General features: G+C 40.7%; 43 protein-coding genes and 1 pseudogene (2 of these 44 only partly in view). 31 read left to right on the top strand and 13 right to left on the bottom strand.

Annotated features, from left to right (window positions below):
* The 4 genes from QUD05_RS18460 to QUD05_RS34440 form a co-directional block, all read left to right on the top strand.
* Window positions 1-509: the 3' portion of a lytic transglycosylase domain-containing protein gene (locus QUD05_RS18460; RefSeq protein WP_289797351.1), read on the top strand. Its footprint begins 1,711 nt before the window's first position; the window shows 509 of its 2,220 coding nt (coding positions 1,712-2,220); its start codon lies beyond the left edge, outside the window; the stop codon is at window positions 507-509.
* 435 nt (window positions 510-944) lie between these two features.
* Complete coding sequence (locus tag QUD05_RS34450) at window positions 945-1,304, top strand: IS1 family transposase (RefSeq protein WP_502911393.1); 360 nt, start codon at window positions 945-947, stop codon at window positions 1,302-1,304.
* Window positions 1,301-1,492 carry a hypothetical protein gene (locus QUD05_RS34445; protein WP_502911392.1) on the top strand — a complete coding sequence of 64 codons (192 nt, stop codon included), beginning with the start codon at window positions 1,301-1,303 and terminating at the stop codon, window positions 1,490-1,492. The genes QUD05_RS34450 and QUD05_RS34445 overlap by 4 nt, the downstream gene beginning before the upstream one ends.
* Window positions 1,479-1,637 carry an IS1 family transposase gene (locus QUD05_RS34440; RefSeq protein WP_502911391.1) on the top strand — a complete coding sequence of 53 codons (159 nt, stop codon included), beginning with the start codon at window positions 1,479-1,481 and terminating at the stop codon, window positions 1,635-1,637. Before QUD05_RS34445 ends, QUD05_RS34440 begins: the two co-directional genes overlap by 14 nt.
* A 65-nt stretch (window positions 1,638-1,702) precedes the next feature.
* Here QUD05_RS34440 and QUD05_RS34435 read toward each other — a convergent pair whose 3' ends face one another.
* The 5 genes from QUD05_RS34435 to QUD05_RS18430 form a co-directional block, all read right to left on the bottom strand.
* Complete coding sequence (locus tag QUD05_RS34435; RefSeq protein WP_502911435.1) at window positions 1,703-2,842, bottom strand: C1 family peptidase; 1,140 nt, start codon at window positions 2,840-2,842, stop codon at window positions 1,703-1,705.
* Between the two features lie 1,421 nt (window positions 2,843-4,263).
* Complete coding sequence (locus tag QUD05_RS18445) at window positions 4,264-7,794, bottom strand: WD40 domain-containing protein (protein WP_289797349.1); 3,531 nt, start codon at window positions 7,792-7,794, stop codon at window positions 4,264-4,266.
* A 29-nt stretch (window positions 7,795-7,823) separates the two neighbouring features.
* Entirely contained in the window at window positions 7,824-8,057 is a 234-nt protein-coding gene (locus QUD05_RS18440; protein WP_289797348.1) for an AAA-like domain-containing protein, read from the bottom strand.
* Complete coding sequence (locus tag QUD05_RS18435) at window positions 7,996-10,035, bottom strand: AAA-like domain-containing protein (RefSeq protein WP_289797347.1); 2,040 nt, start codon at window positions 10,033-10,035, stop codon at window positions 7,996-7,998. Before QUD05_RS18435 ends, QUD05_RS18440 begins: the two co-directional genes overlap by 62 nt.
* 1 nt (window position 10,036) lies before the next feature.
* Entirely contained in the window at window positions 10,037-10,357 is a 321-nt protein-coding gene (locus QUD05_RS18430; protein ID WP_289797346.1) for a CU044_2847 family protein, read from the bottom strand.
* A gap of 409 nt (window positions 10,358-10,766) precedes the next feature.
* Here QUD05_RS18430 and QUD05_RS18425 point away from each other — a divergent pair, with 409 nt between their 5' ends.
* Window positions 10,767-12,143: an MATE family efflux transporter gene (locus tag QUD05_RS18425; protein ID WP_289797345.1), complete on the top strand. Its 1,377-nt coding sequence runs from the start codon at window positions 10,767-10,769 to the stop codon at window positions 12,141-12,143.
* 137 nt (window positions 12,144-12,280) lie between these two features.
* Here QUD05_RS18425 and QUD05_RS18420 read toward each other — a convergent pair whose 3' ends face one another.
* Complete coding sequence (locus QUD05_RS18420; protein WP_289797344.1) at window positions 12,281-14,656, bottom strand: transglycosylase domain-containing protein; 2,376 nt, start codon at window positions 14,654-14,656, stop codon at window positions 12,281-12,283.
* Between the two features lie 253 nt (window positions 14,657-14,909).
* Between QUD05_RS18420 and folK the strand changes: the two genes are divergently transcribed.
* The 10 genes from folK to QUD05_RS18370 all read left to right on the top strand — a co-directional run bounded on the left by folK (window position 14,910) and on the right by QUD05_RS18370 (window position 26,051).
* Window positions 14,910-15,425 (top strand): 2-amino-4-hydroxy-6-hydroxymethyldihydropteridine diphosphokinase, encoded by a 516-nt coding sequence (gene folK, locus QUD05_RS18415; protein WP_289797343.1) that lies wholly within the window; start codon window positions 14,910-14,912, stop codon window positions 15,423-15,425.
* 68 nt (window positions 15,426-15,493) lie between these two features.
* Window positions 15,494-16,042, top strand: a complete 549-nt coding sequence (locus QUD05_RS18410; RefSeq protein WP_289797342.1) for an NUDIX hydrolase — start codon at window positions 15,494-15,496, stop codon at window positions 16,040-16,042.
* Between the two features lie 7 nt (window positions 16,043-16,049).
* A complete protein-coding gene (locus QUD05_RS18405) occupies window positions 16,050-16,895 on the top strand; it encodes an ADP-ribosylglycohydrolase family protein (RefSeq protein WP_289797341.1) in 846 nt (281 codons plus the stop codon).
* A gap of 136 nt (window positions 16,896-17,031) precedes the next feature.
* The gene (locus QUD05_RS18400; protein ID WP_289797340.1) at window positions 17,032-17,583 is read left to right on the top strand and encodes a hypothetical protein; all 552 of its coding nucleotides are present in this window, start codon (window positions 17,032-17,034) and stop codon (window positions 17,581-17,583) included.
* 502 nt (window positions 17,584-18,085) lie between these two features.
* Window positions 18,086-19,831 (top strand): potassium-transporting ATPase subunit KdpA, encoded by a 1,746-nt coding sequence (gene kdpA, locus QUD05_RS18395; protein WP_289797339.1) that lies wholly within the window; start codon window positions 18,086-18,088, stop codon window positions 19,829-19,831.
* A 378-nt stretch (window positions 19,832-20,209) separates the two neighbouring features.
* Window positions 20,210-22,351 carry a potassium-transporting ATPase subunit KdpB gene (gene kdpB, locus QUD05_RS18390; RefSeq protein WP_289797338.1) on the top strand — a complete coding sequence of 714 codons (2,142 nt, stop codon included), beginning with the start codon at window positions 20,210-20,212 and terminating at the stop codon, window positions 22,349-22,351.
* 6 nt (window positions 22,352-22,357) lie between these two features.
* Window positions 22,358-22,627: a potassium-transporting ATPase subunit F gene (locus QUD05_RS18385; protein ID WP_289797337.1), complete on the top strand. Its 270-nt coding sequence runs from the start codon at window positions 22,358-22,360 to the stop codon at window positions 22,625-22,627.
* Window positions 22,627-23,265: a K(+)-transporting ATPase subunit C gene (gene kdpC, locus QUD05_RS18380; protein WP_289797336.1), complete on the top strand. Its 639-nt coding sequence runs from the start codon at window positions 22,627-22,629 to the stop codon at window positions 23,263-23,265. Before QUD05_RS18385 ends, kdpC begins: the two co-directional genes overlap by 1 nt.
* A 361-nt stretch (window positions 23,266-23,626) precedes the next feature.
* On the top strand, window positions 23,627-24,064 hold the full coding sequence (locus tag QUD05_RS18375) for a chorismate-binding protein (RefSeq protein ID WP_289797335.1): 438 nt from the start codon (window positions 23,627-23,629) through the stop codon (window positions 24,062-24,064).
* 226 nt (window positions 24,065-24,290) lie between these two features.
* A complete protein-coding gene (locus QUD05_RS18370; protein WP_289797334.1) occupies window positions 24,291-26,051 on the top strand; it encodes an iron uptake porin in 1,761 nt (586 codons plus the stop codon).
* A gap of 88 nt (window positions 26,052-26,139) precedes the next feature.
* On the opposite strand, the gene QUD05_RS18365 is transcribed toward QUD05_RS18370, so the two are convergent.
* Window positions 26,140-27,126 carry a 2-hydroxyacid dehydrogenase gene (locus QUD05_RS18365; protein WP_289797333.1) on the bottom strand — a complete coding sequence of 329 codons (987 nt, stop codon included), beginning with the start codon at window positions 27,124-27,126 and terminating at the stop codon, window positions 26,140-26,142.
* Window positions 27,127-27,244: 118 nt separating this feature from the next.
* On the opposite strand from QUD05_RS18365, the gene QUD05_RS18360 reads away from it, so the two are divergent.
* The 5 genes from QUD05_RS18360 (at window position 27,245) to QUD05_RS18340 (ending at window position 34,953) form a co-directional block, all read left to right on the top strand.
* Entirely contained in the window at window positions 27,245-29,827 is a 2,583-nt protein-coding gene (locus QUD05_RS18360; protein ID WP_289797332.1) for a BsuBI/PstI family type II restriction endonuclease, read from the top strand.
* A 163-nt stretch (window positions 29,828-29,990) separates the two neighbouring features.
* Window positions 29,991-31,046: a glutathione S-transferase family protein gene (locus QUD05_RS18355; protein ID WP_289797331.1), complete on the top strand. Its 1,056-nt coding sequence runs from the start codon at window positions 29,991-29,993 to the stop codon at window positions 31,044-31,046.
* Window positions 31,043-31,927 (top strand): aspartoacylase, encoded by an 885-nt coding sequence (locus tag QUD05_RS18350; protein WP_289797330.1) that lies wholly within the window; start codon window positions 31,043-31,045, stop codon window positions 31,925-31,927. The genes QUD05_RS18355 and QUD05_RS18350 overlap by 4 nt, the downstream gene beginning before the upstream one ends.
* A 753-nt stretch (window positions 31,928-32,680) precedes the next feature.
* Entirely contained in the window at window positions 32,681-33,766 is a 1,086-nt protein-coding gene (locus QUD05_RS18345; protein WP_289797329.1) for an IS4 family transposase, read from the top strand.
* A gap of 203 nt (window positions 33,767-33,969) precedes the next feature.
* On the top strand, window positions 33,970-34,953 hold the full coding sequence (locus tag QUD05_RS18340) for a polysaccharide deacetylase family protein (protein WP_289797328.1): 984 nt from the start codon (window positions 33,970-33,972) through the stop codon (window positions 34,951-34,953).
* 48 nt (window positions 34,954-35,001) lie between these two features.
* On the opposite strand, the pseudogene QUD05_RS18335 reads toward QUD05_RS18340, so the two are convergent.
* Window positions 35,002-35,109 (bottom strand): annotated as a pseudogene (locus QUD05_RS18335) (response regulator); the annotation flags it as partial.
* A 240-nt stretch (window positions 35,110-35,349) separates the two neighbouring features.
* On the opposite strand from QUD05_RS18335, the gene QUD05_RS18330 reads away from it, so the two are divergent.
* The 7 genes from QUD05_RS18330 to QUD05_RS18300 all read left to right on the top strand — a co-directional run bounded on the left by QUD05_RS18330 (window position 35,350) and on the right by QUD05_RS18300 (window position 45,071).
* On the top strand, window positions 35,350-37,737 hold the full coding sequence (locus QUD05_RS18330) for a dynamin family protein (protein ID WP_289797327.1): 2,388 nt from the start codon (window positions 35,350-35,352) through the stop codon (window positions 37,735-37,737).
* Window positions 37,738-37,936: 199 nt separating this feature from the next.
* The gene (locus QUD05_RS18325) at window positions 37,937-38,698 is read left to right on the top strand and encodes a GAF domain-containing protein (protein WP_289797326.1); all 762 of its coding nucleotides are present in this window, start codon (window positions 37,937-37,939) and stop codon (window positions 38,696-38,698) included.
* A gap of 16 nt (window positions 38,699-38,714) precedes the next feature.
* Window positions 38,715-39,935: a sensor histidine kinase gene (locus tag QUD05_RS18320; RefSeq protein ID WP_289800002.1), complete on the top strand. Its 1,221-nt coding sequence runs from the start codon at window positions 38,715-38,717 to the stop codon at window positions 39,933-39,935.
* 203 nt (window positions 39,936-40,138) lie between these two features.
* Window positions 40,139-41,164, top strand: coding sequence for a S66 peptidase family protein (locus QUD05_RS18315; protein WP_289797325.1), 1,026 nt, complete (start codon window positions 40,139-40,141; stop codon window positions 41,162-41,164).
* 71 nt (window positions 41,165-41,235) lie between these two features.
* Window positions 41,236-42,858, top strand: coding sequence for an NAD(P)/FAD-dependent oxidoreductase (locus QUD05_RS18310; protein WP_289797324.1), 1,623 nt, complete (start codon window positions 41,236-41,238; stop codon window positions 42,856-42,858).
* A 514-nt stretch (window positions 42,859-43,372) separates the two neighbouring features.
* Window positions 43,373-44,716, top strand: a complete 1,344-nt coding sequence (locus tag QUD05_RS18305) for a TMEM143 family protein (protein ID WP_289797323.1) — start codon at window positions 43,373-43,375, stop codon at window positions 44,714-44,716.
* Between the two features lie 229 nt (window positions 44,717-44,945).
* Window positions 44,946-45,071: a hypothetical protein gene (locus tag QUD05_RS18300; protein ID WP_289797322.1), complete on the top strand. Its 126-nt coding sequence runs from the start codon at window positions 44,946-44,948 to the stop codon at window positions 45,069-45,071.
* Here QUD05_RS18300 and QUD05_RS18295 read toward each other — a convergent pair.
* Both QUD05_RS18295 and QUD05_RS18290 read right to left on the bottom strand, forming a co-directional pair.
* Window positions 45,057-45,323 (bottom strand): hypothetical protein, encoded by a 267-nt coding sequence (locus QUD05_RS18295; RefSeq protein WP_069072185.1) that lies wholly within the window; start codon window positions 45,321-45,323, stop codon window positions 45,057-45,059. The two genes, QUD05_RS18300 and QUD05_RS18295, sit on opposite strands and share 15 nt — an antisense overlap.
* A gap of 239 nt (window positions 45,324-45,562) precedes the next feature.
* Window positions 45,563-46,687, bottom strand: a complete 1,125-nt coding sequence (locus QUD05_RS18290; protein ID WP_289797321.1) for a THUMP domain-containing class I SAM-dependent RNA methyltransferase — start codon at window positions 46,685-46,687, stop codon at window positions 45,563-45,565.
* 275 nt (window positions 46,688-46,962) lie between these two features.
* Here QUD05_RS18290 and QUD05_RS18285 point away from each other — a divergent pair, with 275 nt between their 5' ends.
* The gene (locus tag QUD05_RS18285; RefSeq protein WP_289797320.1) at window positions 46,963-48,354 is read left to right on the top strand and encodes a hypothetical protein; all 1,392 of its coding nucleotides are present in this window, start codon (window positions 46,963-46,965) and stop codon (window positions 48,352-48,354) included.
* Window positions 48,355-48,555: 201 nt separating this feature from the next.
* On the opposite strand, the gene QUD05_RS18280 is transcribed toward QUD05_RS18285, so the two are convergent.
* A complete protein-coding gene (locus QUD05_RS18280; RefSeq protein ID WP_289797319.1) occupies window positions 48,556-49,443 on the bottom strand; it encodes a UTP--glucose-1-phosphate uridylyltransferase in 888 nt (295 codons plus the stop codon).
* A gap of 10 nt (window positions 49,444-49,453) precedes the next feature.
* Entirely contained in the window at window positions 49,454-50,635 is a 1,182-nt protein-coding gene (gene hemW, locus QUD05_RS18275) for a radical SAM family heme chaperone HemW (RefSeq protein WP_289797318.1), read from the bottom strand.
* A 460-nt stretch (window positions 50,636-51,095) separates the two neighbouring features.
* Here hemW and QUD05_RS18270 point away from each other — a divergent pair, with 460 nt between their 5' ends.
* Window positions 51,096-52,172, top strand: a complete 1,077-nt coding sequence (locus QUD05_RS18270; RefSeq protein ID WP_289797317.1) for a PIN/TRAM domain-containing protein — start codon at window positions 51,096-51,098, stop codon at window positions 52,170-52,172.
* Window positions 52,173-52,239: 67 nt separating this feature from the next.
* Here the strand turns inward: QUD05_RS18270 and QUD05_RS18265 are convergent, their stop codons facing one another.
* A complete protein-coding gene (locus QUD05_RS18265) occupies window positions 52,240-53,097 on the bottom strand; it encodes an Rpn family recombination-promoting nuclease/putative transposase (protein WP_289797316.1) in 858 nt (285 codons plus the stop codon).
* Between the two features lie 499 nt (window positions 53,098-53,596).
* Here QUD05_RS18265 and QUD05_RS18260 point away from each other — a divergent pair, with 499 nt between their 5' ends.
* Complete coding sequence (locus QUD05_RS18260; protein ID WP_289797315.1) at window positions 53,597-55,546, top strand: APC family permease; 1,950 nt, start codon at window positions 53,597-53,599, stop codon at window positions 55,544-55,546.
* A 273-nt stretch (window positions 55,547-55,819) separates the two neighbouring features.
* Window positions 55,820-57,671 carry the 5' portion of a PAS domain-containing protein gene (locus QUD05_RS18255; RefSeq protein ID WP_289797314.1) on the top strand. The gene runs 1,391 nt beyond the window's last position, so 1,852 of the gene's 3,243 nt are visible here — the first part of the coding sequence; its start codon is at window positions 55,820-55,822; its stop codon lies off the right edge, out of view.

Genomic DNA, 57,671 nt, shown 5'->3' with positions numbered 1-57,671 from the left:
GGTCTACTGAGCGTCAACTCAATCCTCTGCTAGTAACTGCTTTGATGCGTCAAGAGTCACGGTTTGAACCAAAAATTAAGTCTGTTGCTGATGCTACTGGTTTAATGCAGGTGTTGCCGAGTACAGCTAAATGGATTGCGCCCCAAATCAAAGTGGATTTCAAAACAATAAGTCTAGAAAATCCCAATGATAACATCATGATGGGTACATGGTATTTGGATCATACCCATGAGCAATATAACAATAACTCCTTGCTGGCGATCGCTAGTTACAATGCTGGCCCCGGCAATGTCTCCAAATGGTTGCAAACTCTAACGACAAAAGATCCAGATGAGTTTGTTGAACAAATTCCCTTTGATGAAACTAAAAACTATGTGCGGCAAGTATTTGGCAACTACTGGAATTATCTAAGGCTTTACAACCCGGAGATTTCTGGCATAGTGACAAAGTACTCGACCACACACCCACAACTACTGAGCGCAATAATCTTAGAAAGTTATGAGTTGTGAGTGTTGAGTTAAAGCAATTTTTTAATTCAAAGTTCACAACTCATAGTGATATCTGTTTAGCTATTACTAATTCTGACGCTAGCTCCGACACTCGATTACTCAAAGAGGCTGCGCTATTGCAACGCATCGCATAAGGCACTTATTCTCAAGTGGTAGCGCAATTTGTTTTTGCTCACTTTTGACTGGAGTTTAGACTAAATTCTATTTTTCAGGCTACAGCCCTTGTGTAACAAGCATTTTAAACTTGGGAATCTAAAACTTGCCTATAAATTAGGAAAGCCTTTCTGGATAAGGGTTTGGTGGTTTGGTAAGCAAAATTAGTCTAAACTCCAATGACAAAGAATCTGCCGTTTTGTCTAAATAATTCATCGCTCTACAGCATTGATTAAAATCTATGGCGTTGCATAATGGCGGTATGAATTGAGGTAAAACTGGATGGAATGTCCGCGTTGTGGGTCGTCTCATATCCGTAAGAACGGAAATAAAAGAGGTAAACAGAATCACATTTGCTGTAATTGCGATCGCCAATTTATTGATCGGTACGAACCACCTCAAGGATACAGTGATGAAGTGAAACGGGAATGCCTGAAAATGTACGTTAATGGTATGGGATTTCGTGGCATTGAACGGGTCAAAGGTGTGCATCACACGACATTGATTACTTGGGTAAAACTTGTAGGAGAACTGCTACCTGATGTTTATGATCCAGAGACAATTCCAGAAGTTGGCGAACTCGATGAACTAGAAACGTTCGTCGGCTCAAAAAAAACAAAGTTTGGCTTTGGACAGCAGTGAACCACTTCACACAAGGTATTTTAGCGTGGGTTTTGGGCGACCATAGCGCCGAAACTTTTCGACCGTTATGGGATATTGTAGGTACTTGGCAGTGCTATTTCTATGTCACGGATGGATGGTTGGTCTATCCAGGCTTTATTCCAGAGGGCGACTCAGATTGTGAGCAAGACTTACATGACACGAGTTGAGGGGGAAAACACCCGGTTGCGCCACTATCTCGCTCGATTGCATCGAAAAACGCTATGTTATTCCAAATCAGCACAAATGCTGAAATACTCGATTCGATTGCTACTTCACTATCTCAAGTTTTGGGATGTTCCAGTTTCAGTATGATTCATACCGCCATTATGCAACGCCAAATCTATGTTAGGCGATCCCAACCATTAAATTATCAACATTTATGTACCTGTACTACCTGGTACTCCTTCACCACCTGTACCTGAAAAACCAAAATTATTCTCGTTAAACCATTCTGACTTGAGCAACGACCACCAAGCAGAGGTTAATCCAGCTAATACATAATCGTAAGGAAGCCACCCGTAACCTTCTACACCCCATTCAGTTCCCCAAGAATTCCTAACTAAAAATGCACCTTTTGAATATTGCTGACTATTAGCACATTTAACAAACTGAAAATCATCATAACCAACTGCTACAAGTGTATGTCCGCCAACAATCTTATCTTCTTGATAATTTGGAAACGGAATGTGACCTTTTTCGTTTGAGCTTTTGTAGATAGAGCTATAAAGCGTAAGTCCAAAAATACAAGGGAAACCTGCGGACAGAACTGCTTTTATTTGAAATAAAAGCGTTTCTGGAGTAATACCTGCATAATCTAAAAGAAAATACTTGAGCGTTTTGTAATTCTGAGCATAAGCATAGCAGTATGGTAGTGGTTCTTCATCTACTTGATTTTCATCATAAGGCCAATAATCTTCTGGTGGAACTCCGAATAAAGCTAATGCTTTCATCGTCTCTCTGATTGACGAACCTACATCTCCTTTAACTTTCATTTTGTTACGTGCAGCTTTGTAGAGAAACATAGGAGACGGTTCAATTTTATCTTTAGAGTTTTTGTTGGCAAAGTACTCTAATAATGAAACAGCCGCAAATGCAGTACACGATTTTAAAGAACCTTGGTCTTTCACTGAAGAAAACCAATAACTCAAATCGACTACGCTAGGAAGTTGAAAAAATGGTTTTTTATCTTTATCTGTGTCTTCTTGCGGCTCTTCTAAATATTTAATAGTTTTATTGCTGAATATGGGAATATATAAATTTAAAGATAGGAATAGTTCTTCTTGTTGCTGAGTAAAGCTAACAAAAGAATTACTATTGACACCCTTAGTACTTTCCTCTGTTACAATTTCAAACAGTTCTTGCTTATCAAAAGGATTGTAACGAGGTGGCACTGTAACATCTGATTCCAATAACAGCAACTTCTTTTTCAATTTCTTTAACAGCCTCTTGTGTATACTCAAATTTATNNNAATATTTTTTGATAAAGAAACATAGGACAAAAGAATTAATAAATTCATTGTAAATTCTTTCTTGTTTATTTGTCTTTCTTGATTTTCTTGCTCAAGCGATTGAATCTCATAGTAAAGTGTATACAAAATTTTACGAATTGAGTATTTAACTAATTCATTATTGGAGTATCCAAGCTTTGGCTTCTGCTGTTCATTAAAATTTTCTGGTTTTTGTTTAATAAGATTTTCAAGGTTATCAATCCCTTGCTCTATTAATTCTTCAATAGTCTGGTGTCTGAGTTGAGCTAGTGGATAAATACTTCTAAGAGCTATTGAAATCAAAGGATCAAACAAGGGAGAATTTTTAAAAAATTCTAAATTAGATTTAATGTCAGATTTATTTTTATTAACAGCGTTAGTAGATTGAGCTGGTTTAGTTAAGCCTTCTTCTAAAATTCTTAATAAACAATTACTATTTTTAATACTAGTATCTGTATTTATTTCTGCTAAAACTTTTTGAAAAAAGTCTGAGTTTACTTTAATACTATTCAGGAAATCTTCTTCAAGAAAATTTTTAGTTTTTATTTCTTGTGAAATTTGTTTACTTACTTTTAAACATAAGTTATAGATAATTTGATTTAAAGCCTTATCTGGTATCAGTGAAGTAACTGAAAAATATCTAATTCTTTTTAATGGCTTCCTTTTAGAATTATCATCTTTACATTTATTATTTGCATCAACTAATTTACTTTTTTTAGGGTTTAACAAGTATTCATTTAACTGAAGAAAAGTCTCAAGCCCAACAATTCCATCTTGCTTAATATCTGTTAAACATTGAAAAAATTCAATAATTTCTTTTGTACGAAAATCATAAGTTTCATCATTCATCCACTGAATTACATCCAATGGATTTTCAAGGTCTAAACTCTTATCAGTATCATAATTAGACTTTGAATTTATTTTTTTAGGGATGTTTAAATATTTAGTTAACAATAAAACACCAAGATATTTTTTTAGTTGAATAACTTGTCTCGATAAAATACTGTCATATTTAACTTTATTAATACTAAATTGACCAGTTTTTTCATTGTCTTCCAAAAAACCTGGATATCGCAAAAGTTTATGAACTCTTACCTTTTTAAATATAACATTGCCTAAGATTTTATTTTTTAGTTCATTAATGTTACTTTTTTGGAGATTTTCTCCATCTTCATTTAATAATTGAAGTACTTCTCCGATAATATTTTCTATCCAACCTGTTGTCTCTTCTACTTTCAAGCGTTGCTGATTTTTCAGATCCTCATCATCTAAATTATAGTCGCGTAAATCTGGATAATCAGGCACCCAACCTAAGCCTTTACTCTTCCAATCATAGCTTTTATTAAGATTTTCAGGTTGATTTAGCATAAATGTATTCCTAAGATAAATCTAACTTTACTATTAGCTAATTTGATTAGATGTAGACTAATTTTTTGCATTTATTCTTTATTTTATTTGCACACATTTTTTAAATCATCTCGCTCGTCATGAGTTTTTAGATAATCACTCAACCAATTACATCCATGCTCTATGTATTTGTCGAAATTCATATCTTGTACATCCCACACCAAAATTTTTTTATCAGAACTGGCGGAAGCAAGCTTTTTACTGTCAGGTGTAAATTTAACAGAGTTTACGCTACCCTTGTGACCTGTAAGAGTTGTAATCAATTTCCCATCCATAGTCCATATTTTTACAGTACGGTCATCGCTACCACTAGCAATCATTTGACCGTTGCGGCTAACATCCAATCCCCAAACCCCAGCCGTATGACTTTTCAAAGATTTGATAACACCACTATTTGGATTCAATAACTTTACAGTATTATCTTCGCTAGAAGTAATAATTGTGCTTCCAGTCGAACTGTATATAACTTTATAAATAGTTGTATTTAAAGTTGATTTATTAAGAAGTGATTCATCTACATTCCAGGTATATAGTGGACTTCCATTACGCTTCCAAAATTGAATTATTCTATCTCGCCCAGCTGCGGCAATGGTCTCACCATTTCGACTAAAGTTAACACTGAAAAACTGTGTATTACCTGGCAAACTTTTCAAAGGTTTTCCTTCTCTATTCCAAAGTTTCACAGTTCTGTCAAGACTAGCAGAAGCAATAATTTCTCCATTAGGGCTAAAGCTAATACTATTAACAGAGTCTTTATGTCCTCTAAGTGTTGGATTTAGTTCTTGTCCTAGTAAATTGAATCTCCTAACAGTCGTATCTGGGCTACTACTAGCAATGGTATTACCATCTGGACTAAAAGTAACGCTAGCGATACCCAATTTCTGAGCTTTAATAGTTTTTAGTGGTTCTCCTTGGAAATTCCATAGGTTTATAACTCCATCTCCGCTACCAGTCGCAATAATATCTTTCTTGGGATTAATATCAATGCTGTAAATGGCATCATGTTCATTCAAAGTTATTCGCAAAGGATTTATACGCCAAAGCCTAACTGTTTTGTCATCACCACCAGATGCTAAAATATGTCCTTGAGGGTGGAAACTAATACCATTAACGGGACCTCTATGCCCTTCAAAAGTGTCTAGCACTTGGTAATTACGGCTACTCCATAATTTCACAGTTCCATCATCACTAGAAGTGGCAATAGTTTTACCATCGGGGCTGAAGGCAACATTTTTCACTGGTTTTGTATGCCCTTGCAGTTGAGCTAGCTGAGTTTTCTTGTTTACATCCCAAATAATAGCTGTATTATCACTACTGGTAGAAACGATAGTTTGACCATTAGGGCTAAAACTTACATTTAAAACTGATATTCCTTTATGACCATTTAATGTATCAATTAAATTACCTTGGATGTCCCAAAGTTTAACTGTACCATCAGGGCTAGCGGAGGCAATCTTTTGACCATCAGGACTGAAGCTAACATTCCGGACTTCTTTTTTATGCCCATTTGTATCGTCCTTTAAAGTTTTCCAAAGACTACCATCTAGCTTCCAAAGCTTGATTGTTGTGTCGCCACCTGTTGTAGCAATTATCTGACCATCTTGACTAAAGTTAACGCTCCAGAGAATATCTTCATTTTTATTGGAAGTGACAACAGTATGTTTAAAAGTTGAAATATACTTACCTTCACTATCCCAAATGTCTACAATTCCGTCTCGGCTAGCAGTAGCAATCCTCCGATCATTAGGACTAAAGCTGACATCAACAACATGACTTTTATAGGTTTTTAATGTCAAAGGTTCTTTCTCACCTAACTTCCAAAGCTTCGCAGTATCATCATAGCTAGCTGTCACAAAGCTTTTACCATTTGGATTAAACTTAACACGTCTAATTAGGTCTTGATGTTTTTCTAGACGGTTACTTTCTCTAACGTCATAAACTGCATTGCTCACTATCTCCATCACTTCCATCTGAAGTTGAGGGTTATTTTTAACAAAGATAGAATCTTGGAGCAGTCTTGCTGCTTTTAAGGCATCTATTAATCCATCAAATAAATATCGATTTGTAGTAAATTTAATCTTAGAGGAAGTTGTGAGTGCTTGTATCTGTCCTATCTTAGCTTCTCTCCATTGAAAACCAGCAAATATAGCCATTATTGCAACAACAGCAGACGCGATCGCTAATCGAGTTCTCTGCGTTTGAGCTTTAATTCCAGCTTTATATTCTTCGACTTTTGCTGCTGCCAGTTTTTCTTGAAGATCGCGTTGTTGTTGCTCTTGGCTAGCAGTTAAAAAATCATAATCTTGATTGCTCAAACTTTTGCCTTCTCTCCAATTTAAAGCATCTTCTAATGCTTTACCTCGCAAAAGCCGCGATTCATCTTGACAATTAGAATCCAACCAAGCCTGAAAAGCTTCAGAGTATGGGCGCTGTTTAGCTAATTGTTCCTTTACCCATTCTTGATTAAAAATAGACTGATAAATGCGATTATAAATTTTAAAATTACTGTCGTGTTTTACTACTAATCCAGATAATCTTAATTCTATTTGCTCATCACTATCATTACCAGACAATTCTCCTTTATTTAAAATTTCTTGAACCAACCCTAGCAACATATTTGCTTGAGTTTGATTACGCATAATCCGGTCACGTACTGTACGTAAATGTTCTGGTTCATCTTGAAATTCCCAATTATTAATGATTTTGTAATTTATGATCTTTTCTACCCACTCATGAATATTGATTTTGTTTATTAATGAGCTTGAAATATTTAATGAATTAGCTAAATTGTTCACTAGAAGTTGGCATACTTTTTGAGTGAGAAATGGTTGCCCACCTGTCCAATCTAAAATTTCTTTTAATACCAACTGTGGATTATCTATCTTGTTTACAAATCCATATCCTAGTGGTTTTGCTTCTTCTAAAGTAAAGCCATTTAATTCAACTGCTTTACCAATATTAAAAGGCGTGAGCTTTTTATCTTCTATTAAATCTGAAGGTGTTGCTACTCCCAAGAGGGTAAACGTAATACGTCTGTATTGTGGTTGATCAGCACGTTGGTTATAACAGTTGCGGATAAAAGCAAAAAAATCATCAGTTCCAACGATGTTTTTCAGATTGAGAACACAATCAATTTCATCTATAAAAATGACAATAGGTTGAGCAATTTCTACCAGCAGTATCTCTTCGATAAAATCGCTTAACCTCTGCACTGGGGAAAGATGATCGTTGTTGCGCCACCAACTCCGCAAATTAAACTTTTCCGACAGATCAAAGCTCCTAACAAAAATGCGGACAATTCCGGCGTACCATTGATCTGCTGTTACTTGTTGGTTGCCAATTTTAGTTAAGTCAATTACTGCACAGGCAATACCTTCAGCTTTTAGTCGTTGCATTACTTGGACTCGCAAGCTAGACTTACCCATTTGCCGCGAGTTCAGCACATAGCAAAACTCCCCTGCTTTCAAGCCATCATAGAGGTCTTGATCTGCTTGCCGCACTACATAAGTGGGAGCATTACTTGGTAAATTGCCTCCAACTTGATATTCATAAGCGGGGTTTTGTTCTGCGTTCATCAATGAAATGTAGATGTATGAGATTTCGATTACAGAGAAGCCGCGCGATCGCGGAAATATTGCCGATATAAATTAAATCTAGGTATTACATAATTATTTTCCAGATCGACCAAACCCATACTTTTTAATTTAAAGGCTTCTATTGGCTCCAGCTGTATTGGTGTGTTTTTTGCAACAATTTGTTTCATTGCCCTTGCTAACTCAGGATGTTGTTTTAGATTCCACCAATGTCGGTGCAAATGGTCGCCAAAAGCGCCCGGCATCTGTAGGAGCAACTTGTAATAACTGCTCCAGTGCGATCTCTTGGCGCGCAATGCGATAGAGTGCTACTCGCACCAAATAAGGATGACCTCCCACCATATTCATCAATTGTTCAATTTCTGAAGACCTCCAATTTAGCCCATGCCTACGTGCCAAATCTTGGGCTTGTTCAGCATTAAACTCTGGCAACTCAATCGAAAGTCCCACGTTGAATGGTGATTGATTGATATTCATTGGGATATAAACTTCTGTTGAATGCACCACTACCAATCGCAATTTCTTCCAGATATCCCGATTTTTTGCATCTTCATGCCAAGCACGCAGGAGTCCAAAAAAGTCCGCGGCAATTTCAGGGTGTTGATATACTAAATCGACTTCATCCAAACCCAATGCTAGGGGTCGATCGATTTCTGCTAGAAGATACTCCTCAAAATAAGCTGTACAGTTATCTTTGCTACCAAAAATCTCGTCCCAGTAATCCGCTAATCGATTTGGTATTCTTAGTTTCCGAGTAACGCTAGCACAGAACCAGCGTAAAAATTTATCTAAGTTTGGGAACACTTTACTATCTGCTAATTGAAAACTCAAAGATACGGCTAGAGAGTTTTGTTGTGAAGCTTGATGAAGAATCCGTGCCATTAAGGAAGTTTTACCCATCTGTCGAGGCGCTTTAATCCGAATCAGAGAACCAGGCTTTAAAATAGCCTCGTAACAGTGTTCTTCAATAGGAGGGCGTTCTATATAAAAAGCAGAAGCCATATCTACCTGACCCTCTGGCAACTCTGGTTCTGCTACTGGCAAAGGAGGTTCTTCCAAATTTTCTACCGCAACTGCTGTTGTCAACTCATCCTCTGTATAGTTAGCCTCATAATCTTCGGCTAGAATTGTCAAAATTTCTTGCGAAATCTTGACTGTATCAGCAGATGATTTCCACTCTCGTTGTTGAATTCTTTGCAAATAACCCCGTAAATCATAATTTAATGGCGAATCCAAAGGAAAGTTCACACGGATAGGTAAAATTATAGGTTTATTTTCGGGATTTAAATCTTGCAACTGCTTGGCACGCCTGACTTCTTCTGTGACCATTTCACTAGTTGCAGATTTAGGAGATAAGAGCAGCAGAAAGTAATCAGACTGTTCCAATTCTCTATCTATGCGTTCAGGCCAGTTTTCGCCTAACCGTATACTCTCCCCCGCCATAAATGCTTCATGCCCAGCCGCTTTTATTGCTTCATAAAACTGCTGGGCTAACGTTAAATCTGGATCTTGGCTGCGATAGCTAATAAAAACTCTAGCACTGTCATTGGCTCGTTTCACTTTTGGCTGTTGCTGCATTTTTTCTAAAGAAAGAGCTTGCTCAACCAAGTCTGACCATGCTGTAATCAGCACTTGTGTGGGAATAATAAACGCTGCTTTAGCTGCTGTTCGCTCCATTTCCGCCGCTACTGCTATGCCTGCTACACCCTGTAACTGCTCATCCCATATCGGCGCACCACTGAAACCAGGCTCTAATGCATAACCTTGTTGTTTGACATCCTCCAGTTGTACCCAACCATTTGCAAGTCCAGCCCTGATTTGTCCAGTAGCCCAAACCCCATTGGGTTGGTTTTTTGGAAAACCCAAAACTCGGAAAGAATGCCCCCATAATTCCTCTGATGCTACCAATCGTGCTGGATGAGCCGCACCAGGAAGAGAGCTTTCTAACTCCAGCCCCGCAATATCTTCCGCAAACTCATTAGGGTTAACAGGCCGCCAGAATACTACCCTGGCGCTCAAAAACTCTTTAGCTGCCAATAAAGGAAAATCCAAACGGACTTCTGCATTGATTATTTCGGCAGTGTTTCTAGCAATTCCTAAAGCATCTGCTACCACATGGGCACATGTAAGGATATATTTTTGGGAAACTAAAAAGCCAGCACCAACAACTTTGCCACTGTTTGAGTAAATCCTGACGACTGATAACTCCAGGGGTGTGGCCATCTTATGGCTCCCGTTTCCACTTCAAAGTCACTTCATAATTAACTTCGCCATTGCCAGAAGCGATAACTGCCCCAAGTTCTGCACTCATTTTGATGCCAAACTTGATTTCGACTTCGTCGGCAGGCTGATTAAGACTATTTACTTTAGTCATAATGAGATTTGCTATGGGCTTAACTTGTTCCAGAGCAGACTCAAAAGTTTTTTGAGCTTTTTGAATAATCTCATCTCGCAGACCAATACGATCATCAGTTAGCCCAGGCTCATCTACTTCTACAAGAATTGAGTCTCCGTTTTCGAGAGGAAATTCGACGATACGCTTCACAAGTTAATCTTCTACCCCATTTTTCAGAGAATAAAGTTATTTTACCTGTTAGCCACGAATAAACTTTATATGGGAGCAACGCGATTTTGTGAGAGTGGACAAAAAACGAGTGATTGCGCTCTCGCGCACTGCCCTTTGGGCAATCCTTAAAAACTAACTTCAGTACATTAGTAAAAGATATACATTGAAAAGAGTCTTACTACTTGCTGTTTACCAGAGCAGTATTAGTTTAGTTGGCGTAGAAGCTGGCGAAGCTGTCACCAAGTGCAAACTAAACAGTTTAGTTTAGAAACAGAGTATAACTATAGACATTTCTCTTTGAGTCAGGCGATCGCTAATAGCTTGAGTTGATTACACCTGTGGCGTTAATATATCTTAATGTATTCAGTATTGCTTTTTTAGCGCCCCAATGGAGTTAACTTCAAAAGAATTTAAGTCAGAACTGATATTAGAAGTCCAAGCCTGCCTGCAATTAGCAGTTCCTTTGGTAATTACTCAAATATTAGAAGCGGGCATTCCTTTATTAGATGGGGTGATGATGGGCTTACTTAACAGCCAAGCTTTAGCTGCGGGTGCTTTAGGTGCTGTTACCTTTTCTACCCTAGCTTCCGTTTGTCGTTCTGTTCTTTCAGCCGCGGGTGTAAGTGTCGCTAATGCTTTTGGTGCAGGAAAAATAGATCAAGTTAGTCGTGCTACTGGTCAAGGAATTTGGTTAGCCGTGACGATGTGCTTGCCTGTGATGTTTATCATTTGGCACTTTGACTATATCCTGCTGCTAACTGGTCAAGAAGAAAGCAATGTATTATTAGCTCAAACCTATTTGCGGTCTATTGTTTGGGGTTTTCCGGCTGCACTCGGTTTTTGTATCTTAAAAGAAGTTAGCTCTGCCCTCAATCGCCCCCAATTCTTAACAGTAATTACGGTCGCTGGACTATTATTAAATGCGGTTGCTAATTACGTGCTAATGTTCGGTAAATTTGGTTTACCAGCCCTTGGTTTAGCCGGTATCGGTTGGGCAAGCGCACTCATTTTTTGGCTAAATTTTATTGCCGCCGTTAATTGGATTTGCTTTGATAACTACTTTAAAAAATACCAACTTAATAGCGCTTTAGATAAATTTGATCGGAAGATGTTTATAGATATCTTCCAAACTGGGTGGTTTTTGGGGTTACAGTATGGAGCAGAAATTGGAGTATTTACTGCCACTGCTTTACTGATGGGTTGGTTTGGAACAGAGACGTTAGCAGCACATGAAATTACCGTCGAGACAGAAAGTTTTGTGGAAACGGTATCTATAGGTATTTCCTATGCCGTCACAATGAGAGTAGGACAGTTGAGGGGACAAAACGATCTCAAGGGTGCAAGCACAGCGGGATTAGTCTGCATTGCGCTTGTTACTCCTTTTGTAAGTATTGTGGCACTAATTTTTTGGCTGTTTCCCAACTATATTGTGGCAATGTATTTGGACACCAGTAATCTAGATAATATCGAGATAGTTAAAACGGCAACTTCTTTTCTGGCTGCGGGGGCAATAGTCCAAATATTTTATTCTATTCAGACTATTGCTGCTGGTGCTTTAATCGGGTTGAAAGACACCAAAGTGCCAGTGTTAATTACTATGTTCGCTTACTGGGTAGTAGGTCTAGGTGGGGGCTATCTGATGGCATTCACTTTCGGCTGGGGTGCTATAGGTTTATGGTTGGGTTTAGTACTAGGGCTACTTACGGGTGCAGTGCTTTTAACTGGGCGTTTTTATCTTTTGACTTCTGAGATTGAGTCTGGTTGACTAAAAAGGACTTGAGGACAAGGAGAAAGGCTTGTTATAAGTTCTGACTGAAGTCACCTTGTCCCCTTGTTTCCCCTGCTCCCTGCCCCCTACCAAGTCAAGTCGTGCATAGTCTCAACAATGCCCACTTCTCATTACTAGTTAGAAGGTCTAAGTCTATCCCGCCAAGATGGTTGTGATGATGAAGAACCAGAAGAACCAGAACTATTTGCGGGAGGCAACTCTCGCCGACTTCTTCGAGGTGGGGGTGAATCAGATTCTACTCTTCTAGAACGTCGCCGTGGAGTAGATGATTCTGAGGAAGAGTTACTAGAACTTGATTCGCTGCGATCGCGTCTTCTCCGTCTTGGGGTATAATTGCTCGATTGCTGTTCTTCTTGAGAATAGCTTCTCCTTCTTCTACGTCTTCGAGATGAACCACTCTCATCAGAATTTCTCGCACTTTCACCTTCTGAGTCATCATTTTTAGAGGCAATAGAACGATTCAGCATTTGTTTGGGCTTGATAGACTGGGCTTTGATAGTGCCTTTGCGACCATCTAACTTGGGTCGTTTGGGAAACTTTTCTACAGGCATCCCCTCTACCGCTTTTTCCATAAATTCGCGCCAAGTGTAAGCGGCACTACTACTACTGCCATAAGTGGGGCGGTTGTCATCGTTACCTAGCCATACCCCTGTCACCATCTGAGGAATGTAGCCAATAAACCATAAATCGCGGGCTTCGTCGGAGGTGCCGGCTTTGCCTGCAACTTGTCTATTAGCTAATTGGGCAGCACCACCAGTTCCCGCTTGAACGACGTTGCGTAGCATCCAAGTCATGATGGCGGCACTGTCAGCGTCAAGGGCGCGTTTTGATTTGAAATTAGCTGACCAGATGACTTTGCCTTGGCGGTTGAGGATGCGGGTAATACCATGAGGTTCTGCGTGCAATCCCTGAGTCGCAAAACTGCCATAAGCGCTCGTCAACTCTAGCAGATTGACTTCATTTGAACCAAGAGCCAAGGAGTAGGTGGGCTTGAGTTCAGATTTTATCCCCATATCATGGGCTAGTTTAATCGTTGGTGTAAAACCCACATCAATCAACACCTTGACCGCAACAATATTAACAGAGCGGGTGAGGGCTTCTCGGATGTTCATTGAACCCCGGAAGTTTTCACTATAGTTTTTCGGTTCATAGCCGTCTACGACAAGGGGCGCATCCTCGTAGCTATCGTAGGGGCTTTTGCCAGTAGCGATCGCAGTGGCATATACAAACCCTTTAAATGTCGATCCTGGCTGCCGTTGTGCCTGGGTAACTCGATTAAACTGATTTTTACCAAAGTCTTTTCCCCCAACCATTGCCTTAATTTCACCGTTGCGGGGGTCTATGGCCACCATTGCTGCTTGCTTAAAGTTTTCCCAGCGTCCTTGATTTCGCAATGTTTTGGCAACTGCCTCTTCTGCCACCTTCTGCCAACTTGGGTTCAGGGTAGTTTCTACTACTAAACCCCCACTTTTTAGCACATTAGGAGAAACATACTTGGACAATTCTTTTTGGATGTAGCTGGTAAAGTAGGGTGATTCTACTTGGACTCGCTTGGGTAAACTGCTTTTGAGGGCTAATGGCTCCTGAACGGCTGCTTGCCTTTGCTCTGGTGTAATTATTTTGTCTTCTTGCATCCGTAGCAATACCAAGTTCCGCCGCCGTTTTGCCGCTTCGGGATTTTTGTCTGGGGCGTATAAGCTAGGAGCAGGAGCTAATCCAGCGATCGTTGCCATTTCCGCGAGAGAAAGTTGATCTGGCGACTTACTAAAGTATACCCAGGCGGCATCTGCCACACCATAAGCTCCAGATCCCAAATAAACCAGATTTAGGTAACGCTCTAAAATCTGATCTTTGGTTAATTCTTGCTCCATTTTTTGGGCTAGGCGGACTTCCTTAAGTTTGCGCCAGATTGTCTGCTCTTGTTTTAAAAACAGAATCCGCGTTAGCTGTTGGGTGATGGTGCTACCACCTTCTACCACACCTTGCGATCGCAAATTATTCAAACCCGCTCTGACAATCCCTTGCACATCGACTCCGTTGTGTTGCCTAAATCTTCTATCTTCTGAAGCGATGAAAGCTTTTTTTAAATTATCTGGTATTTGTTCTAGCTGTAGCTGTTCTCTGGTCGCTTCACCTTGTTGTTGTAATATTGTGCCATCAGCAGCTTTAATGGTCAGCGTTTGCTCTCGAAACACAGCATTCAACTCGGACTGATCTGGCAAAGTCCGATCTATTAAACTAATACCGTAGATCAAAGCAACTATCCCACCACCAACACCTAAACCTGCCCAAAACCAGAAGCGGCGATAGAGTGGTTTAGCGTCAGTTGCCCGATTGACCCTCATCTTAGATGGTAAAATTTTCATTTTGCTCAGTAACTGCCTCGTCTGCGCCAGATGTGCTGGTGGTAAGCTCTCATTCGTTCCTCCTTGTCCAGAGTCACTCAATTTAGTTGGTCTTCGCTTGAACCAGGAGGTAAGCTTCCCCACGTCAGTTCCTCGCTCAAAGTAGTAAGCAATTATATAACCACCATCAATCAACTTTGGGGTTATAGCACTACCATTGTGTTAGTATAATATCCTATCAATAATTAACTAAATTCACTATAAAATAATGTTTTTTAAATTTGGTTAATTTAGTTTTGTAAAAAATGCGGCAATTTTGATCACTACTGCGAATATAAAAGCTATTGACAAGTATCCGCAAAGACAGCCCGAAAACGGCTTATTTCAGGAAAGTATAATGTCTACACCGGGCTACGACGAAGCAGAGCTAAGACGAAGCGCCGTTGCTCTTGGTAGTAATATCGGCGATTCCCAAACAATTTTAGAAGCAGCTATAGAGACTTTAGCCCAAACGCCAGGTATTGCTTTAGAAGCCAGATCCCATTGGTATCAAACCAAAGCTGTCAGGCCACCACAACCAGATTACCTCAATGGCTGCGTCACATTAAAGGTAGAAATACTCCCTCAACAGTTATTAGAAATTTTGTTAGGAATTGAACAACAATTTGGGCGTGTGCGTCAGGAACGTTGGGGACCACGAACCCTAGATTTGGATTTGTTATTATATGATGACATTACTTTGGATACACCAAATCTCCAGATTCCCCATCCACGAATGCGGGATCGGGCCTTTGTGTTAGTCCCCTTGGCAGAAATTGCCCCAGATTGGATAGAACCAGTTTCCGGGTGTGTTATTAAAGAGCTGCTGAAAGAGGTAGACTGTTCTGATGTACATTTATGGATGGACAATTAAAATTACCATCCTTAAAAGCAGAAGAACACTGATTTTGCCTCTGTATTCACAGATAATCAGATTTTACTATGCCATTAGGTAGAGAATTACCACAACTGCTAAGACAACGCCTGTTTCATAAAGGACGCAAGTTTGATTTTGAAGTTAATCGCTTGCGTTTGCCGAATAAATCGGAAGGAGAATGGGAATGTATTCGTCACCCTGGCGGTGCGCTAGCTGTGCCAGTGACAGCGGAAGGTAAACTTATACTGGTGCGCCAGTACCGTTTTGCGATTCAGGGACGGATATTAGAATTTCCGGCGGGGACATTGGAAGGAACTGAGCAGCCCTTAGAAACAATACAACGTGAAATTGCCGAAGAAACTGGCTATAGTGCCCAAAAATGGGACAAATTAGGCGAATTTTTCCTAGCTCCTGGCTATTCTGATGAAATTATCTATGCTTTTCTGGCGCGAGATTTAGAAAAGCTGGAGACACCACCACCACAAGATGGAGACGAGGATATCGAAACTGTGTTTATGACTCCTGAAGAATTAGAAAAAGCTATTCTGGAGGGAGAGCGAGTAGATGCTAAATCAGTTTCTAGCTTTTTTCTGGCGCGTCCGTTTTTAGTTTAATCCCCTTATGCTGCTAGAGTTAGCGATTGCAGATGCCTACGGTGCAGGTTTTGAATATGCAGACGAAATGATCGCTAACAACGATTTGAGTCGATACGTTGAGCATCCGCGGTTTCGACTCAATCCTGGCAGCTACACCGACGACACCCAGATGAGTATTGCCATTGCGGAAGTGATTGTCGCTCAAGCACCGTGGACACCAGAAGTTTTAGCCGATAGTTTTGTTAGAGCTTTCAAACGCGATGAGAGAGAAGGTTATTCTCGAAATTTCTACCATTTTCTGAGAGAAATTCAGGATGGGGAAGAGTTTTTAACCAAAATTAACCCTGATAGTGACAAAAGCGGGGGGGCAATGCGTGCAGCACCCATTGGCATCTATCCCACACCAGAAAAAGTGATTGAGGCAGCAACAATTCAAGCGGCAATTACCCACAATACAACCGATGGGATCAATGCTGCCGTTGCGGCTGCCTTAATGTCGCATTATTTTATCTATCGACTGGGAGCAAAACGCAAATTAGGACGGTTTCTGGAAGGTTATGTATCTGGTGAGTGGAATAAACCGTGGGAAGGTAAAGTCAAGTCTCAAGGCTGGATGAGTGTCAGAGCAGCGATTACTGCGGTGATGCGAAATGACAGCATGAGCGAACTTTTACAAGATTGTATCGCTTTTACTGGGGATGTAGATACAGTAGCGGCGATCGCTTTGGCTGCTGGTTCTTGTAGCGAGGAAATTACTCAAGACATTCCCAATTATCTTGTCGCAGGGTTAGAGAATGGAGCTTACGGTAGAGATTACCTCATCGAACTGGATAAGCAGTTAATGAGTTTGGTGGGTAAAAAGATCGGCTAAATCTAATACATCAGAGTAGCACTAGGTAATCTGATTTTTCTAATTTTGGAGCGAGTTGAGTTCAGATGCTCAAAAGGCTAGATTTTAGTGTTTAATTTTAAGTTAGATAATCGAAAGCATATTTCAAGCCAAATTGATGAATCATACTCTAGCTTCTACTTTAGGAGAACTACAAACAAAAATATATTGGCTACATGATGCTGAAAAATTTGCTGAATTGGCAGAAGCAGCAACTGAAATATATATTAAACTTGGATATGATCAAAAAAAAGCAGAAAATGTTGGCCGTTTAATTAGTGAAGCCTATCAGTTATCTGATGATGCTGATTTATCATACAAGGCTGGAGAAATTGAAAAAGAAATAAAATTTTATAATCAAGTCAAAGATAAATTTATAGAGATTGAGGCTATATTAGGTCTACAAAAAAATATAGCCGAACATCAAACAAAATGGTGGATACATTTTCGCCATAGACAGAAACTTCAAGTTATATATCACCTCTTTTTGCAACATTTCAAACCTTTGGGTTTAAGTTATTTATTTATAGCTATACAACTAACATATTATATGTTAAAGGTAGGCAAAGGTCATAATTTGCGCGATATAAAAATAACTCAAAAAAACGCTACAAAATATTGGATGCAATTATTGAAATGTCATATTACCAAATATCCATATTTAGGATAATTTGGTGTTTTGTAAAATATTTAAAGAAGCAACGCGTAGCATCTCATAGAAAAAGTGATTTGATAAATTAAGCTTTTTAGTGAATTGCGCGTAAATCGTGGTTTGGTTTGTATCGTTCCAGTAGACAACCACCTTTTTAAGGTTTTTACTCATTCCCTACGTAGGGGTTGCTGAAAATTACTGTAATCCTCAAAGACTCAGCTAGTTTTAGTGTCAAATAGCTATTTGTTTAGTATTTAGCCGTCCTTCTATATTTGCAGATATATATCGAGATAAACACTCTTATACATAGAAACATATATTTCTTATATAGCCTAGTTTAAATATCAATTTATACCTTGTGTTCTTTCAAAAAAAGCTCCATGATTGATTTAGAAAGCCCATAACTATAGGTTGATTAGTTAATAAGTATGCCAATATACTTCATAAACATTTCCGATTCCTAATAAGAAAATATATGATATTTATCTCAATTTTACTTAGATTGGAGTTTGATTAACTGATGCTAGAAGGATGGATTCAAATTACATTAACGCTACTAATTGTAGTAGCAATTACTCCTGTATTTGGGCGCTATATGGCGCGTGTCTACCTAGATCAAAGTACTTTTCTCGATCCGATTTTGAATCCGGTTGAGCGAGTACTTTATGCTTTGGTTGGCGTTAAAACCAAAGAAAATATGACCGGCTGGCAGTATGGGCGGGCAATCCTATACAGCAATGTAGCAATGGGGTTGCTGATTTTCTTGATTATTATGAATCAAGGATGGCTGCCATTAAACCCAACTAAGATAGATGCCCCAACTTGGGATACAGTGCTGCATACGACTATTTCTTTTATTACTAATACTAACCAGCAGCACTATTCTGGTGAAACCTACATGAGCTATGGCAGCCAAATGTGGGGACTTGGTTATCACATGTTTACTTCTGCTGCTACTGGTTTAGCGGTGGGGATTGCTTTTATTCGGGGATTGACGGGTAGATCGTTGGGCAACTTTTATGTAGATTTAATTCGCTCGATTACGCGAATTTTACTGCCTATTTGTATTGTCGGCGGCATTGTCTTAATGGCAGCTGGCGTTCCCGAAACATTGGGGGGTGCGGTTGTATTTCCTACTTTAGAAGATGCGAATATTAGTCAAGCGATCGCTCGTGGCCCTGTTGCTCACTATGAAATTATCAAACAACTAGGAGAAAACGGCGGCGGCTTTTTCGCTATCAACTCGGCACACCCCTTTGAAAATCCCAATGGGTTTTCTAACTTGATTCAGATTGTCGCCATGCTTTCGATTCCTACTTCCCTAATCTACACTTATGGGTTGTTTGCGAATAACACTAAGCAAGCTTGGTTAGTCTACGGTATGGTAGGCGTTCTCTATGTAATATTTATCATCGTTACTGCCATTGGTGAATACAACGGCAATCCGGCTGTGAATGCCCTGCTGGGTAGTCAGCAACCAAATTTGGAGGGTAAAGAAGTCCGGTTTGGTTGGGCACAATCTGCACTATTTGCAACCAGTACAACTGGTACTATGTGCGGCGCAGTCAACAGTTTACACGACTCTTTCATGCCCAACGGCGGTTTTATTACCCTTTCCAATATGTTCCTGCAAATTATTTGGGGTGGACAGGGGACAGGAACCGCTTATCTATTTGCTTACCTGATTCTGGCTGTGTTCGCTACAGGGTTGATGGTGGGACGTACACCAGAATTTCTCGGACGCAAGATTGAGAAGCGCGAAGTTGTACTTGCTAGTTTTTTAATTCTGCTAGTTCACCCGATCGCAATTATGATTCCCGCAGGTATCGCCTTGGCGTTTCCCGATCAACTGTCAGGAATTAGTAATCCCGGTTTCCACGGCTTTGCTCAAGTTATCTATGAATATGCGTCCGCCGCTGCTAACAACGGTTCTGGCTTTGAAGGTTTAGGAGATTCACAACCTTCACCTTTTGCAATATCTACAGGTACAGCACCAACTGCAACTGCTTTGTGGTGGAACTTGAGTACCTGCTTTAGTTTACTGGCTGGGCGTTATGTTCCAATCATCGGTTTGCTGTTTTTAGCAGATAGTATGTCTCGCAAGCAAGCTGTTCCTTATACGACTGGGACATTGCGAACCGATACCGGACTATTTATAGGCGTTACCGCAGGTGTGATTTTAATTCTGGGCGCACTTACATTTTTCCCAGTCTTAGCATTGGGCCCCATTGGTGAAGCTTTCTTTATTGCCAAAGGTATTGGCTAGGAATTGGGGAGCGGAGGTGCAGGGGTGCAGCACTTCGGCTACGCTCAGTGACCGGGGAGCAGAGGAGCAGGGGAGAGTTAGAACACCATTTATCGACCTTGGAACTCTGTTCATCGACCTCGGAACTCCGTTCATCGTCCTCGGAACTCTATTCATCGACTTCGGAACACCATTCATCGACCTCGGAACACCATTCATCGTCTTCGGAACTCCGTTCATCGTCTTCGGAACTCCGTTCATCGACCTCGGAACTCTATTCATCGACTTCGGAACACCATTCATCGACCTCGGAACACCATTCATCGTCTTCGGAACTCCGTTCATTGTCCTCGGAACTCCGTTCATCGACCTCAAAGACTCATGCTCAAAATTTAATGTATGCCAATTACTACTGATTCTCCCTCTCCCCGTATTCCATCTGGAACTCGTGACTCGCGCAAACATACCCCCAAAGCTGATATGCGGGGACTTTACCAAAGAGCAATTCGTGAGTCATTTGTCAAGCTCGATCCGCGAATTACTGTCAGAAACCCAGTTATGTTTGTTGTTTGGGTAGGGACAATTATCACCTTGCTTGTTACTCTAAACCCAAATTTGTTTGGCACAATCCAGGCTGATGTCAATCAACAACGCCTTTTAAACGGGTTGATTACCTTTATTCTCTTTTTCACCCTCGTTTTTGCCAACTTTGCCGAAGCCGTAGCTGAAGGACGCGGAAAAGCACAAGCTGATTCACTGCGCTCGACGCGATCGGATACTGTTGCCAACAAAATCCTCCCCGATGGTTCCATAGTAAAAGTCAATTCTACAGAACTGCGACGGGGCGATTTGGTAAAAGTGGTTGCAAATAATATGATTCCCGCCGATGGGGATGTAATTAAAGGTATTGGCTCAGTGGATGAGTCGGCAATCACTGGGGAATCTGCCCCGGTACTGAAGCAACCAGGTACAGATATTGCCAGTTCGGTGACAGGTGGTACACGCCTACTCTCCGATGAGTTGACAATTCGCATTAGTGCCGATCCTGGTCAAGGCTTTATCGATCGCATGATTTCCCTGGTAGAAGGGGCAGAACGCAGCAAAACTCCCAACGAGATTGCTTTGACGGTATTGTTGGCAGTGTTAACGCAGGTGTTCCTGATTGTGGTGGCAACTATGCCCCCATTTGTCGGCTACATTGCCAGCTTTATCAGCACGGCCTTTGGAGTTGAGGCAGGAAACAGTTTGCGGGCGGGTGCTAGCGTTGCTATTCTCATCTCACTACTAGTAGCATTAATTCCCACAACTATCGGTGGTTTGCTCAGTGCGATCGGTATTGCCGGGATGGATAGAGTTGCTCAGTTTAACGTGATTGCTACCTCTGGTCGAGCAGTAGAAGCTTGCGGTGACATCAACACCTTGGTATTAGATAAGACAGGCACGATTACCTTGGGGAACCGGATGGCTGATGAGTTTATTCCCCTGGATAACCACTCAATAATAGATGTGGCACGAGTTTCCTTAGCTGCTAGCTTGTTTGATGAAACGCCAGAGGGTAAATCGATTGTGATTTTAGCAGAAAAGTCCCAGGCTGGGGTAGACTTTAACATTGACAAAGCCGAAGGTGTAGAATTTTCCGCTAAAACCCGGATGAGTGGCACGAATCTACCCGATGGCAAGCAAATTCGCAAAGGTGCAGTAGATGCCATTAAGGGATTTGTCCGTTCTCGTGGCGGTAACGTTCCTGATGATATAGATGCAGCTTATGAGCGAGTTTCCCGGTTAGGCGGTACACCCTTGGCTGTTTGCCAAGATGACAAAATTTATGGTGTCATCTACCTCAAAGATATTGTCAAACCCGGTTTGCGAGAACGATTTGACCAACTCCGGCGCATGGGTGTTCGCACCATCATGCTCACAGGAGACAATCGAATTACTGCTTCGGTAATTGCCGAGGAAGCTGGGGTGGATGATTTCATTGCCGAAGCGACTCCAGAAGACAAAATTGAGGTGATTCGCTCGGAACAATCTCAAGGTAAACTGGTGGCAATGACCGGGGATGGTACGAACGATGCACCTGCTCTCGCTCAAGCAAATGTGGGTGTGGCAATGAATTCGGGGACGCAAGCTGCCAAAGAAGCTGCTAACATGGTGGACTTAGACTCAGATCCCACGAAGCTAATTGACTTAGTAACCATAGGTAAACAGTTGCTAATTACTCGTGGAGCCTTGACAACATTCTCCATCGCTAACGATATTGCCAAGTATTTTGCGATCATTCCGACAATCTTTGCCGCTGCTGGAATCGGCGCACTTAATATTATGGGATTAAAGAGTGCCCAATCTGCGATCGTCTCGGCGCTGATTTACAACGCCTTGATTATTCCGGCACTAATTCCGCTAGCACTCAAAGGAGTGAAGTTCTTACCTTTAACAGCAGATCAATTGCTACGTCGTAATATCTTCATCTTTGGTCTTGGCGGTATCGTTGCTCCCTTCATTGCCATCAAGCTGATAGATATTATCCTACCTTTGTCTTAATTTACTATGAAACTTATTCAGATCCGCCGCACTATTCTTGCATCTCAAGTATTAGAAGAAATAACTGAAATCTGGTGTCAATGGCGTAGGCAAAAGCTGCCACTGTATTTATTCTTGGCGATGTGTTTCAACCTAGTGGTTGCACCTATGGTTTATGCCGCTACTGGCGAACAACTTTCCCGCAGTCAATCTTGGGGATTGGGACTGTTAGGACTGGTGACACTGGGACTTTCCATCTATCTATTTTTTGTAATGTTTGTACCGGAGAAATTCTAATGAGTTTTGCACGCGAAGCTAGTAGAGCTGTTCGTTCTACCTTGGTACTCTGGGTTATTGGGGCGATTATTTATCCTTTTGCGATGATTGCTATTGGGCAGATTGTATTTCCGTTTCAAGCAAACGGTAGTCTTTTGAAAAATAGCACAGGTCAAGTTGTCGGTTCTGCTTTGATTGGTCAACCTTTTAGTAGCGATCGCTATTTTAACAGCCGTCCTAGTACCACGAGTTACAGCACAGCCGATCTGAAAAAAGATGATGCAGGAGTTTTGAAAACTGGAGTTTCCGGTGCTAGTAACTTGGCTCCCAGTAATCCCGCATTAATGGAACGCATTAAGGGTAAAGATGACCCAGATCCCAGCAAAAAAGTTGAAGGTGACTTCAATCGGTTGAAAACAGCAGGTGTGCAGCCGACTGGCGATTTAGTTTACACCTCTGGTTCCAGCCTTGACCCGCATATTACCCCGGAAGCTGCGATCGCGCAAATTGCACGAGTAGCCAAGGCGCGAGGAGTTCAACCGAACCAACTCGAAACTTTAATTTCTCAAAACACCGATGGACGCTTTCTTGGCATTTTTGGCGAACCTGGAGTTAATGTGTTGAAGCTGAATTTAGCTTTGGATAAAATTAAGGGATAAGGGCTTGGGAAATAGTGAATATGCCTCCTCTTGGGAATAGTTATCTATAGTAATATTGAATGATTACTTAGAATTTAACGTGAGTTCGACAAGTCTTATTTGACCTCTCCCCCAGCCCCTCTCCGACGCGGAGAGGGGAGCAAAAAGCTTAATTTTTCGTTTCTCCTCCCTTTCCGTTTCGGAGAGGGAGGCTGGGAGGGAGAGGTTCATCGAACTCACGTTAGACTTTAAAACCTTAGATTCTCGATTTATTAAAGTTTATTTGAATAATCCTGATGCAACTGTAACAAGAGTGATGCAGAGAACGTTTAAAAAAAGTTTGAAGCTTGGAAATTTCATTTGATAAACCTGAACAAATTTTATGAAACCCAAAGAAACAGTATTTGTTATTCCGACTCATCGACTTAGAGATACGGAACAGGTAGAAACTTGGTTCAATACTATCCAACAACAACTCGAAACTCTAGATCCTCTTTCTTCTGTTGTACCCCAAGAAAATTGTCAGCCTGTTAAGTTCCGTTTGAGTCGCACTTATCAAAATTACATTCAAGATATTCGCCAATGCTTGGACGAAATTCACGAAGAGGAAACCTATCAAGTTTGCCTGACTAATAAGCTTTACACCGATGCAACCCCCGATCCATTGACGTTCCATAGCACATTACGTAAAATCAATTCTGCTCCTTACTCTGCATTTTTGCGCTTTGGTGAAATTGCGATCGCTTGCTCATCTCCAGAAAGGTTTCTATGGATCGATCGCCACAATAAACGCAAACCAGAGTTAAAAACAAGAAGCTAAAGTCCGTAAGTAGCACAAAAACGACCGAAATTTCCTTATTATAAACTCAACCTTTGGCAAATAAGATATCTGCAAAACTTGACAATTCCCGATCTAGAAAAATTTTCTTAGATATATAGCTTAGGTAACAGCAATCTGATAAGATTCCCAACAAGTAGAATAATCACTTGTTCTCTTTTTCTTGAACCAACTGATTTTGGTTATTTTTTGGAAAAGGAAAATAAAAATGTCTCATCTATTGTGGAAAACTCTGGTACTAAGTCCAGTAGTTTTGGGAGTGACGGTGTTGGTTTCCGCTAAGGGTATGGCTGCTGAAGTAGCAAGCTCTTCTGAAGATACAAAGCCAAAAGCTGCTAATGCTTCAATATTCATTCAAACAGATCAACCAAAAGTTAATCAGCAATTGGTTGCTCAAAAGACTGATGAAAATAAGGTTTTAGAAGAGGTTAATCGCTACAGCAACGAAGGCAAGAACCAGAATTCACTGTCTCAAGTCACATCAGTTTCTCAATTTTCTGATGTACAGCCAACTGATTGGGCATTCCAAGCTTTGCAATCCCTGGTTGAGCGCTACGGTTGTATTGCTGGATACCCAAATTCTACTTACCGTGGTAATCGGGCACTGACTCGTTATGAGTTTGCCGCAGGTTTGAATGCTTGTTTAGATCGAGTTAATGAACTGATTGCAACAGCAACTGCTGACTTGGTGACAAAACAGGATTTGGCGACTCTCCAGCGTTTGCAAGAGGAATTCTCGGCAGAACTGGCAACTCTGCGTGGTCGAGTAGATTCTGTAGAAGCACGGACTGCTGAACTAGAAGCTAATCAGTTTTCCACTACCACAAAATTGGTGGGTGAAGCTATTTTTGTCGTTACTGATATTTTTGGCAATAATAGTGGTGATGCCAATAATACTGTCTTCCAAGATAGGGTACGTTTAGACTTGCAAACCAGTTTCACGGGTAAAGACGTTTTACACACCCGTCTTGCAGCCGGGAATGCACTAGCCTTTACTCAAGTAGGGAATGGTGGTGGTGCTATCGATACTGCTGAAGGCACACAAACATTTCAACTCGGCAGCACTAGTAACAACAGTGTGATTATCGACTGGCTAGCTTATTACGTACCCATAGATCCAGCCCAAGCTTACTTTGCGGGCACCGGAGGTATTCATAGCGATTATGTTGCCACTAACAACCCTTACTTTGAGGACTTTGATGGCGGTAATGGTGCTTTGTCTACCTTTGCTTCTGAAAGTCCGATTTATCGCATTGGTGGTGGTGCAGGTGCGGCACTGACTTTACCCTTTGGTAAGGGTGGCAATTTTTTCAAACCAAGTTCACTGACTATAGGCTACTTGGCATCAAATGCTAGTAATCCTGGCACAAATCAAGGTTTGCTAGAGGGTAACTATGCAGCTCTTGGACAATTGAACTTTAGTGTTGGCGATCGCTTATCTATAGGTGCTACCTACGTTCACGGTTATCATGGTGCTGGAGGTGGTAATTTATTCGATCTAGGTGGTGGTTTGGGTAGTACTAACCGCGTTGTAGGTACTGGTCAAGCTAACACTCTAACTACCCTAAACGGATCTTCCAGTAATTCTTATGGGATATCGGCAGCCTTCAGACCCAGCGATAAACTGTCAGTCAGTGGCTTTGTTTCTTACCACGATGTCACAGGCTTTGGTGCTGGTGATGATTATGAAGCTTGGAGCTACGGTCTTGGGGTAGCCCTACCTGACTTTGGTAAAAAGGGTAACGTTTTAGGGATTTTTGCAGGTGCTGAACCTTATGCCTTTAACCGAGGCGGAGCTTTTGCTGGTACTGGGAATGATATACCTTATCACTTTGAAGGCTTTTACAAGTATCGCGTGTCAGATAATATCTCAATCACCCCTGGCGTAATCTGGTTGACCTCTCCTGGTCAAAACAGCAATAACGATGATGCAATTATCGGTACGCTGAGAACAACTTTCACTTTCTAAAGGTTTACAGCAATTTGCTTTAGGGACGCATAACTATGCGTCCTTTTTGACTTTCGCCTTGTAGTACTAGATTGAGGGCGTTTATAATTCACGCCTGATGTGAATTATAAATTTCAGGGTTGACACAATTAGCCAAGCGATCGCCCCTCAATCCCGCAATTAAATTAGCGATCGCCATTGAAGCCATTTTTGAGCGCGTTTGACGGCTGGCACTGCCAATATGAGGTGCAATAATTAGATTTTCTAAGGTTAACAATAGGCTATTACTAGGAATCGGTTCTGGTTCGGTGACATCTACAGCCGCCGCCGCAATTTGACCACTTGCAAGGGCGCGATAGAGAGAATTTGGATCTACAATAGTTCCCCGCGCCGTGTTAATCAAAATAGCCGATCGCTTCATCAACTCAAATTGGCGATCGCTAATTAAATGATAAGTATCATCAGCCGATGGTGTGTGCAGTGTCACAAAATCTGATTCTTGCAGTAAGTGTTCTAACGTAGCAAACTCCACACCTAGAGATTGTTCTAACTCTGGGCTGCATCGTTGCCTACTCGTGTACAATATCTGCATTTCAAATCCTTTGGCACGGCGAGCAACTGCTTGACCAATTCGCCCAAAACCAACAATCCCCAAGGTAGCACCCGTAACATTTGGCCCCAACAACAAATCTGGTTCCCAAGTCTGCCATAAACCTGCACGAGTAAATCGATCAGCCTCTACTACGCGCCGTGCAGCTGCCATTAGTAATGCCCAAGCAAAATCTGCGGTAGCATCGGTTAACACCCCAGGAGTATTACCGACGGGAATTTGTCGTGCCGTGGCTGCGGCAATGTCAATGTTATCGTAACCTACCGCCATTTGACTGATGACTTTGAGTTTTCCAGACTTGATGAGTTGGCGATCGATTTGGTCAGTCAGCAGACATAGCAATCCATCTATTTCCTTGACTTTTTCTAGTAAAATTTCGTATGGAGGGGGTTGGCGTTCTGGCCAAACTTCGACAATGGCAAGCGATCGCAGTGGCTCTAATTCGATCGGTAGGCGACGAGTAACGAAGACTTTAGCCTGAAGCATAATTTTAAAATAATTTTTGGATAAAGGGACGCTTCTTGCATCAGTTTCTCCTTAAAATATCATGGCGTAAATTCAAAACCTGATAAAGTTAGTTTTTGCTCTGTGAAAATGAACCGTAATGTTTCAATCAAGCAGTAGAGAGTTTACAGACAATCATCACAAGCCGTTGGAATTTAAAAGCTTGTCGAAATGTTCTGCCAGAAACTTACTTGGTGAAGTAGATATTCTGAGGATTGCTGCAAGCTTGAAACAGGATCAAAAGCAAAAAGGAAAACTGGGTCAATTTTTGACTCCTGCTACAGTAGCAGAATTAATGGTTGGGATGTTTGGCAAACTCGATCTTCCTCAAATATCTTTACTTGATGCTGGAGCAGGAGTTGGCTCATTACTTGCAGCCTTTGTAGCTAAACTTTGTCACAGCCAACAACGTCCAGTCAATTTAGATATTGTTGCCTATGAAATCGATCCTTTTCTGATTGAGTATTTGCATCAGACATTGAAATTATGTACCAGAGAATGTCAAATAGCTGGGATTTCTTTAAACTATGAGATTCGGGATACAGATTTTATTGAGGATGCAGTCAGACTTCTTGGCCCTAGTTTGTTCGATAATCCTGACAATTACAGATTTACCCACGCTATTCTCAATCCCCCATATTTAAAAATTAACGCTCATTCCAAAGTTCGTAATTTATTACGTTCTATAGGATTAGAAGCCAGCAATCTATATACAGGTTTTATCGCTGCTACGGTTCAGCTTCTTGAATCAAGAGGAGAGCTTGTAGCTATTTCGCCGCGTAGTTTCTGTAATGGGCCATATTTTAGAGACTTCCGCAGAATGTTTTTGGAAATGATGGCTTTAAACCAGATACATCTTTTTGATTCCAGACAGGAAGCTTTTAGTGATGATGAAGTTTTGCAAGAAACAATTATTATTCATGCTGTTAAACAAAAACCAAAGTTTGACAATGTAACCATTAGTACAAGTTCAAATGCTGATGATGATTTTATATTGTCCAATTCATTAGCTTATACAGAGATAGTTCTTCCCAACGACTCGCAACAATTTATTCACATTATCCCCGATACATTAAGTCAGCACTTTATTAAAAAAATAGCTAATTTTACCTGTACATTAAAAGACCTAGAATTAACTGTATCAACGGGACGGGTTGTAGATTTTCGCGCTAAAGAATATCTGTGTTTAATGCCAGACAAAAATACTGTTCCCTTGATTTATCCATTGAATTTCTCAGGAGGATATATTGAGCATCCCAAGGTAACTAAAAAACACCAAGCTCTGGTATATGCAGAAGAAACTGTATCTCTTTTAGTACCAAATGAACATTATGTTTTGACTAAACGATTCTCCTCCAAAGAGGAAAAAAAACGAGTTGTTGCTGTTGTATATGATGCTAACAAAATAAATTGTTCTTGGGTAGGCTTTGAAAATCACCTGAATTATTTTCACAAGAACGGAAGAGGACTTAATCTTACCCTAGCACGTGGTCTTGCTGCTTATCTTAACTCTAGCCTCGTTGACGCATTTTTTCGGTTGTTTAATGGACATACTCAGGTTAATGCAACCGATTTACGAAATTTAAAATATCCGACAATAGCACAACTAATGACTGTCGGGCTATCTATTACTGAGCATTTTCCATCACAGAAAGAAATTGATCAACTTCTGCAAGAAGAGTTACTGAGTATGAGCAATCAGTCTGAAAACAACCCCTTAATAATTAAAACCCGTATTGATGAAGCACTCCAAATTCTAATTGAACTTGGACTTCCACGGGCACAACTTAATGAGCGTTCAGCCTTAACTCTGCTAGCTCTACTTAACTTAAAGCCAACAGATTCTTGGGAAACTGCTGCATCTCCATTAATGGGAATTACGCCAATGATGGAATTTATGGCACTGCACTATGGCAAAACATATAAACCTAATACACGGGAAACTGTTCGCCGTCAAACAGTCCATCAATTTTTAGATGCGGCTTTGATAATTGTAAATCCAGATGCACCTGAACGCCCCGTTAACAGTCCGAAAACAGTATATCAGATTGAAGAAAGTACGCTTGAACTATTACGTACTTATGGAACTACTGAATGGAAAAAGAGCATTCATACTTACCTAGCTTCAGTTGAAACTTTGAAAAAACGATATGCTCAGGAGCGGGAACTATCACGTATTCCGATAGTGATTGAAGGAGAGGTGAAAACTCTATCGCCAGGTGGACAGAATATTCTGATCGAAAAGATTATTAAGGAGTTTGCAGAACGTTTTACACCTGGAGCAAAACTGATTTATGTTGGTGATACAGATGAAAAATTCGCGTATTTTAATGAAGTGGCATTGAGAAATTTGGGTGTTACTATCGATTCTCACGGAAAAATGCCTGATGTAATTATCCATTATCTAAAAAATGATTGGCTAGTTTTAATTGAAGCTGTAACTTCTCATGGGCCAATTAACCCTAAACGGAAGAAAGAACTTGAAGTTATCTTTGCCGATCTAAAAATCCCCCTTGTAATGGTAACAACTTTTTTAAGTCGGAAAGCGATGGTAGAGTATTTGGCTGAGATTGCTTGGGAAACCGATGTTTGGGTTGCGGAAGATTCTACTCATCTCATTCACTTCAATGGAGAATATTTATTACAGGCTTACAAAGTAGATAGAGATTCTGAAACAGAATAAACTATTATTGAAAATAAGCGATCGCTAGCTTATAAGTTGTCTTTAAAGCGATATCGGTATCAACAATATTGTCATATAGATCCAATAGTTCAGGCAAAGCGTAGTAGAGTTAAAGTAAGAAATCTGAAGATACGTCGATCGCTCCTAAAGCAAAATTGTCGCCATGACTAACTCAACTCCAATGGATGACGAGAAAAAGCTCCCCAAGAAGAAAGGCAAGTCGCTTCCTCCCAAGCTGATTATCTGGGTAGGAAAGTTTGTTTGGACGACTATGTGGCAGATAATGATGTCAAACCTTGCTCCTCGCAATCAGTCGGGAGCATATATTCGTCCTAATAGCCAGTTTCGCAAGTTTATCGGCACAGAATCAGGGAATCCACACCCACCAGCAACGGGGCGCTACAAACTTTATGTTGGGCTGGGCTGTCCTTGGGCGCATCGAACTTTAGTTGTGCGATCGCTAAAAAAACTCGACGCGGTAATATCAGTGTGTATCGTCTCTCCTTCGCCCATTGAAGGCGGTTGGATATTTAACGATGAAGAAGAAGGTTGTCGCACACTGGCTGAATTTTATCAAAAGGCAGAACCCGGCTATAGTGGACGCTCTACAGTTCCAGTACTATGGGATAACCAAACAAAAACTATTGTCAATAATGAGAGTTCAGAGATTATCGTCATGCTGAACTCTGAATTTAACGAGTTTGCAAACAATCCGACGCTAAATCTTTACCCAGAAGAACTTAAAGAGAAAATTGACTGGTGGAATGAAAAGATTTATCACGCGGTAAATAACGGCGTGTATCGCTGCGGCTTTGCCCAGACTCAAGAAGCATACAATCAAGCCTGTAATGAACTGTTCGCAACTCTCGATGAGATTGAACTTGCATTGCAGACTAATCGCTATCTCTGCGGTGAACATCTGACACTTGCAGATGTGCGGTTATTCACAACCTTATTTCGGTTTGATAGTGCTTACTATGGGCTATTTAAATGCAATAAGCAGCGAATTCGAGACTATCAGAATCTTGGAGCTTATCTGCGCGATTTGTATCAGCTTCCAGGTGTGGCTGACACTTGCGACGTAGAAACTGTGAAGCGGGACTACTACGGAAACCTATTTCCACTCAACCCCGGTGGAATTATCCCCAATGGCCCTGATATGTCCTATCTTAATCAACCACACGATCGCGATCGCATTGGCAAAGTGAATGCTTCATGAACCAGATTAATCGAGTTGCAATTGTCGGTGGAACTCATGGCAATGAGTTTACAGGAGCCTACCTAATCCAGAAATTTGCCCAGTTTCCCGATTTAATTACTAGACCGAGTTTTGAGACAGTCACTCTGTTAGCAAATCCCAATGCTTTTGCCGCCGGGAGACGATATGTAGAGAAAGATTTAAATCGCTGTTTTCTCAAGCAAGATTTACAAAATCCGACTCTGAAAAGTTACGAAGAATTGCAAGCTAAATTAATCCAGAATACCCTAGCATCAAATGGGGATAAACAAGCTGATTTCATCTTAGACTTGCACAGCAGTACGGCTAATATGGGCTTGACAATTATTTTAGTAAACAGTCATCCCTTAAACTTGAAATTTGCTGCTTATCTGAGCCAACTTAATCCTTTAGTTAAGGTTTATCGCTGTTCTTTTAAATCAATTGCAGAAAACCCATTTGTAAATTCTCTGTGCGAATTAGGCTTTGCGTTTGAGGTTGGCCCAATTGCCCAAGGACTTTTAAAAGCAACGCTGTTCCAACAAACAGAGGAACTTGTTCGCGCCCTTCTGGACTACCTAGAACAGTTTAACCAAGGTAAAATTCCATCAAATAATGAAACGTTGATTCTCTATGACCACTTATCAGTTGTGGACTACCCAAAAAAATCGGATGGTACAATCTTTGGGATGATTCATCCAGATTTTCAGGATAAGGATTATCAAGCCTTGAACCCAGGAGATCCAATCTTTATAACTTTTGACGATAAAACAATTGTTTATGAAGGTGCATCTACTGTTTGGCCAATTTTTATTAATGAGGCAGCTTACTACGAAAAGGGAATTGCTATGTGTTTAACCCAAAGGCAGCAAATCAACATCTAGGATGTGGATCAAACACAAGTCTTTTAGAGTGGCTCCACAGATTTTTAATCTCTCCAACCCCTCTCGAAAAATAAAGCTGTTTTTTATTCCCTCAAAGGCTCAAAAAAGACTTGTGTTGCGGACGAAAGTACTTGTGTGTACACCATAGCCAAAGCATTGGGGAGGAGATACAAAGCGTAGCTTTGGTGGGATGGGGTGATATCATGTCCGCCAAATTACCCATAATAAAATAACCCCACCCCCAACCCCCTCTCCGCAGGCGGGGAGGGGAGACAAAGCACAGCTTTGGCGGGGTGGGGTTCTTCGGGTTTAATAAGCAATCAAGCGGACATGATATGATTCGGGTTTAAGGGACTTCCAAGAAATAAATTATCCATTTTGTGGGGTTGGCAACATGAGCGCCCTAAATCTGGGACGGGTGGGGACACCCATCCCACAAGAAAATTTGGGATGTTTTTTTATTTGGAAGTCCCTAATAAGTAATCAAGCAGACATAATATGACGGGCGATGCCTACGAAATGCTGCTCTTAAAGTAACTCTTTATTTTGAAAATTAGGAGCCGCAAACATTCTAGCTTGAGGTTTCCCCTGACGGGGTGACAAAGCAGCTGAAGCAAAGACAGGAGAAGAGTGTGACCGTTTTGGGGTAAAAAAGATAGGTCAGGTATTCTCAACAAGACCTATCAAATGATAATGTTACCTAAATTCTACCAAAACTGCGCTCAAAATGTACTGACACCTACGCAGTACAAGATGCTAGAAATCTTAGTGATGCTGTTACAGTTTCATAAAACTGTAACGATAGAAAAGCTCTCATCTATATTTCCACAACCAATAAAATTTGAGAGTAGACGAAGGAGCATACAAAGATTTTTATTAATTCCCCAATTATCAATTCAATACCTGTGGTTTCCCCTAATAAAAAGATGGGTAAGAAACAGCCATATACGCGGACAGAAAAAACTGATATTCACCATTGATAGAACCCAATGGCGGTCAGAAAACGTATTTGTAATCAGCTTAATTGAACAGAAAAGAGCAATACCTGTGTACTGGCTATTGTTACCCAAAAGAGGATGTAGTAATTTAGGTGAGCAAAAAGAGTTAATTCGACCACTGCTGCGGTTATTTAAAGGATATCAAATACTGATATTAGGCGATAGAGAATTTCATAGCATCAAACTAGCGAATTGGTTAGATAGCAAGGGAATTACCTTTGTGTTGCGTCAAAAACAAGGTACTTATATTCGGCAAGATAATCAATCATATCAACGGTTACAATCTTTGGGATTAAAGCCAGGTATCTCATTGTTTTTGTCGTCAATTCAAGCTACTAAACAAAAAGGTTTTGCTAAGTTTAATTTGGCCGGGTATTACAAGCGTAAATATCGTGGTAAGCTTGAGCCTGCTGGCTGGTTTTTACTAACAAATCTTGATAGTCTCGCAGATGCGATTAAAGCATTTAAGTTGCGAAGTCGCATCGAAGCTATGTTTAAAGATTGTAAAACTGGTGGTTATAATTTGGAATCAACGTACGCAACTGGACAACGATTAATTGCACTAATTTTATTGATTGCAATCGCCTACACAATTGCAGTTTTCGCTGGTCGCAACTGCCGAAAAATGGGACTACAACAATATGTTGGTCGGCTTCAAGAATTAAAGCGTTATGCACGCCGACATAGTGCTTTTTGGGTTGGATTATATGGGTGTTTATGGGTAGGTGCTATGGAGTTTTGGTCAGATTTGGCGATCGCACTTGTGCGTCTCAAGCCCGGTAAACTACACTATTTTCAAAGGGGTCTACGTGCTATGGCCCTTATTCAATCAGCGCTCTAGCCTCTTTGTCACCCCGTCAGAGGTTTCCCTTAAACTCATACCAATTTGAAAAATGATTGTGACAGATGGATGCACACCAAGGCAATTCCCAATCCAAAATCTAAAATGGTATCAGCCCCGCTCGAACTATGGAACTTGACCAATAAAGTCCAAACCTTAGACTATAATTGACGCTTAAAATTGTCCAAATAATTTAACTCCTAATGAAAACAAAGCAAAAAGAAAACAAACCAATAGCCAGTCTTTCTTTAGATTTGGATAATATTTGGTCTTATTTAAAAAATCAGGGCGCTCCGGGTTGGGAGGTTTATCCTTCTTACCTGGATATCGCAGTACCTCGTTTCTTAGATATTCTCAAGCAATGGGATTTGACAATCACAGTATTCATTGTCGGTCAGGATGCAGCACTAGAAAAGAATACCAAAGCAATACAAGCGATCGCTAGCTGTAGTCACGAAATTGGCAACCATTCATTTTATCACGATCCTTGGCTACATCTGTATTCAGAGAATGAGATTGAAGAAGAGGTGGCACTGGCCGAAGAACATATCAAGCGCGTCACTCATCAACATCCTATCGGCTTTCGGGGGCCAGGATACAGTTTTTCTCCAGCAGTATTGAAAGTTTTAGCACGACGGGGATACGAATATGATGCTTCGACTTTCCCCACATTTTTGGGGCCTATAGCACGAGCATATTATTTAATCACTTGTAAATTGAGCAAGGAAGAACGTAAAAAACGGGAAGCGCTGTTTGGCGGTTTTAAAGAGGGTTTGCAGCCTCTAAAACCTTACCAGTGGCAACTAGATAAGGATAAGCTGACTGAGATTCCCGTTACTACCATGCCAATTTTTAAAGTGCCAATTCACTTCAGTTACATAATGTTTCTGAGTACATTTTCTTCGGAAGTGGCGTTACTGTACCTGCGAATTGCCCTGTGGCTGTGTAAAGTTACACGCGTCCAGCCTTCTTTACTACTCCATCCTACAGACTTTGTAAGTCAAGAAGATGTGCCAGAACTCTCATTCTTTCCTGGGATGAGTGTTCCCACTTACAAAAAGCTGGCAATAGTGAACAAAAGTTTAGAAATTATATCCAGTCAGTTTAATGTTTTGACTGTTGGACAACACGCTAAATTTGCAGCCGATGCCCCGAAACTACCTGTATTAGTGCCTCAAAAGAGGTAAAAATCCGATTTATTACCAATTACAAACAGCAAACAAATTAGCGACAAATTAAACTAGTTTTGCTCTTGAGACTGGTTTAAATAAATGAGTCTGAAAACCCGCTTCCAAAGCACGAATACGATTCTAGCTATCGTCATAAGCAGTTAAGGTAATAGCTAGAAACTAGGTAGACATATTATAAATCGATACAGTTCCTAACGAGCAACAAAACCCTCATGTAGAGACGCGATTTATCGCGTCTTGAAAAACAAATTATCTACACCCATAATCTTTAACCAAAGCGTATTATATTATAATCTTCAGGGATAAACCACATATAATTCTCAGGAAATTTACTGAACCATCAAGACAATAAATATTACTAATATATAGAGAAATATTGTCAGGATGCTGAATATGTCAGATTTACCGCTTCAGTGCCAAAATTTGAAAGATCGGGTTGAATCTATATTACAACTTTTACAACAAGAACCAACACTACGTTCCCAAGATATTACACATATACGAACTTCTTTAAGTAAGGCGATTTCTCCCAAGTTTGAAGTTGTATTTGCAGGTGCATTTAGTGCTGGGAAATCAATGCTAATAAATGCACTCTTAGAAAGGGAATTACTCTACAGTGCAGAGGGACACGCTACAGGTACAGAATGCAAAATCGAGTATGCAGAAGTAGATAAAGAACGTGTTGTTTTGACGTTTTTAAGTGAAGCAGAGATTCGAGAACAAGTAGCTTCTTTGTGTCAGCAGTTAGGATTTAAGACAGTACCTAATATCAACCAACCTGAGATAATTAACTTGCTACGTCAATATTCTGAAGCAATTATTCAGCAGGAGGGTGGTGAGAGTCAATCAGAACGTGCAAAACAGGCGAAGGCGTTAATGTTGTTGGTAGAGGGATATATAGTGAATAGCGATCGCATCAACACGGTTAATAATGCTACATACTCAATGGAGCAATTTAACTTTTCCAATCTCAAAGAAGCTGCTGGATATGCCCGTCGTGGTAGTAATAGTGCGGTATTGAAGCGGATAGAATATTACTGCAATCATCCTTTGCTACAAGATGGCAATGTAATTATTGACACGCCTGGGATCGACGCACCAGTAGAGAAAGATGCCCAACTAACTTATGCCAAAATTCAACATCCTGATACTTCGGCGGTGGTGTGCGTGCTAAAACCTGCTTCGGCGGGTGACATGACAAAAGAAGAAACCGAACTTTTGGAATTAATGCGGGAGAATGGGGGAGTACGCGATCGCGTTTTCTATGTCTTCAACCGCATCGATGAAACTTGGTATAATACTCAGCTACGGCAACGATTAGACGATTTAATTAGTGGGCAATTTGCTAATTCTAGGAAGGTTTATAAAACCAGTGGATTATTAGGATTTTATGGCAGTCAGATTAAACAGACAAGCCCACAAGATAGATTTGGTTTAGATTCTGTTTTTGCAGAAAGTATTAAAGGTTTAGATGGTAAAGAAGAAACACCACAATTTGTCTATGCGTTTAACAACTACTGTGTAAATTCAGGAAAGCTATCTTCTAGTAAATTCCGTGTCTCTGTTAACGGCTTTGAAACTCCAAATCAAAATTATGTGCGGATTCTGGGAGAGTGGGGAAATGAACTGATAGAACAATTAATTCAAGATAGTGGTACTGAAGAATTTCGCACAGCTATTACTCGTTATCTTACCGAAGAAAAGCGCCCACAATTATTTAAAAATCTTGCTGATGATTTGGAAGATGTTTGTATTAAGCTCAAAAAACATTATCAGAGTATCCAACGCGATTTAGATAGTCAGCCCCAAGAAATTGAGACGATGAAGGCGCAAGAGTTACAACGCCTAAATCAGCAACTCCAGCAAATTGGTAGAGAATTTAGTGAGCATATCACAGAAGAAGTGAACCATGTAATTAATAATTCTTGTGATGCTTTTGAAGCAGATTTTAAGCAATTGCAATCACGAATGATTCGCCGTTTAGATGAATTGCTAGATACTTTTTCTGTAGCTTATGCTTATCGACGTGCAACCATTAGCCATCCTCGCAATGCTACCGCACCTTTAATTGCTATTTTAGTAGAGGCATTTTATTACTTAGCAAATCAATTAGAAGATATTTTGATTGAATCTTCTCAGCAAGTAGTTGCAAATTATTTCCAGCGGTTGATTGAAAAGATTCGCAAGTCAGAATATTATCGCCAACTGTATCGTTTATTAGATAATGATGGTGGAATTGAACAAGAGATCGGGAATTTAGAAAAAGTAGTTACTCAAGCATTAGTTAGTGCAGCTAGTGTAGAGTGCGATCGCTTTGTGCGAGAAAGCCCTAGATTTTACGATGAAGGCACTTTTTCTATATATCAATTTCGCCAAACTTTATCGCAAACTTCTCAAGGTTACGACGCTGAAAGTATCGTGGAAGCAGAACCAGCAATTAGGCAGTTATTGAAGTTAGATTTTGAACCAAAAGTTTCTCATACTATTCGTAAATCTTTCCGTCAAACCATTAATCAAACATTGAAAACTCAATTGATACCAATGGCAAATCAGCAATCAGATGAGATTTTGCAGCAATACCCACAGGCGCGTGCTTATTTGGAGAAAACATTAGAACAAGAAGCTGAAGAAAAAATTGCGAATAATCGGCGATTATTAAATATTGTTGAAGAAAATATTGCAGCATATAATTCAGCAGCATCTAGTATTAATACTTGTTTACAGGCGATGCAATTATATGACAATCTTTTGCCTGTAATTGGTAATACAGATTTGATCTAGAAATCCAGTTTAATTCTTGAAATAAATTACGAGAAAATACGTAGGGGGAAATATATTTAAAAATTTAAATATATTTTATCTGCCCCCTACTTTATCTTTGATTTATAAAAATTCTATTTTCTTAAATTTATTAATATCGAGTTGAATTTAAACCTTTTTTGGGAGAGTATTAGATACACATATAAAATAATTTTTGTTTATGAACTTACATTTGAAGGCATCAAGTAAAACAACTGAGTCAAACACAAACTGGTATAAAGCCGATAATTTATCAATGAATTTCAGCTATCAATCCGCAGTGAATGCACTAGGACAAAAAGCACTCTCAGGGATTGAATTGTCATATTTGTTCCAAGATACAGTTGTTTTAGTAGCTCAAATATTAGATATAAAATATAGTCGAATTTGGCAAGTACTTTCAGATAGTCATTCTTTACGTAAAGTAGCTAGCATTGGAGAGAACTCGTTACAAACAGACTCTTCTGAGATTAATATCATAACTAATCAGCAAGTACAGAAGTTATTGGAGAATACTCAGCCAATTATTCAGATCAACACGTCCTATTGTCAGATAGATGAATTAACTATTCCTTCTCCTTCAGATAGTGTTGCTGGATTGAGTGTGCTAATTCCTGGTGCGGGTAAACCTTTAGGTTTCCTAGAAGTATATGCTACCGAAGCGAGGAATTTTTCTCCAGACGATATTCATTTTTTACAATCCATAACTCATATTTTAGCAACAGCGATTGAACGCAAGCGTTCAGAAGCGTTAATGTACACCCAAAGCCAAATTTTAGAACAAGTGACATTTGGGGTTAACCTATATGAAATTTTTAATAACCTTTGTATTTTGCTAGAGCAAGAATTACCAGGGGCATATTGCTCAATTTTAGTTGTAGATCGAGAAAATCACCGACTGCGGGGAGGAGCTTGCACCAACTTTACCCCAAGAATATGCTAAAGGGGTTGATGGTTTGATGATTGGTGAGTGTTGTGGTTCTTGTGGTACTGCTGCTTATAGAGGAGATTCAGTATTTGCCACTGATATTGCCAATGATGTTTTATGGGCTGATTTTCGAGATTTTGCTCTAAGTTACAATATTAGAGCTTGTTGGTCATCACCTTTTACTTCACAAGCTGGTGAAGTTTTAGGAACATTTGCTATATCTCATAAATTTCCTTGTCATCCTACTCCGCATCATTTAGAAATTCTCAAAACAGCCACCCATATTGCCAGTATTGCAACAGAAACCGTCAGAGCCGCAGAAGCTTTACAAAAGGCTAACAACGAGTTAGAACGAAAAGTTGCAGAACGAACATCTGAATTAAGAAAAGCTTTACTTGACTTACAACAGACACAAGCTCAACTAGTTCACAGTGAAAAAATGTCGAGTTTAGGACAAATGGTAGCAGGTGTTGCCCATGAAATTAATAATCCCATTAGTTTTATTGCTGGTAATATCGAATATGCAAATCGATATATCAATGATTTACTAGATTTAATTGCAGTTTATCAAGAGCAATATCCCCAGTTAAATCCTACTATTGCAGCCAAAATAAAAACTATTGATTTAGAGTACTTGTGTGACGATCTACCTAAGTTAATGGCATCTATGACAGTAGGTAGTGAGCGAATTACAGAAATTGTTCTTGGCTTACGAAACTTCTCACGACTAGATGAAGCAAAAATGAAGTCTGTAGATATTCATGAAGGTATAGATAATACATTAATGATTCTGAATCATCAGTTGACACTACCTAATAATTTACCTGATATCCAGATAGTTAAAGAGTATGGTAAAATCCCGAAAGCTAAGTGTTATGCCAACCAGCTAAATCAGGTTTTTATGAATATTCTCAATAACGCGATTTATGCCTTAAAGGATAATCTGAAACATTGGCAGTCTAAAAATCAGACACCAACTATTAAAATTAAAACTTCACTCATAGATAAAGAGATCGTTTTGATTAGTATTAAAGATAATGGTTGTGGGATGAATTCAGAAATTCAGGAACATATTTTCGATCCTTTCTTCACTACTAAACCTGTTGGTCAAGGAACTGGTTTAGGTTTATCAATCAGTTATCAGATTGTTGTTGAAAAGCACCAGGGTAAGCTCAGTTGTATCTCTGCATTAGGTCAGGGAACGGAATTCCAAATTGAAATTCCTATTCAGATTTTAAGTAGTCAGCAATAACATCGCTTTGGCTCTTTGGGGTTCTGATTTTTGATTTATGCAAGAGGACTAATGATTTACACTTGCCATAACGACTTTGTACAAAACTAGATACTGGGTATTATGGAATTCCAAATAAAAAAATATCCGAAAACTGAAGCAAAAATCTTCTCTATTTCTCCTCGCTCTGTCTTCTTTGCGTCTAGAGTGGTTAGTTGATGGTTATGACTATCAAACGTCGAGAATTTCTTACAACCTGTGGACTTGCCACCTTAGCTACCCAGATACCAACACTTACCGCCCAAGCTAAGCCATCTCTAAACACCATCCGCAAGCCGCCCCGCCTGCAAGCTGGCGATACCGTAGGATTGATAGCCCCTGCGGGTATTGTTGACGCTAAAGACATCGAAGCAGCGCAGAAATTAATATCACAATTAGGCTTAAAAGTCAAGCTAGGGAAGCATATTTTAGATCGTTACGGCTATTTAGCGGGTAAAGACAGCGATCGCGCCCAGGATGTAAACTTGATGTTTAGCGATCGCACCGTAAAAGCAATTATTCCGATGCGTGGTGGTTGGGGCTGCAATCGCATTTTACCCTTACTCAACTATTCGCTGATCCGTTCCCATCCGAAAATTCTCATCGGGTACAGCGATATTACTACCCTGTTGTTGGCAATTAATGCCCGTAGTCAAATGATTACTTTTCATGGGCCAGTTGCCACATCTACCTGGAATCAATTTACAGTGGATTACTTCAAGCGCATCTTATTTAATGGTGAAGCTGTGACTATGCAAAATCTCAATCCTAGCGAAGTACGGGTGGAGACAATAGCATCGGGAAAGGCGAGGGGTAAACTTGTAGGTGGAAACTTATCAGTACTATCAGCAATGGTAGGTTCACCTTACCTACCTTCCTGGAACAAAAGCATTCTGTTTGTGGAAGAAGTTGGCGAGGATGTTTATCGTATAGATAGGATGCTGACGCAGTTAAAAACTGCTGGGATACTGAATCAAATTACTGGTTTTATCTTTGGGCAATGCACTAAATGTAGTCTTGGGGATGAACCATCATTTACATTAATGCAAGTATTGCAACAACACATACTTCCTTTAGGGATTCCTGCTTGGTATGGTTCCATGATTGGTCATATTAAAGATAAATTTACCTTGCCAATTGGTGTAGAAGTGGAAATAGATGCTGAACTTGGCACAATACGAATGTTAGAGGCGGCTGTCAATCTAGTTTGAACCACGAAAATCAGCCGCCCCGCAATGATTTTGATTAAGATTTTGATAGACAGTATGCATTTCTCCTCGCCATGTTACGACTAACAGAAGTAAAGCTCCCGCTTGATCATCCTGAAGATGAGATCAAGTCTGCCATCCTCAAAAAGCTGCAAATCACAGACGAAGATTTGATCAGCTATTCCATCTTCAAGCGTAGCTACGATGCGCGTAAGAAAGGAGATATCACCCTTGTCTATATTCTGGATGTAGAAACGACTCAGGAAACTCATCTACTCAAGCGCCTGAAAAAAGATCCCCATATCATGTCCACGCCAGACATGAGTTATCGCCCAGTAGCACAAGCACCGAGCAATTTGACGATTCGCCCCATCGTGATTGGTACTGGGCCTTGTGGCTTGTTTGCGGGTTTGATGCTGGCGCAAATGGGATTCCGTCCCATCATTTTAGAACGTGGCAAAAAAGTTCGCGATCGCACTGCTGATACTTTTGGCTTTTGGAAGAAAAAATCAGACTTCAACCCCGAATCCAATGCCCAGTTTGGTGAAGGTGGCGCGGGTACATTTTCTGATGGCAAACTCTACAGTCAAGTTAAAGATCCTCAGCATTATGGGCGCAAGGTACTAACCGAACTCGTCAATGCGGGAGCCTCACCAGAAATTCTCTATATCAACAAACCCCATATCGGCACTTTTAAACTGGTGGGAATCGTCCAAAGTATGCGTGCCAAAATCGAATCCCTCGGTGGCGAAATTCGCTTTCAAAGCCGCGTTGAAGATATCAACATCGAAAATGGACAGGTGCGGGGAGTCACCCTCGCCAGTGGCGAATATATCGCCAGCGATTATGTAGTTCTGGCGGTAGGTCACAGCGCCCGCGATACTTTCCAAATGCTATTTGATCGTGGAGTTTACATAGAGCCGAAACCTTTTTCCATCGGCTTTCGGGTCGAACATCCCCAGACTCTCATCGATCAATGTCGTTTTGGCGCTCAAGCTGGTCATAAGCTTTTAGGTGCTGCCGATTATAAACTGGTTCACCACTGCCAAAATGGTCGTTCCGTCTATAGTTTTTGTATGTGTCCGGGGGGCTTGGTAGTTGCAGCTGCATCAGAACCGGGGCGACTTGTCACCAATGGAATGAGCCAATACTCTCGCAATGAGCGCAATGCCAACAGTGCGATCGTTGTGGGTATCACACCCGAAGATTATCCGGGCAATGCGTTAGCGGGAATCGACTTTCAACGGCGCTTAGAAGAACGGGCTTTTGAATTAGGCGGTGGGACTTATGAAGCGCCAGGGCAGTTAGTGGGAGACTTTCTCAACCATCGTCCCTCGACAGCATTGGGCACTGTTAAACCGTCTTATACACCTGGGGTACACTTGGGCGATTTGAGTCAGAGTTTACCAGATTATGCGATCGCAGCCATTCGTGAAGCCCTTCCCGCTTTTGACAAACAAATTAAAGGATTTGCAATGGATGATGCCGTTTTGACTGGAGTGGAAACCCGCACGTCATCACCCATTCGGATTAAACGCAAAGAGGATTATCAGAGTTTGAATACAGTCGGTCTTTACCCGGCTGGAGAAGGTGCGGGATATGCAGGGGGAATTCTCTCGGCGGGTATCGATGGGATTAAGGTGGCGGAGGCGGTGGCTTTAAGTATTTTGAGAAATTTGACATCCTTACCGACCTAAAGGCGCTCTTAAGAAGGAGTAATGAGTAATAAGTAATAAGTAATGAGTAAATACCCATTTTTCATCTACTCATTACTCCTTACTCATTACTTTAAAGCATTGCGTGAAGCACGGGGCTTCTCTACGAGACGCTTCGCGAACAGACCCAAATATGTGGTGAGTTTGTAGTAAGCACTTTAGTGCTTCAAAATCCAGGACTAAAGTCCTTACTACGGACTTATTATTTACCTATTTATCCTGAACTACATTGATATAGCCGTAGTCACATAGGTTAGGACATTTTGAAAACGTGAATACTAGGAATAGTAATAGTTTTACCTTCTGCCTCCTGCCTCCTGCCTTCTGCCTTCTGCCTCCTGGTATACCAAATAAAACCTCTCTGTTCAAGAAAACTTTTCAGACTTACCACGCAAGATACTAAAATTTAATTATCAATGAAAACATAATGTCTGATATTAGCCGTTTTCGTGGGGCTTGGCAAACCCATTAGTTAGATTCCGATTAATCTTTAAACATGATTGTTGACGAAAATCGAGAAGCGTTTATTCCTTATACTCGCAGCGATATTATCAAACTTTGCCTGCAAGACGGTCAGCTAAATTGGGATGATGCCAAAAAATTTCAAGATTTCTGCCAAATACTCACTGCATACTATCACTTTCGCTTCCACAAAACCTTAGAAATTATCAAAGATAACTATGTACCCTTTAACCCTAATGAAGATGTTCAACCAATAACTCCACCAACATTCGAGCAATATGATGAAATGGAGCGCCAGGTAATTGATGCCTTTCAGCATATTGTCGAAAGAGCAAATTATATTCCTTTGCCTGAATCGATTGTCAAACGATCAGTGACAACCAAATCTCTAATTGATTTGAAAACTCAAGTGGATTTTGAGGATTTTGACCGCTTTATTTGTTACTACCGGGGTGATAGTTACAAAAAAATCTTTGTAAAAAAGTTCTTCTTTTGGCAAAAAGAAAAGACTATTGATATCTTGGAACGAATTGTTTTATTAGTCAAATTCAAAGAAGCAGCTTACTTTCGTGCAAAGAAGGACAACATCCAAAATTTGAAATTCGTTCCCGGTAAAATGTATGTTTACTGCTACAAAAATATTCCCAAACTAGATATTGACTTACTCTTTCCCAATGTAGAAACGAGTATGACCTGGAAAGATCGCTTACTATTTGGAATCCCTGCTATTGGGGCAGCCATTCCTTTGGTATTAAGGACTTTGCCGAATTTATTATTGCTGGTTGCTGCAATTTTGCTAGTACTAAATGTGTCATTCCTAATTGAATTATTAAATGTAGAGTTGGATCAAGTTAGAAATTTTATGCCAGTTTTGGTGGCAACTTTATCATTAGCTATATCTTTGGGTGGATTTGCTTTTAAGCAATACACTAATTATAAAAATAAAAAAATTAAATTCCAAAAAAAAGTTACAGATACATTATTTTTCCAGAATTTAGCTAACAATACCAGTGTCTTTCAAATGTTTATTGAATTGGCAGAGGAAGAAGAATGTAAGGAAATTATTCTGGCATACTATCACTTACTTACCAGTCCTACACCCTTAAGCCCTGAACAATTAGATTCTCGCATTGAAACTTGGATGGAGAATAAACTAAGCACAAAGATTAATTTTGATATTCAAGGGCCTCTGAGCAATTTAGAAGCTATTCGTGGCCAAATAATTCCAAATAGCGAAATAACAGACAATGTATCAGAAATCGCTTTACTAACATATAATCAGCAGGGAGAGTGTCAAGTTCTCCCCTTGGATGATGCTAAAGCAGTGATTGATTATGTTTGGGATAATGCCTTTCAATATAACGGGATAATTTTGTAGGCAAACGTACTGATGACTCATACCGATTCTATGTGAGGCTGCGCTTTATCTGTACTGAATTTTATTCAAAAATCATTATGTGGTGTTGCCAATATCAATTCTAATATCAAGCCCCACCTAGATGCTTTCGAGGTAGGGCTTTTGCTTTTAGGGACTTCCAAATAAAAAAATATTCAATTAACTCTTGTGAGGTGGGCGACACGAGAACCCAGTCCATAGGGCGGGCAAGATGCCCACCCCACAATATTGGATAATTTATTTCTTGGAGTTCGCTTATCGCTGGAGTCGAGATGCAATCATGCAATCAAGTGCGATGGCGTACACGATCGCAATGGAAAATTTAGCCGAACGTTAAAGCTGGTTCTTCACAGAAGTTAAATAGGGCTGACTCACTTTCTGATTCATCTTCAAATACAGCAGATATGTACCATTCACAGGGCGAATCATTCGTATATTCAGCCCAAGCAATTGTTACTGTTTCACCCGATGGAATCCCTGAATCACTCAAGGTAAATGAAGCCCAATCTTCATCATCGAGAGATACCCACAACTCTGTAATTGCCTGTTCGGTGTCATTGGTAACAGTAAACGTGAATTGATCTGACATAAATAGCCCCTTAGCTATAAATAAATTGCAGGTTGTCAGTCACCGATTATACTGCCACTTTTTTTAACCGTTGTCATCATAACTGCCAGAATATAGACTAATAAGTAGTTTCAAGCTTTTTTTGGCTAAATTTAAATTTGTTAAAGAGTATTAAAAATATCACAGGTAAGACGCGATGAATAGCCGTCTCTACAAAAGACCGATTATTTGTAGAGACAGCGATTTATCGCGTCTTTGTCTTAATACAACTCATATTTCATTAACTGACAAGGCAGCGCTCCGTTATACACCGCAATCCGCCGCGATGATTTTAGTCCAATCGATTGAGACAGTTCCTTGTTGCCACTGAGTACAAATGCAGTCCAGCCTTTGAAGCGTTGTTTCAATACATCGCCCAAAAGTTTGTAAAATGCCCCTAAATCGCTATCTCGTCCCAGCCGTTCGCCATAAGGTGGATTGCAAAATAAAATGCCACTGTCTGCGGGGGCGACAACATCAGCAAGCTCCATTTGAGAAAACCATACATGGTTATCAACACCGCAGTTTTGAGCATTATTAATCGCTTGCTCAATTATATTTTCATCGCGATCGCTTCCCCAAATAGGTGCGGGAAGGGTATCTAGTTGGCTGTCCTTAGCTTCTTGGAGCAGCTTTTCTAAAAGGGACAAATCAAAATCGAGCCAAGTTTCAAATCCAAAGGACTCACGAAACAGTCCTGGTGCGATATTCAGTGCCTTTAAGCTAGCTTCCAAAGGTAAAGTGCCAGATCCACAGAGAGGATCGTAGAACATCTGGTTTGGTTGCCAACCCGAAAGTTGAATCAGGGCAGCAGCCAGAGATTCCTTGAGAGGGGCTGCTCCCACCGCAGGGCGGTAGCCTCGGCGATGCAGACTATTTCCAGAACTGTCGAGTTTGACGGTACAAAAGTCGCGTTCAATATGAACATTAACCCGCACATCTGGTTCATGAAGCTCTACATTTGAACGCTCGCCTAGATTTTCTTGTTGTTGATCAACGATCGCATTTTTCACCTGGAGAGATGTGAAGTGGCTATGGTTGAGGTGCTGGTTTTTGCCCGTGACATTCACCGCCAGGGTCATATCTGGCGTCAGATAGTTTTGCCAATCGATAGTCTGGATACCGCGATAGAGATCCTTGGCATCAAGGCATGGAAACTCATCAATATTCACCAAGATTCGGAATGGTAGCCTAGCCCAAAGATTGACGCGATAAAGTAAAGTGCGATCGCCCTCAAAGGCTACACCGCAAAAGCCCGGCTCTACGGAATGGGCACCTAGTTGCTCTAACTCCTGAGCCGCGAGGGTTTCTAATCCGCGAGCAACTGTTGCAAAATACTGATTCATCCTCTAATCCAAAGCATTATCTTCACTGCTCACCCATTGACGCACTTTAGCTTAACTTATATCTGGTGACATTCTCTCTCGTGAAGTCTGCAACTATAACCTTAAGTAGGGTAGAGGCAGGAGTTAGGACACGGTAAATATTTTTTGAAAGAGATTATATTTTCTTCAGTTTAAGTACTATCTTAAATCAATTAACCTTGCTAATATCAAGCTGAAATAGTATTTAGCCACTTTCCAATACAACCCATCAATAAAAATAATCAGAGGGAAAAACTATGAATTTAGTATCTGATATTGTTCTGCTGCAAGACTTAACATCGTCATCTAATGAGGGTGTAGTCCAGCTTAAAGCCGTACTTCCTGCGACGGTAAATCGCTTAACCAACCCGAAGTTAGCAAAGATATTTGGTAATGACCTGAAATTTGGTATTGCCTCTTTCAAAGATAAGCCACTTGTGCCTTTTGGGGGTTACGCTGACTATGTATATCAACCAGAAGTCGCTTTGACAAATAATGTCACAACAATTAAAGACAAAATCTTTGGCTTTGAAGCTTTTGGTGGCAATGATGGGCCAGAATCACAATTATTTGCACTCTTGTTCGCAGCTTTAGATAACGGCAGTCTTGGTTTCAGAGTAGGTTCATTTCGTGTTGTGATCATAGCCACCGATAGTATTTATCACGTTGTTGACGATCGCGCAGCAGTTAGGTCAGATAGTATTGGCAATAATGGAGATGCGATAGCTGATGCTTTTGAAGATTATCCACTGGTCGGACAAGTAAAAACTGCGCTAGAGGCAAATAACATTATTCCAATTTTTCTAACTACGAGTAATGTTGCAGCCAATTACGAGACACTAGTTACCCCCTTGAGTCGGGGTGGTGTACTGACTGTTGGTTCTACAAGTGAGAATCTTGCTGATCTCATAAAAGAGGCTGTTGCTCGATCCAGAAATGCCATCGGTACTGATGTCGCTACAACCAAGGGAAACGATACCTTTAGTGGGGCAAATTTTTCGGCTGGCAATAAGGTTATTTTTGCTGGGGATGGTTATGACAGTATTTCGCTTTCTGGTGTTGTTGGTAATCATTACATTGATGGGGGGGCAGGTATTGACACTCTTGTTGGTGGATCTGGTGCAGACATCATAGATGGGGGTAGTGATAACGACAACCTTCTGGGGGGCAACGGTGATGATATTCTTTTTGGCAGTAGTGGAAAAGATATTCTGATCGGCAACACAGGCAACGATTACCTACAGGGAGATAGTGGGGACGACTTACTAACAGGAGGCGCTGGTTCAGATAAGTTCGCATTTGCAACAGGATCAAAGTTTAATATTAGAGAACTCGGAGTTGATACTATTAGTGACTTCACTCTTGAGGAAGACAAGATCCAACTATCTAAATCTACCTTTACTGCTCTAACTAACTCAGTCTTCCCGACTCAATTAAATTCCGCAGACTTTGCCACAGTGACGAACAATACCTTAGCTGTAAGTAGTAGTGCGGTTATTGTTTATAATAGCGCAAATGGTAGTCTCTTTTATAACCCTAATGGTTCGGCGGATGGTTTTGCTGAGATTAATTCTGGAGGTAAATTTGCACAATTGGATGCTACCTCTTTTCCTGCTCTAACTACCGCTAGTTTTGAGGTAGTTTTGTAAGGTTTGTGTCTGATTTTGAGTCCTGCATTTTGTAACTCATCTACCTGAAAACTGCTTTAACAAAAAAAGGAGGCTATCACCAGGAGCAAATTAAACGGTATAGTTTCAAGATGCCTCTGCTTACCTCAATAGATTACTATCTGTTTGAACCATCTTAAAAAGTGAGATCCTCCCAGACAAATGAATTGAACCGAGATTAATCTATATTTTTCTAAAATCAATCATTGTCTGACGATAAGCATCTGGCAAACCGGTATCAAAACACTTGCCTTTTACAACATATCCTGTCATTCCCTCTTTTTGACGCAATTTTTCTAGACAAGATGTTAACTGAAATTCACCTCGTTCTCGGAAATTTTGGTTGATATGTTCTGCTAGAAAGTCAAAAATTTTCGGCGTTAGTAAATATAAGCCAAATATACCTAAAAAATCATTTTCTGACATTCCCTCTACACGTAAATGCTGTTTTGCATACTCTATAGTCGGTTTTTCATAGAGTTGTGTAACTGACAAAATCGAGTTTAAATCTTGCCAAACTCCTGTTATACATCCAGCTTTATGAATAATTTCTGCTGGCATTGTAGTTAAGCCAATAACGTTTTGATTAACTTGTTCGTAAACATCTAAAACTTGACTAGTACAAGATTTTTCAATATCAGATGCATAAATGTGGTCGCCCAACATCAGCAAAAATGGCTCATTTTGTACCCAATCCTTGGCACAAAATACCGCATGACCATAGCCTAATTGTTCCTCTTGTAACAAAATGGTAATTCTGCTACCTAAATCTTCGAGATATCGGCTGTATTCTTGATTTTGTGGTGAAAGTTTTTCTAAAAGTTCTTTTTTGGGTGGGTTTTTCAAGAAATCTGCAAATATTTCTTTGTCATCTGGCTGCACCACAATTCCTACTTCTGTAATTCCAGCACTAATTGCCTCTTCAATAATTGCGAGAATCACAGGTTTTGCCCTACCATCTCGATCGATAATCGGGAAAAGTTCTTTTTTGACAACTTTAGTAGCTGGAAACAAACGAGTACCGAAACCAGCTACCGGAATCACAGCTTTTCTAACTTTATTTTTTTGCATAAACAATTCCTCACCCCAATTTCTCAAACAATTCCGCCAATACCACATTAGAAAACAAAAACCCTTGGGGATCAATCAAACGCAATCTTCCCTCTGTAATTTCTACCCAACCTTTTTCAAAATACAATTGCAAACACCGACAAATCTCCTCCACCTTCGCTTCGCCAAACGCCTCTACCAACGTCGCCAAACTCAAACCCTCTGCCAAACGCAACCCCAACATTAACGTTTCTAACAATACTTCCTTTGGGGGAGTTACATCACAATCAATTACACCGCCAGCTTGTACCCATTGGTAATACTCCTTAGTTTTGCGCGGACGAGTGAAGCGTTTCCCCTCAACATAACTCGCCGCACCCATACCAAAGCCATAATAAGGGCGGTTTTCCCAATACACTCGATTATGCCGACATTGATGGCCAGGTTGAGCATAATTGGAAATTTCATAATGCTCATAACCTGCACTAGTTAAAACCTGCTGCCCCATCTGGTACATTTTGACTGTGGCTTCATCAGTGGGTAAAGGAGTATCACCAGGTTTGTAGTAACGACCAAAGGCTGTACCTGGTTCAATAGTGAGATCGTAAATGGAAATGTGAGTGGGTGTTATTGCTACGGCTTTTTCTAGGGAATATTGCCATTGATCCAAAGACTGATGCGGCAACCCAGAAATTAAGTCTAAGCTAAATACGGGAATCTCGACTTGGTGGATTAGTTCCACAGCTGCAAAAATATCTTCAACTGAGTGCGATCGCCCCGCCCTTTGTAATAATTCTTCTTGAAAGGCTTGTACGCCCAAACTTACCCGGTTCACGCCTGCACTGCGATAGCCTGCTATGTGGGCTAAATCAAAGGTACCTGGGTCAATTTCCATAGAAATCTCTGCCCCAGACGCAATCCCAAAATGCTTCTCTAGTTCTGTTACTATCCGTTGTAGCTGCTCTATTGAGAGCAACGAAGGAGTACCACCACCGAAGAAAATTGTCTTCAGAGGTTGACCAAATGCTGGTGTCATGGCAATTTCTTGACATAGCACCTCAACATATTGGCAGATAGTACCAGATGTTTCGCCCCGCAAGCGATCGCCCACAACAGACACCGGGAAATCACAATAAAAACACCGCCGTCTGCAAAAGGGAATATGCACATAAGCAGAACTCGCAATTCCAGAAATACTAAATTTTTTACTCATTTTGAGAAAATTTTTAAGTTAACCCAACTGCGAATTAGAGACAATGAAAATGAGGGAAGAATTCAGGAGTCAGGTGGTCACTGAGCGTAGTCGTTCGCGCAGCGTCTCCGATAGGAGAAGTGATTCAGGAGCCAGAATAATTGTAAAATCAAGCGTGTAATAACTTCTTGATTTTATTAAAATTATTAAGTCTGGGTATCAAGGTCTTCTTAATTCTGACTTCTGGATTCTGAATTCTGACTTCTGAATTCTTACAAAATAATTAGTTTATTTACAAGTTTTTGTCGTTTTACAACAAAACAATGAAAAATATTAAGATAAAAGCCTTTGGTTATAATAATTGCAGATATTGTCAGCCTAAACCCTTAGTGTAAGTCAATATTGATTAGTTTATCTTACCGATGAAATAAAAAATACTTAACTTTATCGGTTAACACAGTTGCAGGAAAACAAGACAACCATGCTTGACGCCATTATTATTTTCTCATTTATCCTAGCAGCGTCGGGAATAGGGTTCTACAGCATTGAACTACTACCCAATGGGGCACTAGATCAGGTAACGAATCTAGAAGCTCTACGCTTAGTTGTTGCCGTCTTTGCCGCTATTATTGGTGGTGCGATCGGGCTGAGTTTCCAGACGACATATCGTCGCCTAGAATCACAAGTCAAAGAAATGCCTCTAGAAGTGATTTTAACTCGTGCGATCGGCTTAGTGATTGGGCTATTACTAGCCAACCTGATGCTAGCCCCATTATTTTTGCTCCCTATCCCGGCGGATTTTGGATTTATTAAGCCATTGGTGGCAGTTGTTGGTAGTATTATCCTCTCCGTCACTGGCATGAATTTGGCAGATACCCACGGGCGAGGCTTATTGCGATTCATTAATCCCAACACTGTTGAATCGATGGTAGTGGAAGGAACATTAAAACCAGCCAATACCAAAGTTCTAGATACTAGCTGTATTATTGATGGCCGTATTGAAGCCTTACTAGAAACAGGGTTTCTGGAAGGGCAAATTCTCGTACCGCAATTTGTCTTGCAAGAACTCCAACAAGTAGCGGATGCTAGCAAAGATCAAAAGCGGGTACGGGGAAGGAGAGGACTAGAAATTCTCAACCGTATCAAGGAAGATTATCCTGATCGCATCCTGATTAATACAGTTGACTACGAAGATATTCCCACAGTGGATGCGAAGTTAGTACGCTTTGCCCAAGAAATCAGCGGTACATTGCTAACCAACGACTACAACTTGTCTAAAGTTGCCAGTGTTCAGAAAGTACCTGTTTTGAATGTGAATGATTTAGTGAATGCCGTCCGTCCCAGTTATTTACCTGGCGACAACCTGGATTTAAAAATTCTCAAGGAAGGCAAAGAACCCAGTCAAGGCATTGGCTACCTAGATGACGGCACAATGGTAGTTGTTGAAGAAGGTAGCAGTTATGTGGGTGGTGAACTACGAGTAGTAGTTACCAGTGCTTTACAAACTACAGCAGGAAGAATGATTTTTGCCAAACCCCAAGCTTCAGCATTGGCGTGAAACAATGGGATGTTTGTTCAATTCGAGTGATACTTGGTAATCGGTGCAGGTTAACTGCACCGATTATTTATTGATTGGACTCACTTGCCTGTAAATACTGTAACTGCTCAATTGATAACCCTGTGACTCTGCCTATCTGTTCTAATGGCATACCAGTACTAAATAGATTTCTTGCCACTTCGAGTAACGCTTCAGCCTTACCTTCAGCCTTACCTTCAGCCTTACCTTCAGCCTTGCCTTCAGCCTTACCTTCAGCCCTACCTTCAGCCCTACCTTCAGCCTTACCTTCAGCCTTGCCTTCTTGTAGAATGTCTTGATAAATCGCTGACTCGCGCATAATATCTGACCTCAAAACTCGTTTAATCACCTCTTTATCTAATACTAAACCAGCTAAAATGGCTGTAGAAGCAGCAATATTACTTTGAGCTCTTAATTCTGTAATACCGTTAATTTCCCGTGCCACTTCATTAAGTATAACTTCTGGATCAATTGTACTGCTTAACACAGCCAATGGTAAAAGTCCAGGTGTTCTCAAAAATACTGCTGTCGGTTGTTCCCAAAGTCTGATAACTGCAAATTCATGTCGTGTCCCAGCAATTGTAAATGTATTTTGTTGCACCAAATTTGAATTTGTCTGCTTGAGGTAAATTACGACTTGATGCATTGCTTTGTCTGGAAAGCGGCGATATACTCGCAATCGATAGTCAATCATCCGAAAAGGAATTTCCGCATCGACTTGGGTTTGAAATTCCAAATGCAATATGCTTTGCTCCGACTGCAACAGAATTAGAGCATCAGCCCGAATGGGTTCGAGAGATAATTCTTTTGGACTTAGTTCTGTTAAATTAATAGATTCGCCTAATAACCATGTAGCGAAATCACTGGAGAAGTTCTCAACTAAGAATTTGCAGATATTGTCAAACATCTGAATTAGTGTAGTTGGTGCAGATGGGTTCGCATATTGCTAGGAACCTATCGAACAGATTGACTGTATATTGTGTACGACTATATGTCCATAATTCCATCAAACTCAAGTTTGCGGCTACACAAACAGAGTAATAGATTAATAGTTATACAAACATCATATAACTAAAAGTGACTTTTGTTTTAGGGCTGATTTGTTAATTGCGTACATGCCTCGTTTAGCAGCATCATTTTTTTTGAATTTCTACAGCTTAAAGGTGCTAAGAGTGCAAAAGCGTTAATCCCAAAATATACGGTTGCAGTATTGATTATTCCTATACCAAAACCTGCAACCTTTCTTGATATGGTAGACCACTACGAACAGCTACTATATATTTTGTAAATCGGACAGGATGCTTAACATACAATAATAGTGCTATGCCTTTGTAGTTAAAAATTTTAATAAACCACGAAGGCTTAAAAAAATCACAAAGCCGACTTTTGCAACACAACCGTATTTGATGGCTAAATCAATTGTTTCAACAAAACGGCTCGGTAGCCAGTTAATCCACTGGTTGCTTGAAGAAGACCAACGACGAGAGAAAGAAGGCCCTTACCGGAAAGAAGAACCACATCGCCAGCATTCTTGGTGGCAGGTGATGTGCTTGACTGGTGTAGATTATTTCTCGACCCTTGGCTATCAACCAGGGATTGCAGCACTAGCGGCTGGCGCTCTTTCTCCTATAGCTACCCTGGTTCTGGTTTTGCTGACGCTCTTTGGAGCGTTGCCAATTTATCGGCGCATTGCTGCCGAAAGCCCTCATGGTGAAGGGTCGATCGCAATGTTAGAGCGTTTACTTTCCTGGTGGCAAGGCAAATTACTTGTACTGTGCTTACTTGGCTTTGTGGCAACTGACTTTATTATTACCATTACCTTGTCAGCAGCTGATGCCACAGCCCATATCATCGAAAATCCGCTGACACCAATTTGGCTTCACAATCAGCCGATCGCAGTTACCCTGATATTAGTTGCATTACTAGGTGCAGTTTTCTTGAGAGGTTTCCGAGAAGCCATTGGGATTGCAGTAGTTTTGGTGGGAGCTTATCTGCTGTTAAACTTCCTTGTCGTTGGTGTCGGTGTGTACCAAATATTAACTCACACAGAAGCGATCGCTAACTGGCAAACTGCACTTTTTGCACGCCATTCCAATCCTTTGATCCTAATCGGTATCGCTCTCCTCATCTTCCCCAAACTCGCACTGGGATTGTCAGGTTTTGAGACTGGTGTTACCGTTATGCCTCTAGTTAAAGGTAGCAGTAACAGCACTCCGCAACATCCCAAAGGGCGGATTCGGAATACACGCAAGCTGCTCACCACTGCTGCTCTGATTATGAGCTTCTTTCTGCTTACCACCAGCTTTATAACCACTCTACTGATTCCAGCCGCAGAATTTGCATCGGGGGGCAAAGCCAACGGACGGGCCCTTGCTTATTTAGCACATTTGTATTTAGGCAATGGCTTTGGCACAATTTACGATTTAAGTACTATTTCTATTTTGTGGTTTGCAGGTGCATCTGCAATGGCAGGGCTGTTGAATATCGTGCCTCGCTACCTACCGCGCTATGGTATGGCACCCAATTGGGCACGGGCAACGCGACCTTTGGTGTTAGTCTACACAGCGATCGCTTTTGTTGTCACAATTATCTTCAAAGCAAGTGTAGAAGCCCAAGGTGGGGCTTACGCAACTGGTGTGCTGGTGTTAATTACCTCAGCCGCCTTTGCTGTAACCTTGTCAGCCCATCGCCACAGACAGAAGCGGGCCAGACTCGTTTTTGGCATCATTACACTGTTATTTTTATATACCACCATTGTCAATATCATCGAAAGACCAGAAGGCATTAGGATTGCTGGGTTCTTTATCGGTGCGATCATTTTTACCTCGCTGGTTTCTCGTGTTTGGCGTTCAACGGAACTCCGAGCAGAGCGAATTGAAGTTGACGAACTTGCTAGCCAATTCCTTGCCCAAGATAGCCAGGGAACAATACGACTGATTGCAAATCGATTGAATACAGGCGATGTTCTAGAGTATTTTATGAAAGAGAAAGAGGTACGCGAAGACAACCATATTCCAGCCAACGATCCAATTCTGTTTTTAGAAATTCATGTATCCGATGCTTCGGAATTTGCGGATGTGATCGTAGTCAAAGGGGTACAAGTTGGTGACTATCGCATCCTCCGGGCTGAAAGTGCAGCAGTACCGAATGCGATCGCAGCTTTACTACTTTACATTCGCGACCAAACAGGTAAGATTCCCCATGCTTACTTCGGCTGGGCTGAGGGAAATCCCATACAATACCTATTGCGTTTTATCTTGTTTGGCGAAGGTGACATTGCTGTAGTTACCCGTGAAGTACTGCGTAGGGCTGAAAAGAATCCCCACATACGACCTGCTATTCATGTTGGGGGTTGATTTAGGAGTAATGAGTAATGAGTAATGAGTAATGAGTTTAATTTTCTGCGTAAGTTCCCTAAGTCTATAAGATTTAAGAGTGCTGTTAGCGATAGCGGGGCGTTGAGTCAGTACTGAGTGCGATATATTACTTTTTGTGCTCAGAAATCGTTACTCAGCACTCAGCACTATTTCGCCGCTCAATACCTCAAGTTGGAAGAAATTGCTTTAAAATTTATGTAAATATGAGCCGCTCAATCTGAGATTAACTTTAAAATTACTTAACTTTTTAGAATGCCAGACGCGGAAAAGTTCCACAACCAGCTGGCTAATCACAAGCTGCTGCATCGGCAAGTTAGTAAAAAGGCAAAATCTTCGCTAGTCGCCAGTCAAGAAGAAGGAATGGTGCTTCAGTTGGCTGATGGCACTATCCAGGCTTGTAATGCTGCTAGCGATCGCATTTTGGGACTGAGCGCAGAACAGCTTGTGGGGCAAAATTTGCTCGATCCCAAGTGGCAATTTATTCATGAAGATGGGTCTCCCTTACTCAATAAAATCCACCCTACGAGTGTTACTCAAAATACAGGTAAGCCTTGCTTAAATGTAGTGTGTGGCTTTTATAAGCCAAATGGTGAGCTAGTCTGGCTGTTGTTGTCCTCCCAACCTCTGTTTCAAACTGAAGGAAGCAATCTGTATGCGATCGTGACAACTTTTTCGGATATTACGGCATCTAAGCACACCCAGTTTGAGGATGACTGTAGTTGTGAACAAAATACTCAACAAGTTGATGCAGATGAATTTCAGACATTGTGGGATAGTCAACGTCTGTTTCAACAAATTGCTGGCACTCTTCCGGGAATACTCTACATTTATGACCTAATTGAGCAGCGAAATGCTTACGTTAATTACGAAATTGCTCAAGGTTGGGGCTACACACCAGCAGAAATCCAGGCAATGGGAAAGGAATTATTTACTCAACTTCTACACCCTGAAGATTTGGCTCGAATCCCTAGCTATTTTGAAAAATTTAATTCTACTCATCAGGGCGAAGTTCTCAGCTTTGAATACCGAATTCTACACGCTAATGGAGAGTGGCGCTGGTTTTGTAGCTATGACACTGTGTACAGCAGAACTGTTGATGGATTGCCGCAATATCTTTTGGGGATCGCTTTTGATATTACAGAGCGACGACACATAGAAATTTCCTTGCGGCAAAGTAATGAAAGGTTTGAGCTAGCAACGGCGGCAGTTAATTGCCTAATCTATGACTGGGAGATTGGCAGAAATACTGTGGAAAGAACTCAAGGTCTAACCCAGGTTTTTGGCTACACCCAACAAGAAACGGAACCTACCTTCCAGTGGTGGCAAGAACGCATCCATCCCGATGACCAACAAAGAATTAACGACCAATTCATGGCTAGTATGGCCAATGGAAACCGTTATCGCATCGAATATCGAGTGCGTCACCAGGATGGCCGCTATTTGTGGGTGGTAGATCAGGGGTTTGCTGTCCGGGATGCAAATGGTCAGGTAGTTAGGGTAGTTGGTGCGAGTACTGATATTACCGAACAGCAAGCTGCTCTATGGGAACGTCAAAAAATTGAAACAAATCTGCGCGAGAGTGAAGAACGGATTCGGTTGGCCACTAATGCCGCTGAAATGGGTATGTGGTTTTGGGATATCACTACTAACGAGGTAATTTGGACAGAGAAATGTTATCAACTGTTTGGAGTGTCCCCAGAAGCCGAAATCAACTTTGAGATTTTTCTCAACTGTGTACATCCTGAAGACCGCCAATACATTCAGGAAGCGATCGCCCGCTCTGTGGAGGAAAATGTTGAGTGTGATATTGAATACCGCATCCCTTGGTCTGATGGTAGTATTCATTGGATTGCTGCTAAAGGTCGCGTCTTTTATGATGCTGAGGGTAAGCCAGTACGAATGATGGGTACTACCCAGGATATTACCCAACGCAAACAGGTAGAAAATGATTTACGCCAGCGCGAAACTCAATTAAGGCGGTTAGTTGATTCCAACATTATTGGCATTATGTTCGCCACTCCTGATTACATTACTGAGGCGAACGAGGCTTTTTTAGAAATGCTGGGTTATACGCGAGAGGAGCTTTTAGCAGGTAAGATATACA

The sequence above is a fragment of the Nostoc sp. GT001 genome, from assembly GCF_030382115.1.
Taxonomy (GTDB): domain Bacteria; phylum Cyanobacteriota; class Cyanobacteriia; order Cyanobacteriales; family Nostocaceae; genus Nostoc.
The sequence above is the reverse complement of the archived record's forward strand: the minus strand, read 5'-3'. Positions and strand labels throughout refer to the sequence as shown.

Bases quoted from the DNA above. Each gene is read 5' to 3' on its own strand.
- QUD05_RS18385 (WP_289797337.1), top strand. From the start codon at position 22,358: ATGAAACTTATTCAGATCCGCCGCACTATTCTTGCATCTCAAGTATTA.
- QUD05_RS18295 (WP_069072185.1), bottom strand. From the start codon at position 45,323: ATGTCAGATCAATTCACGTTTACTGTTACCAATGACACCGAACAGGCA.
- kdpB (WP_289797338.1), top strand. From the start codon at position 20,210: ATGCCAATTACTACTGATTCTCCCTCTCCCCGTATTCCATCTGGAACT.
- QUD05_RS18260 (WP_289797315.1), top strand. From the start codon at position 53,597: ATGGCTAAATCAATTGTTTCAACAAAACGGCTCGGTAGCCAGTTAATC.
- QUD05_RS18440 (WP_289797348.1), bottom strand. From the start codon at position 8,057: ATGCCGGGCGCTTTTGGCGACCATTTGCACCGACATTGGTGGAATCTA.
- QUD05_RS18345 (WP_289797329.1), top strand. From the start codon at position 32,681: ATGCTAGAAATCTTAGTGATGCTGTTACAGTTTCATAAAACTGTAACG.
- QUD05_RS18285 (WP_289797320.1), top strand. From the start codon at position 46,963: ATGAATTTAGTATCTGATATTGTTCTGCTGCAAGACTTAACATCGTCA.
- QUD05_RS18350 (WP_289797330.1), top strand. From the start codon at position 31,043: ATGAACCAGATTAATCGAGTTGCAATTGTCGGTGGAACTCATGGCAAT.
- kdpC (WP_289797336.1), top strand. From the start codon at position 22,627: ATGAGTTTTGCACGCGAAGCTAGTAGAGCTGTTCGTTCTACCTTGGTA.
- QUD05_RS18270 (WP_289797317.1), top strand. From the start codon at position 51,096: ATGCTTGACGCCATTATTATTTTCTCATTTATCCTAGCAGCGTCGGGA.
- QUD05_RS34440 (WP_502911391.1), top strand. From the start codon at position 1,479: ATGACACGAGTTGAGGGGGAAAACACCCGGTTGCGCCACTATCTCGCT.
- QUD05_RS18365 (WP_289797333.1), bottom strand. From the start codon at position 27,126: ATGCTTCAGGCTAAAGTCTTCGTTACTCGTCGCCTACCGATCGAATTA.
- hemW (WP_289797318.1), bottom strand. From the start codon at position 50,635: ATGAGTAAAAAATTTAGTATTTCTGGAATTGCGAGTTCTGCTTATGTG.
- QUD05_RS18280 (WP_289797319.1), bottom strand. From the start codon at position 49,443: ATGCAAAAAAATAAAGTTAGAAAAGCTGTGATTCCGGTAGCTGGTTTC.
- QUD05_RS18320 (WP_289800002.1), top strand. From the start codon at position 38,715: ATGATTGGTGAGTGTTGTGGTTCTTGTGGTACTGCTGCTTATAGAGGA.
- QUD05_RS18425 (WP_289797345.1), top strand. From the start codon at position 10,767: ATGGAGTTAACTTCAAAAGAATTTAAGTCAGAACTGATATTAGAAGTC.
- QUD05_RS18340 (WP_289797328.1), top strand. From the start codon at position 33,970: ATGAAAACAAAGCAAAAAGAAAACAAACCAATAGCCAGTCTTTCTTTA.
- QUD05_RS18375 (WP_289797335.1), top strand. From the start codon at position 23,627: ATGAAACCCAAAGAAACAGTATTTGTTATTCCGACTCATCGACTTAGA.
- QUD05_RS18325 (WP_289797326.1), top strand. From the start codon at position 37,937: ATGAACTTACATTTGAAGGCATCAAGTAAAACAACTGAGTCAAACACA.
- QUD05_RS18310 (WP_289797324.1), top strand. From the start codon at position 41,236: ATGTTACGACTAACAGAAGTAAAGCTCCCGCTTGATCATCCTGAAGAT.
- QUD05_RS18445 (WP_289797349.1), bottom strand. From the start codon at position 7,794: ATGAACGCAGAACAAAACCCCGCTTATGAATATCAAGTTGGAGGCAAT.
- QUD05_RS18265 (WP_289797316.1), bottom strand. From the start codon at position 53,097: ATGTTTGACAATATCTGCAAATTCTTAGTTGAGAACTTCTCCAGTGAT.
- kdpA (WP_289797339.1), top strand. From the start codon at position 18,086: ATGCTAGAAGGATGGATTCAAATTACATTAACGCTACTAATTGTAGTA.
- QUD05_RS18330 (WP_289797327.1), top strand. From the start codon at position 35,350: ATGTCAGATTTACCGCTTCAGTGCCAAAATTTGAAAGATCGGGTTGAA.
- QUD05_RS18370 (WP_289797334.1), top strand. From the start codon at position 24,291: ATGTCTCATCTATTGTGGAAAACTCTGGTACTAAGTCCAGTAGTTTTG.
- QUD05_RS18355 (WP_289797331.1), top strand. From the start codon at position 29,991: ATGACTAACTCAACTCCAATGGATGACGAGAAAAAGCTCCCCAAGAAG.
- QUD05_RS18290 (WP_289797321.1), bottom strand. From the start codon at position 46,687: ATGAATCAGTATTTTGCAACAGTTGCTCGCGGATTAGAAACCCTCGCG.
- QUD05_RS18435 (WP_289797347.1), bottom strand. From the start codon at position 10,035: ATGGCCACACCCCTGGAGTTATCAGTCGTCAGGATTTACTCAAACAGT.
- QUD05_RS18360 (WP_289797332.1), top strand. From the start codon at position 27,245: ATGTTTCAATCAAGCAGTAGAGAGTTTACAGACAATCATCACAAGCCG.
- QUD05_RS18305 (WP_289797323.1), top strand. From the start codon at position 43,373: ATGATTGTTGACGAAAATCGAGAAGCGTTTATTCCTTATACTCGCAGC.
- folK (WP_289797343.1), top strand. From the start codon at position 14,910: ATGTCTACACCGGGCTACGACGAAGCAGAGCTAAGACGAAGCGCCGTT.
- QUD05_RS18405 (WP_289797341.1), top strand. From the start codon at position 16,050: ATGCTGCTAGAGTTAGCGATTGCAGATGCCTACGGTGCAGGTTTTGAA.
- QUD05_RS18300 (WP_289797322.1), top strand. From the start codon at position 44,946: ATGCCCACCCCACAATATTGGATAATTTATTTCTTGGAGTTCGCTTAT.
- QUD05_RS18410 (WP_289797342.1), top strand. From the start codon at position 15,494: ATGCCATTAGGTAGAGAATTACCACAACTGCTAAGACAACGCCTGTTT.
- QUD05_RS18400 (WP_289797340.1), top strand. From the start codon at position 17,032: ATGAATCATACTCTAGCTTCTACTTTAGGAGAACTACAAACAAAAATA.
- QUD05_RS18315 (WP_289797325.1), top strand. From the start codon at position 40,139: ATGACTATCAAACGTCGAGAATTTCTTACAACCTGTGGACTTGCCACC.
- QUD05_RS34450 (WP_502911393.1), top strand. From the start codon at position 945: ATGGAATGTCCGCGTTGTGGGTCGTCTCATATCCGTAAGAACGGAAAT.